The organism is Sunxiuqinia dokdonensis (assembly GCF_001270965.1).
GTDB lineage: Bacteria > Bacteroidota > Bacteroidia > Bacteroidales > Prolixibacteraceae > Sunxiuqinia > Sunxiuqinia dokdonensis.
In genome coordinates this window covers 1-41,632 of the sequence record NZ_LGIA01000187.1, presented here as the reverse complement: position 1 = coordinate 41,632, position 41,632 = coordinate 1, and the positions used below count along the sequence as shown (strand labels likewise).

Below are 41,632 nucleotides of genomic sequence, written 5' to 3'. Positions count from 1 at the left end.
TCAGCCAGTTGGTAGAGGTGGCTTAGTTGGCGGTCGTTGACCTGGTGCAGAAAAATGAGCTTGTCTTTTAGGGGTTCAATTTGCTTTTGCAGGCTGCGCAGATAAGGCGTGGGTTTGCCCACCACCACCAAGGGCAGCCCGTTATCAGCGAGTGCCATGGTTTTCAGGATCGTTCCCAGGTTTTTGCGGGCTTCAATGGTTCCCACCGTAAGCATAAACCGGTTGGGAAGCTTTAGTTGGCTTTGGGTTTGCTTTAAGTCTTCGGCCGGGGCCACTTCAAAATACATGGAATTGATGGCTTGGTCGATCACCTCGATCTTGGCCGGATTGACGCCGAAGAAGCCACACAGGTCGTTTTTTGTTTGCTGGCTGATGGCGACGATTTTGTCTGCTTCGCGGCAGGCGTATTCCACTTTGCGACGGTAGATTTTGCGGTCGGACGGTTTGTAGAACTCCGGGTGGCGCATAAAAATCAGGTCGTGTACGGTCACCACACTTTTGACGGCTGTTTGTTGAATGCCGATGGGGAGTTCGTGACTCAGACCATGATAAATGTCCAGTCCTGCCTTGTCGGCCAACCGGGTCAGCCGGTAGCTGCGCCAGAGTGGTTTAAGGGCTTTCCACCAAAAACTACGGGGCCGAACCAACGTTGTGTGTTGCGGTGGATGAAAAAGGCGGTTGTTTGAATTGGGGCTGAACAACAGGTAATCGTTCTGTGGATAAAATTGGGCAACTGAGCGGATGGTCGTGCGGCTGTAGTTTCCTAAACCAGCCGGGTTGAGGAATGCTCGTTTGGCATCGAAGCCGATTTTTAGTTTTTCATCCATTCGCCAAAAATACAAAATCAGGTTGAACGCAGTGTCTGATGTTTGTGAAAAAGAATCGATTCATTTGGGTGAAAAGCGAATGAAGGCAGTCGAATACTATGGATCATTTCAGTGTTGGGAGGACTTAAAATGGAGCTTGGCAGGAAACTGCGATAAACGGGCGGACTTTCCAAATCATATTATCCGTTGGCTTATCAGCCGGATTTTACTTTTTGTCTTCACACAAAAAGTAAACAAAAAACTCAAGGCTGATTTTTATCTGCAAGCTCCATCTTCCGAAAAGCTAAGTTCGGCGGGTGATTTCACTCGTTAAGATTAATTGTTTTTAACGGTAACTCGTGGAACTCGCAAGCTCGTTTCCTCCTGTCGTCGGAACTTCCCACCTGCACTAAGCTTTTCGTTTGATTCCACTTTTGATAAAAATAGGCCGCTCCAAACCAAGCATCATTTTATTACACCCCTTTCTCAATTCCTCTCCGGTTCTTATCTAATTAAGCCGACAATTGACGAATCTCTAACAGGGCATTTCGTTTTAAATTGATTTGTCCTTGCCTCCCAAACATTGAACTGAGCCAATAAAATTGATTTCCATTGTCTTCAGCTGTCTTCTTTTTTTTCATAAAAAAGCCGGAAATGAAAACATCTCCGGCTTCGCTTATGAAAGTTCTAAATTTTATTCAAATTCGTTGGCGGCATCAAAATCCAGCGTCGCGAACAAGTCGTCGAAGGTTTCGGCACGGCGGATTTCAACCACTTCGCCGTTCGGACGCAGCAACAGTTCAGCCGAGCGTAGCTTGCCATTGTAGTTGAATCCCATGGAATGGCCGTGCGCACCGGTATCGTGAATCACCACCAAGTCCTCGGGATTGATTTCCGGAAGCAGGCGGTTAATGGCAAATTTGTCGTTGTTCTCACACAACGATCCGGTCACATCGTACAAATGTCGGTGCGGTGCAGTTTCCTTTCCCATCACGGTAATGTGGTGGTAAGCGCCGTACAAGGCCGGACGCATGAGGTTGGCCATGCACGAGTCGAGGCCGGCATATTTTTTATAGGTTTCTTTGATGTGCAGCACCCGGGAAACCAAAAATCCGTAAGGTCCGGTAATGGCGCGTCCCGATTCGAAGTATATCTTCAGCGGATCCAGTCCGTTGCCCACGATCAATTTCTCATACAATTCTTTTATTCCTTCGCTTACGCGGTTCAGGTTCACCGGTTTGTGTTCGCTTTTGTATGGAATGCCGATGCCACCACCCAGGTTGGCAAACTCAAACCGAATATCCAGCTCTTTGGCCAGATCCACAATCACATCAAAAATGATCTCGGCGGTTTCAACAAAGTAGTCGGCATCCAGCTCGTTCGAAGCCACCATGGTATGAATGCCGAAGCGTTTTACGCCTTTGTCCTTCAGTTTTTTGTAGCCCTCAAATAGTTGCTCGCGGGTAAATCCGTATTTCGAATCTTCGGGCTTGCCAATAATGATATTGCCGCCTTTCAGGGTGCCGGGGTTGTACCGGAAGCTGATTAATTCGGGAAGCCCCGCGTGTTCTTCCAGGTAGTCGATGTGCTTGATATCGTCGAGGTTGATAATCGCACCCAGTTCCATGGCTTTCTGGTATTCGTAAGCGGGCGTATCGTTCGAGGTGAACATGATTTCTTCGCCGCGCATACCCACTTTTTCGGCCAGCAGCAACTCGGCCATCGAGCTGCAATCGATTCCGAAGCCCTGCTTGCGCAAAAGCCTCATCAGGTATGGGTTTGGCGCTGCTTTGATGGCATAGTACTCTTTGAAACCTTCGTTCCATGAAAAGGCTTCGTTGAATTTCTGGGCATAATCCAGCATGCCTTTTTCATCATAAATATGAAAAGGCGTGGGATGTTTTTCGATAATCTGTTCTAACTGTTCTTTGTCGAAGGGTAATTTTTTCTCCAGCATACATTGTGTTTTTTGCAAAAAACAAAGATAGGAATTTGCAAAGATTATTTAGAATAAATCTGCATAAGGCGCCGGGCTGTTAACAAACATTTGATGTGAACCCGCGCGAAATGGTGGTCTATTGTAAATCACTTAGCAGTTCCGCACTCAAGTATCCGCTGGCAATTTCGCGAACTTCACCGGTCATTCGGATTTGCCAGTCTTTGGCGATCTCGAGTTTGAGCGTTCCACCCGGCATGTTCACCTTCAGTTTTCGGTTGGTCAGTCCTTTCTTCACCATCACGGCAGCCACGGCGCTCGATGAGCTTCCGGAAGCCAAGGTGTAGCCGGCACCGCGTTCCCAGATCAGGATCTCCACTTCGTCGCGCGAAAGCACTTTGGCAAACTGCAGGTTGATGCGGTTCGGAAACTTGGGGTGGTTTTCAATCTCGCTGCCGTACTGTTTGATTTCGGCTTCCGACAACTCCTCTTTTAAAATAACGCAGTGCGGATTGCCCACCGACACACAGTTGATGAGGTAGGACTGGTTTTCCAGGGAGAGGGTTTCGTCCAAACATTCCGTTAAGTCGCTGTTCACCGGAATTTTGGCCGCTTCAAAAATCGCTTTCCCCATATCCACCTGTATGGTTCGGGCTTTTTCGTTGTCCGTTTCCATCACTTCGGCATAAACCACGCCGCCCAAAGTATCAATGCTGAAGGTTTTGCTTTTGGCCAAGCCATAGTCGTATAAATATTTGGCAAAAATACGTAGGCCATTGCCGCTTTTTTCGGCTTCCGAACCATCGGGGTTGAGGATCCGCAGGCCAAAGTCAGCTTTCGTCGAATCCACCAAAAGCAAAATGCCATCGGAGCCAATGCCGTAGTGCACATCGCAAATGGTTTTGATGTTTTCAACGTTCATCTCGAAGCTGATTTCGTGGCTGTTCATCACAATGTAGTCGTTTCCCAGGCCGTGCGATTTTACGAAGAAGTCTTTCATGAGCATGTTTTTTATCGGATGTTTTAACAAAAGTAACAAGTGTTTTTGATTTGGGTGAAGTTTTTTTTGTGAAGATGGAGACGTTCGTTTTCGGATGAGTTTTCAAGGCAGAATTCCTTGCGGAAGTTAATCCTCATGATCCGCCGTCACCAACTTGATCGCTTGCTTCAGCTTTTGGTGAGCCTGGTGAAGTTGCCGTTTGGCTTGCTCAAAATCTTCGAGCCGCTGATTGAGGTAGGCCTCCTCATTGAATGTGCCGTGGATCATGAATTCATCAAATTTTTTAATGACATCGTCCAGCGTGCGGGTGGCGGTTTGCCATATTTTTTGCGTTTCGGTAGCCAGTGTTTCTTGTTTTTCGTTGGAAGTGGTTCGGGCAAAGTAGGCCGCGTCGGCAGTTCGGTAAGCCGCTTGGCGGATGCAAGCAACCAGGCTATCCAGATCTTCGCGGGCATCAATCAGGTGGCGGTTAATTTCTGTGCGGTCGTAGGCACCGTCCAAAAATCCCAGGTGGGCAGCCGACTTTTTCGACGCCTCCATGGCTTGTTCACTGAGCTGGAAAGCATCTTGGAACGCCCGCTCCAGCGTATCCTGAGCCCACGTGCTCAGGTTCAGCAAAAGGAGAATGAAAAGAAAAGCCGGCATCTTCATCAGTTGAAAAGTTTTCATTGGCAGAACGAAAATCAGCTCGTTCTATTGTTTTGTGCACCCTTTTGGTGTTTCCAGCGTTTGTGCGACCACAGGTAAAATTCAGGTTGCGCCTGAATCCGGCTTTCAATCTTTCGGACATACCGGTGGAGGATCTCATCGGGCGGCAACGATGCCGGACTGTCCGCCAGTAGTTCGAAGTGGATTCGGTAGTGGCCGCGTTTCACTTTTTCAACATGCTGATAAAGCACCGGAAAATTGGTGCACCGCGCCAAGGCTTCGGGGCCCGGGAAAAAGCCGGCATCCTGGTTCAGAAACGTCGTCCAAAAGCGGGCGTTGGCCAGGGGGCGTTGGTCGGCACAAAGCCAGGTGAGCGTTGGTTTTTGTCGTTTTTCGTAGTCCAGTACTTTTTTTACGATTTTTTTGGTCGAAACCAGTTCGCCGCCAAAGCGCTCGCGCATTTGGTTAATGGCCGCGTCCCAGCGCAGGTTTCGTGCCGGATTGTAAACCAGCAGGCAATGGTGTTTCAGTTGATGGGGCAAAATGGCGTTCCACTCCCAGTTGTTGTAATGCATGGTCAACACGATGACGCTTTTACCTTCATCAAAATAACGATTGACCAACTCCGGGTTTACCACTTCCATTCGTTTTTTTAATTTTTCAGGCGAAATGGTTTTTAGCTTGAAGGCTTCGAACAGCAAATCGCATAAATGGTGATAAAATTGGCGGGACAGCAGCTTGATTTCAGAATCAGATTTTCCGGGAAAGGATCTTTCCAGGTTCTCAAGCACTACCTGATGTCGGTAAGCAAAAACATAGAACGTGAGGATGTAAACCAGATCGGACAGGGCATAGAGCAAACGGAAGGGAAGGCGCGACAACAGGTCAAGTCCGGCCAGAGCAATATGGAAGACCACTTTTTTCATTCTTGCTGCTTAGGTAGTCGCTCAATGAGTTTGATTCCTTCAGGGCGTTGGTGCTTCCAGCGGCGGTGCGACCACAGCCAGTATTCGGGCGTTTCCTGAATGATTTTTTCCATCCGGTCGATGTAGGTTAGTAGAATATCATCGGGGTTTGCCTTCGCTGGCTCGGGAAAAAGTTCTATAAAATGAACTTCATACCTGGATCGGCCAAGCTTACGCACGTAATGAAGAAACACCGGCTGATTGGTTTTCTCTGCAATTTTTTCGGGACCGCTGAAGAAAGGGGTTTCCTGGTTCAGGAACGTCGTCCAGAAACGGGTGTTTGGCGCTGGGGTTTGATCAGCGCCCAGCCAAATGCATCCCGGGCGTTCGGTTTTATCAAACTGGATGGCTGTTCGGGCCGACTTGTGTACCGGAACCGAAATGGCGCCAAAGCGTTCGCGCATACCGAGGATGAAGCGCTCCATTTCGAGGTTATTGCGGACCGGGTTGTAAACCATCAGCAGCTGGTGGCTGGACAGGCGTTGCAGGCTGGCGCTCCACTCCCAGTTGTTGTAGTGCATGCCCAGCAAAATAATACTTTTTTGCTGACGGAAATAGGCTTCCGTTTTTTCGAGGCCGTAGAGCGTAATGCGCTTGTCCAGTTCTTTTTCAGAAATGCTGTGTAGCTTGATGCCTTCCAGCCCGATGTCGCACAGATGACGGTAAAATTTGCGGGCAATGGCGTCAATTTCCTGCTCAGTTTTCTCAGGAAAGGCATTCCGCAGGTTGGTATAAACCACTTTTTTACGGTAGCCTACCACATGGAAAAGCACCAGGTACATCAGGTCGGATAGGGCGAACAGCACCGGAAAAGGCAGATATGACAATGCTTTCAGGAAGCCGATGAGTGCTTGGTTGATGATTTTTTTCACAGGTTCAGTTTTTAGCGTTGTTGCTTAATGGTTCGAATAGCCGTTGGATGCCGTGCATTGTTGCTGAGCACAGTGTTCCGCAGCCGGAAGCTTTACGCTCGTGCAAGATGCAAAAAATAATCTAACCTAAACATGGTCTGCTTACGACGTCAAACAGATTGGATCAATTTTGATAGGAAGAAGTTGAAGACAGTTGAAAACGTTCGAATACAATGGTTCCCCATTGCCTCCCAATGTCTTCAATCGGTTTCTTGCTCGCATTAAAATTGCAGAGGAATAAAAATAAGCAAGCATCCTGCTGTTTGCATCGAACGGACGGAATTAGCCTTCCCGCTCAATCAACGGAATGTCAGCCGGGCGTTGGTGTTTCCAGCGGCGGTGCGACCATAGCCAATATTCGGGTTGATCGCGAATAATCGTTTCCATCTTGTCGATGTAGCGAAGCAATGTGGTTTCGGGTTTTGCCTTTTTGGGTTCGGCAATAAGCTCGGTGAGAATAATCTCATATTTTCCACGGGCCACTTTTCGGGTGTGATGAAAGAATACCGGCTGGTTGGTTTTGTGGGCAATCTTTTCGGGGCCGCTAAAAAATGGCGTTTCCTGGTTCAGGAACATCGTCCAAAATTTGGAATTCTCAGCAGGTGTTTGATCGGCGCCAAGCCACAACAGCCCGGGGCGGTCGGTCTGGTCAAACTGAATGGCCATGCGTGCCGACTTGTGCACCGGAACGGTCGTGCCTCCAAAACGTTCGCGCATGCTTAAAATGAAACGTTCCATCTCGAAATTGTTGCGCACCGGATTGTACAGCATCAAAAACCGGTGGCTCGAAAGCCGCTGCACCGAGGCTCCCCACTCCCAGTTGTTGTAGTGCATGGCCAGTACGATGATGCTTTTTTTCTTCCGAAAATAAGCCTCCATCTTTTCTACGCCGGTCACTTTCAACCGCTTGTCGAGTTCCTCCTCGCTGATGCTGTGTAGTTTAATGGCTTCGAGCGACACGTCGCATAAATGATGAAAGTATTTGCGTGCAATCTGATCAATTTCTTTTTCTGTTTTCTCCGGAAATGAATTGCGCAGGTTTTCGTACACCACTTTCTTGCGGTATCTGAAAACATAAAACAGCAGGATGAAGGCTCCGTCGGAGATCAGGTATAAAAGCCAAAACGGTAAGTAAGAGAAGGCTTTAAGAAAGAGAACAATAATGTTGTTGATAATTTTTTGCATGCTTACCGACTTCAGAAGCCTGCAAATTTAGGATTTTTTTAAGAAGAAAATTAGGAATATGTCAGCAGAAATAGGCAACTTGGTGGCTTCGATGGTTTAATTTGAAAATTTACATAGTTTGATCGATATGAAGAATGTGACCTTCTCTTTTTTGCTTTTGCTGCTGGGATCTCCAGCTTTTTCGCAGGTTCAGATCATTGCACACCGGGGCGCGTCGTATCTGGCGCCTGAGAATACGGTGGCTGCCGCCAAGCTGGGCTGGGAGTTGAATGCCGATGCCGTGGAAATTGATATTTACCTGTCGAACGACGGGCAGGTTATGGTGAATCATGATCACACCACCAAACGCACCGGGACAGACAGTTTGGTGATTGCGGAAACCCATTCGGATGAATTGCGGAAGCTGGATGTGGGTCGGTGGAAGGATGAAAAGTACGCGGGCGAAAAAATGCCTTTTGTGTCGGAAGTGCTGGAAATTGTTCCGAAAGGGAAAAAGTTGGTGATTGAAATCAAGTGTGGCCCGGAGGTGCTTCCCGCGCTGAAGAAAGCGGTGAAAGCCAGTGGCAAGAAAAAGCAAGTTGTTTTTATCGCGTTCGGCTGGGAAACGATTTTGGAAACCAAGAAGCAGTTTCCGAAAAACGACTGTTATTGGCTGAGCTCGAAAGCAGAAGGGTTGGCCGGCCGGATGAATGAAGCGGCTCAATTGGGCTTGGAGGGAGTGAACCTGCATTACAAATTGGTGAATCAGGAGGTGATGGGTCATGCTGCCCGGTTGGGTTTGGATGTGCTGTCCTGGACGGTGGATGATCCGGACGAAGCCAAACGACTGGTCGATCTGGGTGTTTCGGCAATCACGACCAACCGCCCTGCCTGGTTACGGGAGCAGCTGTATGCTGTGGAATAAACTCCAGAAATCCAGCAATTTCAAATTACAGTCTATCGAGCCATGCTTTCAACAGTTCAGTTGCTTCGATCATTTTGGGGCAATGGGTTTTCAGGAATGTTTCGTCCAGTTCAAGGTCTTTCCATTCCGTCATGGCTTTTTCGAGTACCAGCTTTCCGTCAAAATCAACATAGGCCATGCGGCAGGTCAATTCTTCGGGTTGGCGGCCAAAGTCCATGCCGGGCAAGATCGCGACACCTGTTTCCTGAAGCAAGGATTCACATAGTTCAAATGAAGTCAGAATCCCTTTGTTGGCCAGCTGGATGCGATAACGGTTGAAATTGGGAAACAGGTAGAACCCACCTCTGGGCGTTGGCATGGTCAGGTGCGACTCCCGGAGTTGGTTGGTCATGTAATTTCCCAATGTTTTCAAAATCCGCCGCGAATGAAACAGGTATTTATCGATCTCCGGGCGATCTTCGAATGCGGTGATGGCTGCATACTGAATGGGTGCGCTGGTTGAGGTAAAGGTTTCACTGGCCACAATGGCCATGGCATCTTGCAGCCAGCGCAGGTTTTCGGGAAAGGTAAAAGTGCCCAACCGCCAGCCGCCCGCGCCGGCCCATTTGCTCAATCCACTGCTGATGATCGTTCCTTCGGGATAAAACTGGGCAATGGACACGTGTTGGCCGGAGTGATCGAGCAGGCTGTAAATCTCGTCCGAGATCAGGATCAGCTTGTATTTTCGGGCGACTTCGGCTAGTTTTTTCAGTCGGGCTTTGGGGTAGGTCGATCCGGTGGGGTTCGAGGGGTAGTTCAAAATCACCACGCGTGGCCGATCCGGATCCGAACGGCAAATCAAATCCAGCTTTTCAGGGCTCAGCCGCCAGTCGTTTTCCTCGGTGGTAGGCACCCAGGTCACATGCCGACCGGCAATGCGTGCTTGTGGCGAGTACGAAACCCAGCTGGGCGTTGGAATAATCAGTTCACCGTAGTACACCAGTTGTAAAATAAAAATCAGCTCCTTCGACCCGGGACCAATCATAATGTCATCGGGTGAGCAGGCGATGCCCTGGCGCCGGAAATTGAATTTGGCAATGGCCTCCCGAAGCGGCAACAATCCCCTCACGGATAAATAGTCTTTTTGGTGAGCGTTCTGCCGGAGCGCTTCCTGCACAATATCGGGAACCGGAAAGGGCGACTGTCCCAGTCCTAGTTTGTAAACGGTTTTACCTTGTTTGATGAGCTCGTTGCTCCGTTCGTTTATTTGGAGGGTGGCCGATTGATTAAGGCCACGCACATTGAGGTTGAGGTTGACAATGGGATTGTTTTTGCGGATTTTTGGCATCGTTGATGGTTTTTTCTACTAAAAAATTATACCTGGCTTTTGGTTAAATGGTTTCTTTTGGAGAAGTATTCTTTTTGCAAGCACTTGTTGGTAAGTCTCTTATGAGGTTAAGAAACTGTTGAGCAGGTTCAGGTGAAGGAAAGAACTAGTCGATTGGGCGGGCTACTAAAATGCCGGTGTAGCTTTTTTTCGCCTGTAGAAAGTCGGCAAGCGGTTCGTCCGAGATCACCACTTGCATGCCAGCGGTTGAGGCATGCATCAAATGAATCCGGCCGCCCACTTCAACCAAAATACCAACATGCGTCACATCGAGGCCTTTGATGCTGGTGGCCAGTCCAACCAAATCACCTTCCTTTAAATTTGACTCCTTGCTTTCCACTGCCTCTTTGGGCACAAAAAAATAGTTGCGGGCAGAAATTGCCTTTTCCTGTTCGGCCAGGGAACTCACCAATTCGGGGTTTTCTTTCAATACCGGGTAGCTCTCCGGATGGGTCGACATGAAATTAACCATCACATTCAGCGGCTGCCCAAATTCATTGGCGGCTTGGCTGATCAGGCCTTTCTGCTCATTGTCGTAAATCCAGTCGCTGAAATAGTGCAGCCGCGAGAGGTATCCGTCGCGTTGTCCTTGTCGGTAGCGCAGGTTTTCAAGTTCGCCGATATAGGTTGAAAAGTCAGGGTTCTTACTTTTTAGCGTCCGGGCAATGGCCAGCGCAGTTTCGGCAAAGGTGGTACAGTCCAGTCCTTCCAGCTCAATGGTCAGCGGTTCGTCTATCCCATGTTCCAGGGTTTGCTCTTCGTAAGCTACGCCCAAAAACTCCCTGCCAACCGCGGCCACCAATTGCCCCATGGGCTGGCCGGCCTCGTCAGCCAGCTTGTTTACGACTGACTGAAACTTCGTGCTGTCGGCCAATTGACACACGATCTCGGATGAAGCGGTTTGCTGTGTTTGGGCCGTTTGGCACGCCAGAAACAAGAAAATACTGAGGCTGATCAAGAGGATTCGAATCATGGCTGATGGATTTGGAGTTGAAATTACTAAAATAAAATTCGATCGCAAGGTAGGGTAATCTTCTTTTTAAACGGTTAGAGAATGAAAAGCAGCAATTATTGCTTAACTTTTCGGGGCAATAAAAGCCGCAAGGCTGAAGTGGCGCGTTTCGAAACCAAGATGATTTGACCTTGACAAAGTACGAGTTTAAAACGTTGTTTGACCAGAATTTTGATGTGATTCGAAATTACATCTATTACCGGTCGGGCGATCCGGATTTGGCGACAGATTTGGCTCAGAATGTGTTTTTGCGCCTGTGGGAAAAGCAGCCGGATTACCATGCCAAAGCCACGGTCGGCTTGCTCTACAAGATGGCTGGCGATGAATTCGTCTCCCAATATCGCCGGCAAAAGCTGGCGCTGAACTACAAAAACTCGCTGGCATTTTCGATGGAGGACGTGTCGCCCGAAGAAGAGCTGGAGTACAAGGAATTGCAGCAGCGCTACGAAAAGGCCCTGGCCGGATTACCGGAAAAGCAGCGGGTGGTTTTTTTAATGAGCCGAATGGATGGGCTGAAGTACCATGAGATTGCCGAGCGCCTGCACATTAGTGTCAAGGCGGTTGAAAAGCGAATGAAAAATGCCCTGGACGATTTGAAATCGAAACTTAAAGTAAAATGAAGAACGAGACAAACGATAGGAACCAAGCGAACAAGCTTCTCACCCGGCTGGATCGGCTGAATGACCGGCTGGAGATTCCGTACTCCCGGTCGAAGGCTGAGGTGTGGGCGGCGATGGAAGCCCGGCTGGAACCGAAGGCTCCTGTAAAAACCATCAAGCTGGTGCACCGGCCGGTTTTTCGTTTGGCAATGGCCGCTTCTGTTTTACTGATGGTTGGCCTGATTGGGCTGATGCGCTTTTATTCCGTTGATATGACGACCAGTCCCGGACAACAGCTGGTGGTCGATTTGCCGGATGGCTCAACGGTTCACCTGAGCGCCGTTTCGACGGTGAGCTACCACCCCTATTGGTGGCGGTTTGCACGCGAACTGGACCTGGAGGGAGAAGCTTTTTTTGAGGTGGAACCCGGCAGTCGGTTTACCGTGAGTTCGACCATGGGGGCAACTTCGGTATTGGGGACCCGTTTCAATGTTTACGCACGTGGCGAATCGTACCGCGTGGCCTGCCAAACCGGGAAAGTGAAAGTTGTCGGGCAGCAGAACGGATCGGAAGTGATTTTGACAGCCAATGAAAAGGCAGCGTTGAAAGCCGGAAACGGATTCGAGGTGCAGCGGGGAATTAATTTTGAAGCCGAAGCCGCCTGGATCAATGATGAGTTCGATTTCAAAAATAAACCATTGGTGGAAGTTTTGGAGGAAGTGGAACGGCAATATGGCGTGCATATTCAGGGCAAGGATGTGTTGAATGACGGAACTTACGATGCCTCTATCTCCGGGCGTTTGGTTCGGTCTGAACTGAACACGGAATCGATTTTGGAGATGATTTGTACGATTTATAATCTTAAATTTGAAAAGCTTAATTCGAGCGAATACCGGATTCGTCAAAACCAATAAATCAACTTGAAAAAGAAGGCCCTTCTGCTCGGTTTGCTCTTTTCAACTTTGCTGACACTGGCGCAGCAGGTTGAACTGGATTATCAGGAACAAAGTCTGAGCACGATTCTTATTGATTTTTGCGAACGTTATGAGCTGCAATATTCGCTGGATGATCGCTATTTCTCAAATTTCACGGCAACAGTCTCGCGGCAATTTTTTTCACCCGAAGAAGCTTTTGATTATTTATTGAAGGACCTTCCGGCGGCCTATAAAAAAGTGGGTGCCGTGTATCTGTTTTATCAAATTAGCCCCGTTCCCATTCAAAAAAACTACTCCTTGAGTGGTCGCTTCACCGATAAATTGACCTCGGAATCCTTGCCCTATACCCATGTGGTGGTTGACGGAACAGGCCTGGTTAGCGATCAGGAAGGGAATTTTTCTTTCGTTGGAACGAATGAGCAATTTCATTTGCAAGCCTCCTACTTGGGATACTTTTTGCTCGATACCATTGTTTTTGCCGGAACCCATCACCAGTTTTTGCTCCGTCCATCCAATTTTCGTATTCGCGAAGTTGAAATAACGGGCTTGAAAGTTGTCCGCTCCTTGCAGGTTGGAAACAAGCCGGGGGTGTTGCGCCTGAATCATCAAATTGCACAGTTTCTGCCAGGAAATGGTGACAATTCCATTTTTAATTTGCTGCGCCTGCAACCTGGCATTTTGGCTGCTGGCGAACAATCGAACGACCTGGTGATTTGGGGCAGTTACGAAGGGCAAAGCCAGGTGCTGTTTGATGGCTTTACCTTGTTTGGCATGAAGAACTTCAACGATAATATCAGTGCGGTTAATCCATTAATGGCGAAGGATATTCAGGTGTTGAAAGGCGCTTATGGAGCCGACCAGGGCGGACGGGTTGGCGGCCTGGTGAATATTACTGGCTTGGACGGCGATTTAAACCGGCCTCGTTTGAAGTTAGGCTTGAACAACATGACGCTGAATGGCTTACTTAGTGTGCCCGTTGCTCAACAATCGGCGCTCACGGTTGCTTTTCGGCAAACCTATTACGAATTGTATGATTCCAAACAGCTTTCCTTTCGCAGTGGGCGCGCCGGAAATTCGCCCAACACCAGCGAACGGACAATCTATCCGGATTACAATTTTCGGGATTTGAATCTTAAATACTCCGGTACGAACGCGAATGGCGATTCATATGGAATCAGCGCTTTGTTGAGCGAAGACCGTTTTTCGTATTTACTGGATGTGGCGAGTGAGCAGTCGCGTTTTGACTATGAGGATCATGAACACAACAAACAACAGGCGGTTTCCGGATTTTTTCAGAAGCGATGGGTGGATGGAAGCCGAAGCAAAATGTCGGCAGCCTATTCCAGCCTCGACAAGGAAGTCCGGACCTTACGCGCCATCGGCCGGCAGCAGTCGGGACAGGGCGGGCAAGGCCAAGGGCCGGGACAGGGGCCCGGCGGTTCGGTGAGTGTGCTGAATGAAGATCAGACCCTGAGGAACGCAGTGGCAGAAGGACAGATCAGCCTAACTCATCAGCTGGCTTTGGCAGAACAGCATCAGCTGGAGTTGGGCACTGGCTGGGTGGTCAATCCCATTGAATTCAGCGAAGACTCTTTCCAGGTTCAGCTGGTTGATCAGCGGCTGGAAGCTTCGCGACTAAATTTCTACGCCCAGGATGCGATGTCGTTTGGTTCGCGGCTCGAACTCAAATTGGGTTTGCGAGCCAATTATTCACTAAACCTCGACAAATGGTATTGGCAACCCCGGGCTTCGGCCAGCCTGACACTGGCCGAAGGGCTGAAGCTGAACCTGGCCGCCGGACGGCACAACCAGTTTATCACACGCAGCTCGCTGGTGGACAATGTGGGCAATTATCACTATTTGTGGTCGGTTAGCGACGATCAGTCCTTGCCTGTTTTGGAGGCAACGCATGGCGTGGTAGGACTGACCTACCATCGAAACAGTTTCACGTTAAGTGTAGAGGGTTTCACAAAGCAAACCGATGGGCTAACCCGCTACATCGACCGGTTTGAAGCGCCGAGTTTGTATCGTGGCGAAAGCAAATCCAGGGGAATCGACTTTTTTGTGAAGCAGGAGTATAAGGGTCATTCGGCCTGGATGACCTATACGCTAAGCGAAACCCTCGAGAAGTTTGACTATTTTACCCAGCCTTTTTTTCAGCGCGCTTTGCACGATCAGCGGCACGAACTGAAGGGCGCCCTTTTGCTGAATTTCAATCCAATCCATCTGTCTTCGAGTTATGTTTTTGGCTCGGGCTTTCCCGATCCGCGTTTGGCTCTGGATGGCGAGTTTGAGCGGGATTATCATCGGCTGGATGTGGCTGCCGCTTACCAATGGCATGCCCGGACATTCACGCTCGAGACCGGGCTTTCAATTTTGAATGTGCTGAATCACGCCAACCTGAAATACGCCAACTTCATTGTTTTGCCCGAAGATCAGGATGTTTCGCTAAACCTTCATGCCGAAGCCATTCCTTTTACACCAACGGTTTTTCTCAATGTATTCTTTTAAAAATTCTTCTGAACCGGCCAGGTTTGTCGGAAGTAGTTTGCACCTCTCCAAATTCACAATCAAAAAACATACTTTCAGAAAAAAATCGTAGAACTGGGTAGGGTAAAAACAATCTGATGCGGTTTGCAGATGAAAGACAGTCAAAATAATTCATAAAAAGAACACAAGATGAAAACAATGATGAAAACATTCGCAGTACTGGCCCTGATGGGAGGGATGACAATTACCACCGTGTGGGCCCAGGGAAATGGTGACCAAATTCGCGATCGGATCCATCAGGATTCGGATGGTGACCAAGACAAGGATCAAGACCGGGATCGTCTCCGCTTGCAAGATCCAACATTGAAGTTAACCGGTGAGCAGCAGTCCATATTGAATCAGGCACGTGCCAATGGACAAGAGTTTAGAGAAGCTTTCCGGGCTACTTTTTCCGAAGAACAGTTGGCTATTTTGGAAAACACGGAAATGACCCGGGAAGAAAAACGGACAGCTTTGCAGGCTTCATTTTCTGTAGAGCAAAAGGAAATGCTCGAAGCCCATCAGCAACTTCGCCTGGAATATCGCGAACAAATGCAGGCCAATATGGGCGAAGGTCAGATGCAACAAGTCCGGAAACGCTTACAGCAGCACCAGGAAAACTCCGATGGACTGGGTGATGGCGTTCAGCAACGTGTCCGGAATCAGGTTCATCAGTCAACCCAGGCTCAAATGGAAGAGCAAATGAAAGAACAGGTTCAACAACAAGCTCAGCAAAGAGCTCAGGAAAATGCTCAGCAGGGAGGTCACAAAGGAAATGGTAAAGGGGGAAACTAGCTCAAATGACCATTGAGCAGGTATAGCTCGCTGGCAACAACAGTTGCCGCGGGCTTTATCTTACTGAATTTCCGCCAGTTTATTTCATGTCATTAAAAAGTCATTTATAGTCATTTTATTGTCATTGATCGTTTTAAAACAACTTAATGACCACCCAATGACTAGGAATGACAATAATTGAAAGCTATCATCATGAGAAAACTACTTACCATCGGATTTATTTTCATGCTTATTTTCAGTCAAAGCCTGAAAGCCCAGCAGCCGCATATGACGGATGAATTGCGGGAAGCAAGACTTGATTCGTTGTTGAATGAGGTGATTTTTGACGATGATGAACTGAGCTTCTTGTTTGGCGTAAAAAAGAGCTTTCAGTTTTTATACTTCCGCAGTAGTTTTGACTCGCGGACCTTTTTTGCCGGACGCGAAATTGGTGTGCAGCAGCACAATCTGTCGGGACAGCTGTACTATTTGCATTCCAAAGGCTTTTATGCCGGCGTTTCGGGAGCCTGGTACAGCCAGCTCGATCCTGGTTATCGCACGACAATCCTGACGGGCGGATACAGTAACAGTCTGAAGAAAATGGATTTTTTCAGGTATCGCTTTTCGTATGATTATTTCCTCTTCAACAATGACGATCCCGAATTTGATCCGCTTTATTCCAGTGCGCTCAATGCCGGAATCACCCTAAAAAGCAAAAGCCTGGGCACCCGTTTCGACGCTTACTTTTTGCTCGGCGATGATGTGGGCACAAGCCTGTCGTGGGATGCTTTTGCCTACCTGGACTTGGTTCGCCTGGGCACCTACGATCAAATCAGGCTCGAACCGGAAGTGTCGCTTTATTTTGGTTCTGAACTGGTTGAGTACCAGTTAAACGAAGTAATCATTGATCCGGTGACCAACATCGGATATGACTACTATTTTGAAGATGCTTTTGGCTTGATGAATTTGCAATTACAACTGCCCTTAAATATCAAGTACAAGCGATTTGATTTTGAAGCGGCCTGGATATACAACCTTCCGCAAACCATGGGCGATGGCATCAGCTACGACGAGAGCTCGTTTTTTCGTCTTTCGCTGGGGTACATTCTGAGTTTGTAACGGGCGTTTTAATTTTTTGAGCTGTTGTTGGTTGCCCGATTTGTCCAGACATTCACTGCGGCTTCATTAACACTTGCCGGAGCCAGAATTTTGTCTTTGGTGTATTGCCGGGCCTGTTTTTTTGTGAGTTGGTGGCTCCAGCCCACGCGTTGCCCGCTTGGAGCTCCTTCACCCGAATTTTGGTACTCTGCATAAAAAGCGGTTTGGTCGCGTGAGGTGCCGCCCCAGTTTGCCCATCCTTCCGATACAATGTGGGCACCCAGTTCACAATTCATAAAAACAACCTGAGCATAATCGCGCCACGGACGGCCGAGGAAAACTTTTTTGACACCTTCGGCGGCTGTCAGTTTACAAGATTTAAAAACGTAGCCAAACGCTTTCCCTTTGGGCGTGCTGGCCGCGGTAATGTACGAATCGCTCAAACTGTGAATGGTGCAACGTTCGAAAAACGCAGTGGCTTCTCCAAAAATAAAGTCGGTGGTCCCTTCAATGTGGCAGTCGGAAAAATACTGTCGGCTGGTTTCGCCTTCGGTGTAAAGCGTGTCCTGGTGTCCCAGGAGGCGACAGTTTGTAAACGAGCACCGATCGCCATTCACATGCAGGGCAACGGCTTGCCCTACGGGGCCGGCCGTGTTGGCAATGGTCAGGTTCTCGGCATGAAAATCATTGGCCTCCACTTTTAACGTATAGGTGTAGAAGGTGCTGTTTCTTCCCCGGTCAATTTTATCGAAATAATCGTCGTAGGTGAGGATGGTTTTTTCGGCGCTCTCGCCAATCAACGAAAGCTTGGTGTTGCAGGCCGGCACGAGTACTTTTTCTCGGTAAATTCCATTTTTGATGAAGATGGTCACCCGCTCATCGGGAAAGGCTTTGCTGGCATCAATGGCTTCCTGGATGGTCGAAAAATCACCACTGCCATCTTGCGCAACAGTCAGTTTTGTTTCGTGCTGAGCTGACGCCAGACCGGCAGAAAAGAGGAACATTCCAAGGAAGAAAAAGTATTTCGAAAGTTTCATTTTTTTATCATTTAAATTGTTTATCAAGGAAGGTCACCATGTAGTTGACCGTTTGATCAAACCACGGGTGAAACAGCCAAAACGGGTGCGGCGTATCAGGAATGGTTTGTACCTCGGTGTAAATTCCGTATTCGTCCAGTTTTTCAATCACCTGATCCCTACCGGCATGAAAGCGTGGCAATGCGCTGTTGATAAACAAGATCGGGGGTGTGGTTTTCCCGGCATAAATCAAGGGCGATGCCTCCACCCATTTTTCGGGCGCTTCTTTGTAAGTTGCCCCAAACCAGTAGGCGCCGGCAGAGCGTTTGTTGGGGTCATCATCCTTTGCACTTTCGTTGGGATCGGTAAAGTCCAGGATGCCATCCATGTCGATAATGGCCTGAATACTTACCGGCTGATTCATGTTTGCGGAATAGCCATCAAATTTTTCCACATTGGCGGTCATGCCAACCAATGCGGCCAATTGTCCTCCGGCCGAGCTTCCGGAAATGGCGATGCGGTCTGTATCGATGTTGTATTTTTCAGCATTAGCCCGTAAGTAGCGAATGGCGGCTTTAATGTCGTGCACCGCAGCCGGGTAAAGTGCTTCGGGCGACAGGCGGTATTCAACCGTTGCGGTGACATATCCTTTGGCGGCGATTTGTTGTGCCATGGGCCCTTGCGCCGCTTTGCTGCCCGAACGCCAGCCACCGCCAAAGATTAAAATCAGGGCCGGATATTTTCCTTCGCTTTTGGGTTGAAAAAGGTCCAAATGCAAATCGCGTTTGCCGTATTTCGTTTCGAGCAAGCTGGCGTAAACCAGGTCGCAGGTCGCTTTGACGTTTTCCGGCAAATGCGGCTTCACAATTTCAGCATCCGGAAAATCTTTCTTGATCTTCATCCAGGCCGAATAAGGCGTGAAAGAGGTATCTCTTGGGATGCCATCGATTTCAACCAGTTGCGAGAAAGTCTGACTGGAGAGAAAGATCAGAAACAAGATGAGGGCTGAAGTTTTCATTTTCGATTCGCTTAAAAGAGATAGGAACCGTCAAAAATAAGACAGTCTCTTAATAAATCAAATAGAGCCATATTCTTCCGCCAAAAGATCGGTGATTAGGCGCCCAGCTTTTCCACCTCATCCAATTCGAAAATCAGATAGTCGGTTGTGAGCTCTTCGTTGAAAATCGAATTGATCATAGCCCGGGCTACGGTTTTGGCGTGAATAGGACGGTATTTTTTGAAGACATACTGGGTCAACCAGCGCATGACTTTGATCCCGATTTTTTCAGCAGTCCGTTTTTCCTGGCGGTCGCCATCGAGGATGGATGGGCGTAGGATGATAATCTTTTTGAAATCCAGCCCTTTAACGGCTTCGTCCAGCTCCCCTTTCATTCTCGAATAGAAAATTTTGGAGTTGGTATTGGCACCGGCCGATGAGACCAGGACAAAATCAGCTACCCCATTTTTCACAGCTGTTTCAGCAGCCTGGTATTGGTAGGTGTAGTCAATTACAAACTGTTTTTCCTTGCTACCTGCTTTTTTTAGGGTCGTTCCCAGCGTTGAGAAAAGCACGTCTCCATTGATGAGTGAGGCCCATTCAGTCATTTCATCAAAATTTACCAGCTGTTCGTTGAGCTTTGGGTGCGACTGACCGGTTGCCCGACGGCTGAAAACCCGCACTTGTTCAAAGCGATCGTCGTTTAGCAGTTGCTGTAGCAAATGGCTGCCAACCAGTCCGGTGGCTCCAATGAGGTTGGCGGTCAATTTTTTCATCATCTTAAATCAGGGATTAGTTTGTCTGCGACCAACTGGTTAAAGTGGTCGGTAATGGTCTTCTCGAAGGGGGTGAAGCTCATCTTCAGATCCGCTTTCACATACGAGTTGTCAAATACAAAATCGTAACCCACGTTAAGCTTGACAAAGCTTCGCGAGAATCCCATGAAGGGACCAACAAGCTGAAAGAGCCATTTGGGAACATATTTTTTCGGGAGCCGATACTTGGGATATTGTTTTCTGATGACATCGGCAATGGCCAGGAAGTCTTTTTGATGGGCTGCGGTGAGGTGCCGCCCGCTAGCCGATGCCGTCAGCCCTGCCAGAATATGGGCCCGGGCTACGTCGCGAACATCAACAATGGCTTGATCGCCTTTTGGGGCGCCTGTTTTATATTTTCCTGAAAACAGCTGAATCATCAGGCCGATGCTGGTGGAATCAGTTCGCTGGCTCAGCGATGGGCCAAGAATAAAGCCCGGGTTGATGACGACCAGATCCCAGCGGTTTTGCTTTTTTGCAATCGACCACGCTTCTTTTTCCGCCATGGTTTTTGAATATGGATAAGGTTGGTGATTGACCGAGCTGGTGGCGTTCCAGCATTTCTCGTTGAACACGCCCTTGTGCAGTTCGTGTACGTCAATGGCATCGCCCACCATGGCCACGATGCTTGACGTGAGCACTACCCGTTTGACGGATTTGGAATCGTTGGCCGAAAAAAGCACGTTGCGCGTTCCCTGCAAGGCCGGTTGCACCAGCTCCTTGTCGGCATTTTTGATGCCCGAAATTTTGAATGGCGATGCGGTGTGGATCACCAGTTCGCAGCCGTCCATCGCTTGCTGAAATGAATGGTCGAGCAGCAGGTCGGCTTCGTAAACAGATAGTTGGCCCTCACTTTTGCTGGCCATGTCGAGCAAGTGTCGGTATTTTTGCTGGTTGGCTTTGTCTCTGACCGTTGTGTTCACACGAAAGCCTTCGTCGAGCAGTTGTTTAACGATCCACGATGCCAGATAACCGGTTCCTCCGGTCACCAGTATGGGTTTACTTTTATCCATTGTTTCCATTGTTTCTTCTGTATTTTTCTGTGTTGAGTTTCTTCGTGACTATTCAGTCGATTGACGGTTCCATCGTTTTCAGCCTTTCAAAGTATCCCAGTACAATGCGAAAGCACTTTCCAGGCATTGTTCATCGGTTATTTTGTCAGGATGATCCATCAGGTATTTTGTAATTCCATTTAAGGTTCCCTGGATGGCTTCAAACAAAAGGTCGATGGGAATCGGCTTTAGCATATCGTTTTCCTGTCCTTGTTTTAACAGGTCGTAGATGAACTGAAACCGTTGATGGCCAAGCTCCCGCGTGATGTTGGAGATGAAAGGCGAATTGCTGAATTGATCGTAAAATTGCTGGTGCTCGGGATGATTTACGGCCCAGCGGATGGCGTTGAAGAAAACCTGACGAAGCTTACCTTTAATGGTTTCCTGCTGATCAACCTGGCTTGACAGGGACTGGATTAAAACATCTTTCGTTTCCAGGTACAGGGTGTTAATCAGCTCTTCTTTGGTTTTAAAATGATGAAACAAGGTGCCGGTAGCCACGCCGGCGGTTTGAGCGATTTTAGTGGTTGGTGTGGCATGAAAACCATTGGTTACAAATAGTTTGAGGGCCGCTTCCAGTATTTGTTGTCTTTTCTCATTCATAGTAAATCGACTAATCAGTCTACAAAGCTAGTCGAATTTTTTGGACGAGCAAACGAAAGCGCGGAGACATCCTGCAGAGAATTTATTTTACAGGCAGGGTGAAGTGAAATATGGTGCCGTTCGGGCGGTTGGGTGTGGTCCATATTTCGCCCTTGTTTTTGGTGACAAATTCTTTGCAGATGAGCAACCCAAGGCCAGTTCCCGTTTCCCCAGCGGTTCCGCTGCGTTGATTTCGAGTTAAGTCAAACAAATTTGTTTGTTGCTCCGGGCTCAAGCCAATCCCATTGTCGGCAACCCGAACGACGACTTCGTCGTTTGATTTTTCGGCGGTCAATCCGATGGTGCCTTCTGGTTTGGTAAATTTAATCGCATTGCTGAGTAGATTGCGGACGACCGTATCAATCATGTCGGGATCAAAGACAGCAATCAGTTGATCAGGAAATTGGGCTTTGATCTGAATGTTTTTTTGCGTTGCGGGTTCCCGGCTCAACTCAATGTTGTTGTGTAAAATTTTACTCAGATCGTTTTCGGCAGGATGATAGCGCAATTTGTCCGATTGAGCATTGGCCCAGGTCAGCAGTTTTTCCAGCAATTTGTAGATGTTTTTAGCCGAATCATTCGCGAGTTTAAGCATGTCTTTTTCCTGCTCAAATTCTTTTTCATCTGCATTGCTTAACAAGTCGAGCAAGCCCAAAAGTCCTGAAAACGGGCTTTTCAAATCATGCGAAATGATGGAGAAAAACTTATTTTTTGTCAGGTTGGCTTTTTCCAGTTCCTGATTTTTTGTTTGCAACTCGCGGGTGCGCTCTTCGATGATCATCTCTAGCTGAAACTGCCTTCTGAGCAGGGCCCGGTTGCGCAGTCGCTGGATGAGCACAAACACGCCAATCACCAGGGCGATTGAAAAGATGATGAATGGGATCGTCATCCAAAATGGCGGTTTTATTTTTAGCCGGATCGCGCTTGCCTGGCTGTTCCATTCTCCGAGCCGGTCGGTGGTTTCAACCCGAAAGAGGTAGGTGCCTGGTTTTAATCGGGTGTACGTGGCAACCTGCTCCGTTTGCGGAATAATCCATTGCTCGTCAAACCCTTCGAGTTTGTAGCGGTACTTTTGTTTTTCCGGGCCGACAAAGTTTAGCGAAGTGAACCGGAACGAAATCATTTGCCGGTGGTGGCTCAGTTCCAGTTCGCGCAACGAAGGATCATCTTTCGAATACGCCGGGAACACGGGCTTCCCGTAAACCGAGGTTTCGGTGATGATGGCTTTTGAAGTGAAGTTAAGCGCGTCGAACGAGCTGTAAACATTGAAGAAGTCGACGCCTTCGTTTCCGCCAAAATAGATGATGCTATCGGAATGTGTTGCCGATGAACGATCAAAATAGTTGGATGAAATCAAACCGTCGGTATGAGCAAAATAGTCCAGATCGTATTGGAAGTTTTGGGTATCATCCCATGAATAATGAATTCTGAAGATGCCGGATTTTGTACTTGTCCAAACTTCGCCGGGTTTCACCGATTCGATGGATGAGATATTCTGGTTGTTGATGGTTGTTTCGTCGGCAATTGGCAAAAACTGGTCGTGTTGCGGCCAATACACGTTGATGCCGTTGTTCGTTCCTGCCCAAATAAATCCGCTCTGGTCACAGTGGATGGTTTGTACCGTGTTGCTCGACAGGCTCATGAGGTTTTCCGGATCGTTGTAATAATTGGAGAACTGTTGACTTTTTGGATTGAATTTGGAGATTCCGTGAGCCGTTGCAATCCAAAGGTTGTTGTCCCTGTCCACAGCCATGTTGAAGGTGAAATCGTTCGAAAGCGAGTTGTCTGGGTCGTTTGGGTCATGTCGAAACTGATGTGCCAGCCCACTTGCCGGCTTGTACCTGATGATGCCATTACCGTGAACGGTCAGCCACAGGTTGCCTTCCGCATCTTCAACAATATCACGAATATCGGCGGTTTCCAGAAAGTCCGAAATCGAATCAGGTTTCAGGCTGACGTGTTGAAATGTGTTGCTTACCCGGTTCAGTTTTTGCAGGCCACTTTGCCAGCCGCCAACCCAAATATTACGCCGACTATCTTCAAAAATCCCGAAAATGGCACCGGTCTGTCCGCTTTTGCTTTTTGATTTGATCCAATGTTGCGTCTTGGTGTATGTGATGGGATCGTGCTTTTCGACCAGGCCTGATTCATACCCCACCCACATGTTGTTTTCGAAATCGAAATGAATGGCATGGACTTCTTTTTGAAATAGGGTGTACCCCAAATCTTGTGAAAACATAAGATGCTCAAATGGTATATTGTTTATGCCGTAGTTGATTCCCCTGATGCCCGACGAAGTCCAAAGGTCGTTGTCGCGATCCAGCATCACGTAATCCACTGCCGTTCGCTCAAGGCTGAGCGGATCGCCCGGAACGTTTGTGTAACGCTGATAATCTTGTGTGTGAGTGTTATAGCGAATCAGCCCGCTGTTGGAGGCCAGCCAGAATGTTCCGTTTTTTTCGGCTGAAAAATGGTGGATATCGTAAGTCTGATCTTCAAAGGTGTAATTCTTAAGTGTTTGGTTTTCCGGATCAAATTCGAAAAATCCAGTGGAAAGCGTGCTCATAAACAGTCGGTCGTCCAGGTAGGCGATTTGGGTGAGGTAAAGCTGATCAAGTGCTGTTCCGTTTAGTTCGGGGAAGCTTTCAAGCTCCAAGGTTTGCGGATCGAAGCGATACAGCCCGCCATCGAATGGGACCAGCCACAGGCGGCCATCGGGCTGAAGGGTAACCAGTTTAATGTTATCCAGATCAGGCAGTTCGTGTTTTTGGTCTGCTGACTGATTGGGGCCTGTGTACCATTTTGTTTCCTGCGTTTTCGGTTCAAACAAGGCCAAGCCTTCGTCTGTTGCCAGGTATAGCCGTCCTTGTTGATCTTCTGCTAGATCATGGATGTAAACTTTATCCAACTCCTCGAAATCACCCTGAAATTGATCGGTCAGAAAATTGTAACGAAAAATCCCATTGTTGGAACCCACCCATAACGTGCCTTTTGAGTCGGCATAAAGCGAGGAGATTTTGTCTGCCGGCAGGATTGGGTCCAATCCAATTCGGTTCTGGTACGATTTAAAGTGGTGCCCGTCAAAGCACATGAGGCTGTTGTCGCTGGCCAGCCAGATAAACCCGATGGAGTCTTGCGCAATAAACTTGATTTGCGATTCGGGAAGGCCGTCTTGGGTGCCATAATGTATAAACGATACAGCACCATAACCGAAGGCTAGATGCCCCAATAAAACCAAAAAAAAGAATGTATGGAAAAGAAGTTTACTCACACCGCATCAATCAATTATCCCCGCGGCCAAATATATAAAAATATGGTTCATGAAATTTTAAAAGTGCTGTATAAGCTAATTTTTTTTGTTCGCCTTTAACCAACCGACTTTCCTTTGTTTTGAAGTGAGTTTTGAACGAATTACGTTACTTGCTTTGTGTTCAAAATGAAAAATGGAGGGAGATTTTCGCCAGTTTGAATCAAAAGTTGTAAATTCCTGTCGTTTAACCACGAGCCTAAACTGCAAAACTATGAAGCCACTTCTGTTCTTTGGTTGTTTGATTACCTTTTCTTTTCAAGTTCTGTCACAGGAAATCGTATGGGAGGGACCAGCTGTTGAGTTTTCGCATGGTAAACTGCTTGTCGCAGAAAATAATCGGTTACTTACTTTTGAAGATGGTACGCCATTTTTTTGGATGGGCGATACCGCCTGGGAACTGTTTCACCGCCTCAGTAAGGACGAAACCCTGGAGTACCTGGAGGATCGCAGGGAGAAGGGTTTTAACGTGATTCAGGCTGTTGTTTTGGCCGAGCTCGACGGGCTCAACACGCCCAATGCCGAAGGGAATAAACCGCTGATTGATAACGACCCGACGAGGGTGAATGAAGCGTATTTTGCTCATGTTGATTGGGTGATTCGGAAAGCGGAAGAAAAAGGAATGTTTGTTGGTCTGCTTCCGACCTGGGGCGACAAGGTGGATAAAAAATGGGGGGTTGGCCCGGTCATTTTTAATGAAGCGAATGCTTTTGCCTACGGCGAAATTTTGGGAAAGCGCTACCGCAATTTCAAAAACATCATCTGGATCAACGGGGGCGACCGGTTGGGTGGTGGTGATAATTTTGCGGTTTGGGATGCGCTGGCCCGTGGCATCAAATCGGTTGATAAAAACCACCTGATGACCTACCATCCATCCGGCGAATCCAGTTCGTCAAAATGGTTTCACGAAAGCGACTGGCTCGACTTCAATATGATGCAGACGGGGCATGGGCAGCGGTCGTATGCCATTTTTAAACGTCTGATGGTACCCGATTATAATCGCCAACCCACAAAACCAGTGTTGGATGGCGAACCTCGGTACGAAGATCATCCACACAATTGGAAACCCGAAACGCTTGGCTGGTTCAACGATGTGGACGTGCGGCAGGCATGCTATTGGGGCGTTTTTTCGGGCGGTTTTGGCGTAACTTACGGTTGCCATGCCATTTGGCAAATGTTGGCCGAAGGACGTCAGCCCATTGGTTTTGCCCGAAACAGCTGGCGTGCTGACCTGGACTTGCCCGGAGCCTGGGACATGATTCACCTGCGTCGTTTAATAGAAAGCCGCCCGCTGACGGACCGGGTTCCTTTTCAGGAAATCATTCTGAATGACAACATGCCGGAAAAGGAATTCATCGTGGCCACAAAGGGCAGCCACTTTGTGATGGTTTACATTCCCACGGGAATTGATGCCAGGCTGAATCTCAAGCGATGTGACTGGAAAAAGTCGAAAGCCTGGTGGTACAATTGCCGAACCGGCGAGGTCTCAAAAATTGGCCGGATAAAAAATCAGGAGATTCGACAATTCAGTACGCCAACTCAAGGACGTGGAAACGACTGGGTACTGGTACTCGACAATGTAAAATCGGGGTTTAAAGCCCCGGGAAAATCAACGAAGAGATGAAGAAACTAACGTTAGTCGGACTTTTTATTTGTAGTGTTGCACTGATTGCTTTTGGCAGCAAACGGAATGATAAAAAGCGTATTCAGCCGTGGAAACAGAATCCCTGGTTTTGGCAATTCGAAAACAAGCCCGTGCTTCTGTTGGGGGCAAGCGACGATGACAACCTTTTTCAATGGCCGGCCAGCATGCTGATTCCGCACCTTGATTCGATGAAAGCCATCGGGGCCAATTATGTGCGCAATACAATGAGTGACCGGCATGACCGCGGTTTTGAACTTTATCCTTTTAAACGGCTTGACGAGGGAAAGTATGACCTGGATCAGTGGAATGAAACGTATTGGAATCGGTTTGAATTTTTTCTGAAACAAACCCGCAAGCGTGATATCATTGTTCAAATCGAAGTGTGGGATCGGTTTGACTATTCCCGAAACCACTGGTCACCTCACCCCTACAATCCCCAAAATAATCTCAACTACAACGAATCAGAATCCGGCCTTGCGCTGGATTATCCCGATCACCCCGGACGCAACCAGCAGCCGTTCTTTTTCACAACGCCACAGCAGCGAAATAATACCGTTTTGTTAAACATTCAGAAACGTTACGTAGAGAAAATGCTTTCCATTTCGTTAAAGTTTGATCACGTTTTGTATTGCATAGATAACGAAACAGCGGGTGAAGAAGAATGGGCAGTTTTTTGGGCCAAATTCATTCAGGAAAAAGCAAGGAAGAAGGGGAAGAAGATTTGTGTTACTGAAATGTGGGATAACTGGGATTTAAGGTCGGACCAGCATAAACGAACCTTTGATCGTCCGGAGCGCTATGCTTATTGTGATATTTCGCAGAATAACCAGAAAATGGGACAGGTGCATTGGGACAATCTCATGTGGGTTCGCAAGTACCTTTCCTCTCATCCCCGCCCGTTGAATACAGTCAAAACCTACGGTTCAGACAGCGGCCCGCACGGAAACACCCAGGACGGAATTGAACGGTGGTGGCGCCATATTCTGGGCGGTGTGGCTTCGGCACGGTTTCACCGGCCGCCTTCGGGGCTTGGTTTGTCCGAACGGTCAATAGCACAGGTTCAAGCTGTCCGTCAAATTGAATCCGTGGTTTCCTGGTGGGAGCTACATCCCGGCAATGAACTGCTTTCAGACTGTCATGAAAATGAAGCTTTTTTGAGTGCAAATCCGGGTGAAACATACTTGGTTTATTTTACCGGGAAAGGCGATGTGGGCCTGAATTTGACTGATTTTAAAGCGGAATTTTCCTTGAGGTGGATGGATATTCAACACGGAAGCTGGGCCTCGGAGCAAACGGTAGCAGGTGGTGAAATCGTGAAGCTTAGTGCGCCAACAGAGCATGGTTGGGTGGCTGTCTTAACCCGTTCAAAATGATTTGTTTTTGGGTCATTTTTGTTCAGTATTTATTACTGATAAATGGACAACTTATTACTGGATTTGCTGATGTGTATGGTCTGGATTCTGCCTCTTTTTATGTCTTGCCCGATACGCTAAACCGTTGAATATTGATCTTTTAATTAGTCGACCTTGTATCTTATTTTTATTCAGTTTAAATTAGTGTTGTCTAATTTTCTTCAATTTGACAACCTAAAAAACGAATAAAATGATAAACAAAATTCATAGCCTCGGAGGCTATATTCATGAGTACCAAAAAAGTGTTGCTAATCCTCAGGCTTTTTGGGCCCAGCAAGGCGAGAGTTTTTTTTGGCGTAAACGTTGGGATAAAGTGGTAGATTGGAATTTTGATGAACCCAAAATTCAGTGGTATGTTAACGGAAAGCTCAATATCACCGAAAATATTTTCGAACGCAACTTGTACACCCACGGATCTCAGGAAGCCATTATCTGGGAGCCAAACAACCCTGACGAAGAATCACGAACGCTGACTTACTCAGAACTGTTTGTTGAAGTGAATAAGTTTGCCAACACCTTGCGCCGTTTGGGAGTAGGGAAGGGCGACCGAGTGGCCATTTACATGCCGATGGTTCCTGAGTTGGCGATTGCTCTGCTGGCATGTGCCCGCATCGGAGCCATTCATTCGGTTGTATTTGCAGGCTTTTCCGCCAACGCGCTCAAAGAACGAATCAATGATGCCGCAGCCAAAGTATTGCTGACAGCTGATGGTGGTTTTCGGGGCGACAAGATTACCCCACTCAAGCAAATTGCAGATGAAGCACTGACAAATTGCTCCAGCATTGAAACCGTTGTGGTGCTGAAAAGGACGAAATCAGATATTGAGATGGTTGTTGGCCGCGACATTTGGTGGCATAAAGCGGTTGACGGACAGTCGGAGGTGTGCCCGGCTGAAGAGATGGATTCCGAAGACCCCCTGTTCATTCTTTATACTTCGGGTTCGACCGGGAAACCCAAGGGGATTGTGCATACAACCGGTGGATATATGGTTTATTCAGGCTACACGTTTAGCAATGTTTTTCAGTACCACGCTGGCGACGTGTATTTTTGTACCGCCGATATTGGCTGGATTACCGGACATACCTACATCGTTTATGGGCCGTTGCTGGCCGGTGCCAAAACCCTGATGTTTGAAGGTGTTCCAACCTGGCCCGATGCCGGCCGTTTTTGGGATATCGTCAGCAAATACCAGGTCAACCAGTTTTATACCGCTCCAACTGCGATCCGGGCGCTGCTGGCCAAAGGCAATGAGTTTGTGGAAGGAAAGAAACTGTCATCGCTGAAGGTACTTGGAACAGTAGGCGAACCGATTAACGAAGAAGCGTGGCACTGGTATCATGATCATGTAGGTCGAAACCAATGCCCGATTGTTGACACCTGGTGGCAAACCGAAACCGGCGGGGTGATGGTGTCGCCCATTGCAGGAATCACGCCAACCAAGCCTTCATTTGCCACTTTGCCATTGCCCGGCGTACAGCCGGTGATTGTCAGTAACGAAGGAAAGGAGTTAACCGGGAATTCGGTGGAGGGCAATTTGTGTATTAAATACCCTTGGCCAGGCATGGCACGAACCATTTGGGGCGACCACGAACGGTTTAGGCAGACCTACTTTTCGAGTTACAGTAAGATGTATTTTACGGGCGATGGTGTCAAGCGTGATGAAGACGGCTATTACCGAATTTTAGGGCGAGTGGATGATGTGATCAACGTGTCGGGGCACCGGCTCGGAACGGCTGAAATAGAAAACGCCATCAACGAACACCCGCTGGTGAACGAATCGGCCGTGGTTGGCTATCCTCATGCCATTAAAGGACAGGGAATTTATGCGTTTGTAGCTTGTGGCGAGTTGTCAACCGGAGGCGAAGACGGCATTCGGAAGAGCATCATGCAAGGGGTGACCAAGATTATTGGCCCGATTGCCCGTCCCGATTTGGTTCAGCTTGTTCCCGGCCTCCCCAAAACCCGGAGCGGTAAAATTATGCGCCGTATTTTAAGGAAAGTGGCTGAAGGTGATGCCACCAATTTGGGCGATATTTCCACTTTGCTTGACGAAGATGTTGTGGAACAAATTATTGACGGAGCATTGGTCGATGTGAAAAGATAAACCCAAAATATTGGCCGGAGAAAAAGATCAAAAGATGCGTTTTTGATGATGTAATCTTTCCGTTAAACTTGGATGAATCGACGCGCGAATTCGGCTGAAAGGAGCGTTTCGTGACTATTTTTGAATCCAGTTGGATTGCTCGAATGAGCCTGCCAGCGAATGAACTTATATGGAACAAGAACGTACTATTTATAGAAATAAAAGGAAGCGAAAATCTGAGTTTTTCAGAGAAATGAAAAGACGTTCTTCACAAATTATCAATTAAAAACTAGATATCATGACTGTAAACAGAACCTTTGGGATCGCTGGTGTTGACCAGAACGAACCGATCGTATCAGACAAGAAAAAAATCCAATACATCAATTTGAAGCTGGCTGCTGATGGTTACCCAACCATCAATAACGGACCCAAGTCTGATTTGTTGGAAATGGCCATGCCCTTACTAAATAACTACAACATCAAGTCCCGCTTACTCGAAAAAAACTTGTCGCCAATGGGAGAGCGCATCCAAAAGTTTTTGAAAGATTATCTGAGCGACGTTCCGGGCGATAATTCGATTACTTTCCCTGACCATCCGTTTATTCTCGACCGTTACGGCTTAGCCCGGATGGTTTCCCTGCCCATGAATGCGGATTATCATGAAACAGACATCATTAAATCGTACCGAACTTCACAGGGCATTTTGAATAACCCCAAAGAGGATCGCCGGACCACCAAAGGGGTTTTTCATGTCAGCGAAGGTGGCTTGCCAATTCCTGATGACAAAAAAGCAGTGCCAAAATCGGCATTTTGCAAACTGTTGCAAGCTGCTTTAAATCCACCAAAGGAAATCATGAAGCTGCCGTTTACGGCCAATCAGGAAAACGCAGCCGAGTTGTTTGTGAGCCTCATGCTGCGGCCCATTGTTGTTCCTGAAGTGCCGGGAGTAATTGAAGAAAAATCAATGGAGATTCAGTTCCTGGCTCCGGGAAGTTTGGTTTCGAACCTCGATTTTGTTGAATCGATCTTCGGAAATGCGGGCGATCCTTTCCTTCCTGAAAACGACGCAGCATTAGCTCCAGCCAACTGGACCGGTCATACCGGTTGCGTCATCCTTGCGCCTCACCTGACCAAATTGACCAAGAAAGAGTTGGGCTTGCCTCATTACGACAACGCGACCGAACGCCAAAAGCGCGATGGCATGTGTTGGAAAAAGGACGATGAAAAATACAATGATGGTTCTGCTTTCAAAATTACGGCCCGTGATGAGCGTGGCGTGGCGATTACCTTAATTGCTGATAACTATTACGGCTATTGCAAGAAGGAAGTGAAAACCATGATCGGTTATTCAGCAAACTTGTTTGGTTTGGCCGAAGAAGAACACGCCGGGGGTGCAATCGCTTTCCGAAGCTACAACTTGGGAGAGAAGTGGTATCTCGATGAGCGTTTGCCTACCAATGGAATGAACTTCGCCTCCTTTATCTACTTATTTGCCGACATGCTTGAATTGAAGAAGGAGGGCTACGCGGTCGATAAAACCTATCCCCAGGTAATTTATGTTCCCGAAGATGCCACTTTTGATTTGTTGAAGCAGACCATTAGCTGGGAACAAGCTGGCAAAGAACAAAGCATCAAGTTGCTACCCTACAAATACTACATCTACCCCAATGGTTACCGGGTAGAAATGAAAAAGCGGATTGAAGGTCCCAAGTGGCATTTGGTTGGAACCTTGGCCGAAGGAACACTTTGCCACAAACCATGCACTGTTTCCGGGGGTGGAAAATCTGAAATTTCAAAGTCAATTAAGGATGCCATGATCCAGGGATCGGTTATTGTGACCGATCTGAACGCGGATTTGGATATGGTGGAAGAGATCATGTCAAAAGATTTCTCCAAGCGTTTCAAAGTTCCTGCCGACTATTCAGTCCATAAATCACGGCATATTTTAAGTCGCCGGCGTTCGTTGGGCTCCGTCATTAAGTTGCTCACACCATCGGACGAATATACCGATGAGTACAACAAATGGCTAACTTCTTTCCCTCAGCGAATTAAGGTGCTGATTTATGTGATTAAAGGAAATTACAGCGAAGACTGGGACGAGAACTGGCGGAGTTATTTCTCCGTTGACCGGGTGAACGGTATTCCCGGAAATGAATTGAAATTCAGAAATAACAAGTTGTTGTCGAATTACCTACGTGTGGGGCACGACCAGGATAAATCATGGCGAATCTTCTTGCTTCGTCAAGACTACAATCCATCGAGCAAAGTTCAAATGGAAGATGATATTTCGGCTTCGGTAACATTGGATGCCTCAAAACTGGAGAATTTGAACCCGAAATACACCAACCCCAGTGTTAAGATTCTGAAAAACTGTGAGTCACGACTGTTTCAACGTCCCGATGATTGTATCGTAAAAGGGTACGATAAGCAAGGAGAGAAAGATCTTTCCAGTCCGAATACCTTCCTGTCGAACTTTGAACCGCTGACTCGCGCACAAGTGCAGGAAATTAAGGATGATGCCATTGGATTTGAGTTGTACACTCAGCCTGTGAAAGATTTGATTAACAATTTCCTGAAGAGCGAATCGCCCGAATATTTGGTGGTCCCCTCAGAGCCTCGACTGGTTGATGGACTGCCATCGAAAAACCCACGTTACCTGCAAACCCGGCCCGACCTTGTCAATCCGGTTGAACGATATGTGGCGGAAACAGCTACCCGAATTTTCAGAAAAGTGCCACTCGATAAGCCAGTGTTGTTTCCGGTCAATGCGGTGCTGCCTGGTCGGAGAAACAATCCGGCTGAACCCGAAAACAATGTGCCGCCATTAGCGGTGTACAACCCGGTACATTATCAGGAATTGCCCGAACTGTTTATCGATTTTATTTGCAGTATCACCGGAAAGTCTCCGTCTACCACAGGTTTTGGTTCCGAAGGAGCGCTTACCAAAGGCCCGTTCAATTCCTTGCTGCCAGCCGCCGACCTGAACAATGCTTTCCTGTCGTATATTCTTACGGGCTACGACGGCTTTTCATCGGCTGCCGGCTATGTGGGTCCAAACTACAAGGTCGATCACGACATCAGTTTGCTGATTCCCGAAATTTGGTGCCGGATGACTGTTGAAGAGCGCGATCCGAAATTCCTGATTGCGAATGGCTATCTTGAAAAGGTTGAGAATTTCAAACACAATGGGAAAGAGGTCGATGCCAGCCTGCTGGGATACCGGATCACCCTGAAATTTGTGACCCACTTTATGGGGCGTATTTTTAGTAAGCCCGATGCGGTGTTTAGCGAAGATATGCTGAAGCCTGAGACGCAGGATCTGGATATGTTCGTGGCATCGATCGAGAACCTATCAGTAACCCAGAAACGGGTGGCCGAAGGTTATATGCGCGACGGAACCGTTGACCTCTTGTGTCCACCGCTGAAAGCGCTGGTTCACATCATGATTGACGGTAAATATCAGGGTAAAGGACGGAACCATCCCGATATTCGTGCGATGTTTACCCGCGAGGCTGTGTTGAATAGCGATTGGTACAAGGAGCGCCTGGTTGAAAAGCAGAAGCGCGATGTCGCCCAATGGACAAAGAATGTGGCCTATATTGAAGAGGTGAACAGCCGCAAGAATTTTGCTGAAACGTCGGTTCGGCTTAACCTGCCCGAGCGCCTGAAAGCTGCAAAAGCCAGGTTGAAGCAAGTATCATCGCCGGCATACCTTGACGATCTGAAAGGGACAATTGGCGCGGATACGCTTCGCCCGATTGAAGATTAAGGTTTTTAAAGATTTGGATAGAGGGGGCCGCCATGTGGCCCCTTCTTTTTTTTATTCAGGATAGACAAAGAATGGCGTGTTAGGGAATAAAACAGGGCGCTGTTCGAAAGAAAAAAGACGAATGTGACGAGCATATTCGTCTTTTTTCTTTCCATATCCAAGGATTGGAAGTAAATATCCAAGGATAGGAAGTAAATATCTTAGGATATATCTATGATATCCCAGGACACCATAGATATATCCTAAGATATAGTCCTTCGGGAGAGGGATATGGTTCTTTGGGAGAGGGATATATGAACGATATCCCTGTTAAAATAAAAAGCCCGAACTGGAAAGTCCGGGCTTTTTAATGTCTTGGGGGGGGTGCTTTGGTTATTTAATTCCTTTCATCATTTTCTTTAACCAGGGTGACAGGGCGACCAGAATCAGGGCAATGACCGCCGATTGAATGGCAATCAACCAGAAAACCTGCACCTCTTGTCCAATGGCAGCTTCGAGCTTGAGCGAGATGGCTTTCATTTGAGAGGCGACAAAGTTACCCGCAGCAAACGAGCCCATCCAAACGCCCATCATGGTTGAAACCAGCTTGGGTGGCGACAGTTTGGTTACCATTGATAAGCCAATTGGCGACAAGCACAATTCGCCAAAGGTGTGCAACATGAACACCATGACCAACCACAGCGGGCTAACCAGTAACACGCTTCCATCGCCCGACCCGGCAGTTGATTTGGTATAGGCAATGGCCATGACAACAAATCCGAGACTCAGCATAGCCATTCCCCAGGCAAATTTCATTGGCGTATTTGGATTCAGTTTTTTCCGATCCAGCTGAGCCCACAGAATACTGAAAAGAGGAGCAAACAGAACGATGAAAATTGCGTTGACACTTTGAAACCAGGTGGCCGGAATCTCCCAACTACCAATCATCCGTTGGGTGTTGTCGCGTGCAAAAATATTGAGGGTGGTGCCAGCTTGTTCAAATCCACTCCAGAAAAAGATGTTAAAAACGGCCAGTACAAGAATTACAGCGACCCGGCTCCATTCTGTCTTTCCGGTAGTTCCGCGGAAAATACTTAGCAAGAGGTAGGCGCTTCCGCCAATGGCCAAAATTCGGACAAACCAGTTTTGAGCATCGCCCGAAATCGAGCTCCAACCCAGTATAATTCCAAAAACCAAAGCCACAATGACACCCACATACACCACAATGCCGATCCAGTCTTGCAGGATTAGGCGAACCCGCTCGCTTTTAACTTTGGGCGGCATACCAATTGGCCCAAGGGTATGACTACGCACGAAAAACCAAAAAGTGCCAATGAGCATCCCGACACCTGCGGCCATAAAGCCGTATTCCCAGGCAATTTGTTCGCCAAGTTTTCCGGCAACCAGCGGCGAAATAAAAGCGCCGAGGTTAATTCCCATGTAGAAAATGGTGAATCCACCATCTTTTCGTGGATCATTGTTGTCGTAAAGCTCACCAACCATCGTCGAAATGTTTGGCTTAAAGAATCCGTTTCCGAGAATGAGAATACCGAGTCCGGCATAGAAAATGGTTTGGCGGAAAGCCGGATCAGCGCCGTCAATCATGGCGCTGGAAGCCAGTAAAAACTGGCCAATGGCCATGGTAAGACCTCCAATGTAGATGGTTTTGCGCTGGCCCAGAATCTTATCGGCCAGTACACCACCCAAAATAGGAGTGACATACACCAGCCCGGTAAAAATACCGTAGATGGTGAAGGCATCCAACTCTGCCATCTCGAAACCCCCGTTGGCAAAGGTGGCTGTTAAGTACAACACCAACAGGGCGCGCATGCCATAATAACTAAATCTTTCCCACATTTCCGTGGCAAATAAAGACGACAACCCGACTGGGTGTCCGAAGAAAGCAGTATTCTGATCTTTAGCCATAGCTCTATATTTTTGTTTTGAAGGAAGCAAATATAAACATCTTTTTGCTTCTATAGTTGGTCAAATGTCAGCATTATTAATTGTCAAGGTCTGGATCAGATGGACATGCCAATGTTTTTCCAACTCGTGTTGTCGGGATGTGAGCCTATGGTTTTTGCCATTGTTTTTGTACTTTCGGGGAAAGTACATGCCCATGAAAATATTTACAACGAAACAAATAGCAGCGATTGATCAATTCACTATTCAGCAGGAGCCCATTGCGTCCATCGACCTGATGGAACGGGCTGCGCTGCAGATTGCCAACTGGCTGATTCATCATCTTTCAAATGAAAGAAAAATCATCTTTTTTGCAGGTCCCGGAAATAACGGCGGCGATGCCCTGGCGGTTGCCCGGATCATGGCCGAGCATGATTTTATCTGCGAAGTTTTTCTGGTTGATTTTGGCAAGCCACTGCAAGCTGAGCCTGCGGAAAATTGGCACCGGCTAAAAGAACAGGGCAAAGTGAAGTTAGGCCGAATTGAAAGTCAGGAGTCCATTCCGGCTGTTCCGGATGACGCTGTTGTTGTGGATGGCCTGTTTGGTTCGGGCTTGAGCCGAAAGCTCGATGGCCTGCCCTTGCAAATTGCCGCAGCGCTGAATGCTTCCCGAGCGTTGGTGGTGGCGATTGACATTCCAAGCGGCCTGTTTGGAGAAGATAACTCAAACAACGATTTGGGGGCGGTAATCCAAGCCGATTACACCCTGACGCTTCAATTTCCCAAGCTCAGTTTCTTTTTCCCGGAACACGAAGCTTTGTTAGGAAGGTGGGAGGTGCTGCCTATTGGTTTGCATCCGTCAGTTATTTCAGAAACCGAAACACCTTTTCATTTTCTGACAGCAGAAGAAATCTCGGATAAAATTCCTGTTCGGAAAAAATTCTCGCATAAGGGAACCTACGGACATGCTTTGTTGATTGCCGGGTCGTACGGAAAAGTTGGGGCCGCTTTGTTGGCATCGAAAGCATGTTTACGTTCGGGAGTGGGATTGCTCACCGCGCATATTCCGCATTCGGCCTATCAAATTATTCAAACGGCCGTTCCCGAAGCCATGTGTTCTATTGACGCGTCGGATTTGATGTTTACTGAATTTTCTGATTTGCAGCAGTTCTCGGCGGTTGGTGCCGGGCCGGGCCTGGGAGTGAAGCCCAATACCAGGAAGGCCTTGCTTCGCTTACTCGAAGCGTCGCCCGCAAAACTGGTGCTGGATGCTGATGCATTGAATATTTTGGCGATGCATCCGGAATGGCTGCCATTGCTACCCGAAAATTCAATATTAACCCCGCATCCGAAAGAGTTTGAACGCTTGGTTGGCCCATCCGGCGATTCTTACTCCGGCCTGCAAAGCCAGTTGGCTTTCTCGCAAAAATACAAGGTGATTGTGGTGTTGAAAGGCGCCCACACCCGGATCACTTCGCCCGACGGACGCGTTTTTTTCAATACAACCGGTAATCCGGGAATGGCCACCGCCGGAAGTGGCGACGTGCTCACCGGAATCGTTTTGGGGCTCCTTGCTCAGGACTTTGAGCCACTTGATGCAGCCCGCGTTGCCGTGTATGCGCATGGGCTGGCCGGAGATCTGGCGACTGTGCAGTGCGATGAGTTGTCGCTGATTGCAAGCGATATCATCGAAAATTTAGGTGAAGCTTTTTTTCAAATCAGAAAATAAACGGTCGGGTTTCCGGTTATTGTTTTGACAAAGTGGGCGAAAAAGTTCTAATTTTGCTTTCCACGTTTCATTGTATGTTCGTTTTTATTGATTTCATATTTAAAAGATAAAGCACATGAGAATTTATTGGATACTATTTCTTTTTCTGGTTTCAACAACCTTTGTTTCAGCTCAACGAAAGAAGGATGACGGAACCGTTTTGGTGTCAACCGAAGGGGTGATTTACAGCTTGCCCCGAACCGGAATCCGGATTAATGTACAGGCTAAACAGGAAAAATTCTTCCACGGCCCTTATTTTCAATATGCCGAAGCGATGCTTGGATTGAAAAATGCGCCATCGGGCGATTTTGAGCGCTGGACAATTACCGATATTCAGATTGAGACCTTTTGTGAAGCGGATCCCGATCAGGTTTACAAATCAACCGGAATCGCAGCGTCCATGCTGAATCTGACTGAGTCGGGGATTTTGGCCGGAATTAATGCTGAAGCGGTACCCGGCGATGGTGCGTTCGCTGTTTCCACCTTTTTAGGCGATACCAAAACGCCCGACTATCCGTTTGCGGATTTGTCGCTGAACCCATTTTTTGAAATTGGAGATTCCACTGCCCGCGGCGCTTTGGTGACGAAGTCGCTTGAAGAAAAAGCGCAGGAAGCGGCACATACCATTACGAAGTTGCGCAAACGCCGGTTTAAGTCGCTGGCCAATGCTTACGATGTGCAGCTTCCCGACGGGCGCGCATACGAGTTGATGGTGGAAGAACTTGATCAGCTCGAAGCCGAATATGTTGGGCTGTTTATCGGCAAAACCTACACGAAATCCTTCGACTACAGCTTCGATTTTATTCCGGGAGAAAATTCAGTTTCGGGCGAAGTTGCTTTTCGTTTTTCTGAAACAAAAGGGGTGCTCCCAAAAACTGATTTAAGTGGAAAACCGGTGGTTGTGGATATGAAGAAGCTGGATAACCTGGCTTCGGCACAAAATAAACTGAACGTTGCCGGAGGACCCAGTGGCGTTTATTACCGCGTGCCCGGTCAGGCCGAAATTCGAATTATGAATGGCATGAACCTGATTGCTGCCACCCGGGCCACCATTGCCCAATTCGGAACCGTCGCCCCGCTGCCCGAAAGCTTGCTGGATGGAACCTACCGGATTGCCTTTCATCCAAAAACGGGTGCAATAAAAAGCGTGTTGGATGTTGAGTAATTGACTTGGGCGATCCCCGTCGAGCGCATCTTTGGTCGATTGAAAAAAATGAAAGGAGGCCCTGTGCCAGTTTGGTTCGGGGCCTTTTTTATTCCAACTGACATATGTCAAGCCTCGTTCGTTCGTTAAATTGTATTTTAGTGAATTAATTAAGAAAGCTTTAGAGCGAGCTGTGATCTTGGTCACAGTTCAAAGAAAATAAATACGTCAAGTTATGAGTCAACAAATTATTGCATTGGAGCCCAGGAAACTTTGGGAATATTTCTACCAACTAACACAAATACCCCGGCCATCAAACCATGAAGAACAGATTCAGCAGTTCGTTTATGATTTTGGTAAAGGCTTGGGGCTGGAAACCATCAAGGACAGCGCCGGAAACATCATCATCAGGAAGCCGGCCACTGCTGGCATGGAAAACCGAAAGGGTGTAATACTTCAGGGGCATTTGGATATGGTTCCTCAAAAAAACAGTGACAAGGAACATGATTTCACGAGGGATCCGATTGAAACCCTTGTGGACGGGGAATGGGTAACGGCCAACGGCACAACACTTGGCGCCGACAATGGTATTGGAGTGGCAGCTGCAATGGCTGTTTTGGCTTCCAATGATTTGGTACATGGCCCGGTAGAAGCGTTGTTTACAGCGACCGAAGAAACCGGAATGGATGGGGCCGAAGGCCTGCCGCCAGACGTTTTACAAGGGGATATTTTATTGAATATGGATTCGGAAGATGAAGGCGAGCTGTATGTCGGTTGTGCCGGCGGCGAAGATGCCAACATCCGGTTTACCTATTCCGAAGCTGAAGTTCCGGCAACCCAGACTGCTTTTGAGCTAAATGTGACGGGTTTGAAAGGCGGACATTCGGGCATGGACATTATTTTACAGCGTGGAAATGCCAATCAGGTCTTTTTTCGATTGCTTAATGAAGCGCACCAGCAGCTTGGTGCCCGACTGGCATCGGTTAACGGCGGAAGCTTACGCAACGCTATTCCACGCGAAGCTTTTGGCGTGATCACTGTTGCAGGCGATAAGGCTGATGAGTTGAAAGAAATCGTTGAGGATGAATTTTTGTCGGTTAAGGCTGAATTGGCCGCTACGGAGCCCGACATGAAACTAACGGTGGTTGAGTGTGGTTTGCCTGTTGAGTTAATCGATGAAATGACCCAAATACGACTGACTAAAAGTGTACTGGCTTGTCCCAATGGTGTGATCCGGATGAGTGACTCGGTTGCGGGTTTGGTGGAAACCTCGACGAATCTGGCCAGTGTCAAATCGGATGTAGTTGGAAAAACCATTGATATTGCTTGCCTGATGCGTAGTTCGGTTGACTCGGCTAAAGAAAGTCTCGCCAAGCGGATTGATGCTGTTTTTGGCCTGGCCGGTGCAACAGTGAAATTCACAGGGGCTTATCCTGGTTGGCAGCCGAACATGGCATCACCCATTTTGAAAACCATGCAGTCTGTTTATCAGCAGAAATACGGTAAGGTGCCCGAAATAAAAGCCATTCACGCCGGATTGGAGTGTGGTATTCTCGGAGGAACTTATCCGCATTGGGATATGATTTCTTTCGGACCAACCATTCGTTTTCCGCATTCGCCCGATGAAAAGGTGAACATTACGAGTGTGCAAAAATTCTGGGATTTTTTGGTGGAAACGCTGAAAAGTATTCCGGGGAAATAGGTATTTATTAGATGAAATGGATGGTTTAAATCATGAAACAGCCAGTTCGCTAATTGCTGTGTAGAACACTGGCAAGTTTTAACGAGATGGTTTAATTTAGTTGGTGAGTTGAACCATTTTTCGGGAAGCAATTCTCGATTTTTCATTTTGATAGATGACAAAAAGGAAAGTTTTAATCATTGAGGATGACCTGGCCTTCTCGACGACACTAAAAAATATTTTGGTGCTCAACGGGTATGAGGCCGATGTTGCCAATTCAGGCACAGCAGGAATCCAACGGGCCTATGAAGGGAAGCCTGACCTGATTCTGTGCGACATAAAGATGTCGCCTGTGAATGGATACCAGGTTTTTAATGTCTTAAAAGACAGTAGTTTCACCAACAGAATTCCATTCATTTTCATCACCGGGAAGTCTGATTTACGCGAAATCAGGTTTGGAATGGAGCTTGGCGTCGATGACTATATCATCAAACCATTTCAGAACGAAACGCTTTTGCGCTCCATCCAAGTGAGGATTGAAAAATACGAGGCGCTGATTAGTTTGGGTCGAAGCCGTTACCAGGCGTTTGTGGAAAACTCGACAAATGGGATTTTTCTATTCAGTGGTGATCAGATTTTTGAAATCAATCCGGCTTTCTCACGATTGATGGGGTGTCGGCAGACTGATGTGACAAGTTTGTCGATTTCGAAATTATTTGGATCGGAAAACTTCCAAAGACTGGAAGAGAGAATCGATAAATGTGCTTATGGCTTGTTAAACAGTTTTCAGGATGAAATTGAGATTGAAGTGGCCAGTGGCGACCGTCAAAATTTTTCCGTCCGGATTGCTCGCGGGTCCGAGCAGAATGGCGCGTCGGTGCTGATTGGCTTGCTGGCTCCTGCCAGTAAAAATGTGGAGAGCGTCAGTGTTTCGTACTCGAATTTGGTGCAAATTCTGGAAAATGCAGATGTCAATTTGACGGAGAACCTAAGCCGGCGGCTACAACATGAGTTTCAGTTGGATTCAAGCCAGACCGAACGAAAACCCAGCGGTGGTGGTGTTTTGGTTGCCGATGTTGAATTTTCGAAACGCGAGCTGGAAGTTTTGCAGCTTTCATGCCAGGGCCTTCCAATGAAAACAATCGCTGACAAGTTGTTTATCGCTGACCGGACCGTGGAGAGTCACCGGGCAAATATGATGGAAAAAACCGGGGCCAAGAATATTATTGAGCTTATAATTTTCGCGCTGAAACACAACCTGGTTGATATTTAGCAGCTGTTGCTTTTTGGCTGAATTCCAGCGCGAAACCTGTTGTTAGTTTGCCGGCGAAAATAAAACCACTTGGTTTTCAGCCGGCTCCAGGGTTTTCAGATAGGCGTAAATTGCACGGAGATCTTCGGTTTCCATTTCCGCATAAAAAGTCCACGGCATGATGGTTTGGAATTCGCCGGGAGCAACCTGGTGTGGTGTGTAGTTTGATTTTGAATAGGCTTTAAAGCGCTGAATAAACTGTTCTTCAGTCCAAAGTCCGATGCCGGATTCATGCGGCGTGATGTTGGCTGATCGTAAAACAGCGCCATCCGGGAATTTAAACTCCATTCCGCCGGCAAAAGCGTCGCCAACAAATTGGCCCTTCTCTTGTCTGGTGTGGCAGTCATTACAAGCCGCAGCAGTTACCAGGTATTTCCCGTAGCTGACCCGATCTGACTTGGGCGGCATTTTGGTCAGTGCAGGTTTTTTCGGAATGGTGT

32 protein-coding genes are annotated in these 41,632 nt (G+C 47.8%); 15 read left to right on the top strand and 17 right to left on the bottom strand.

The window, feature by feature from the left end:
• A partial coding sequence (locus NC99_RS17250; RefSeq protein ID WP_053186629.1) for a glycosyltransferase family 4 protein occupies window positions 1-827 on the bottom strand: 827 nt, incomplete at its 3' end.
• A gap of 79 nt (window positions 828-906) precedes the next feature.
• Here NC99_RS17250 and NC99_RS17245 point away from each other — a divergent pair.
• A complete protein-coding gene (locus NC99_RS17245; RefSeq protein WP_157625015.1) occupies window positions 907-1,140 on the top strand; it encodes a hypothetical protein in 234 nt (77 codons plus the stop codon).
• Window positions 1,141-1,500: 360 nt separating this feature from the next.
• Here NC99_RS17245 and NC99_RS17240 read toward each other — a convergent pair whose 3' ends face one another.
• The 6 genes from NC99_RS17240 to NC99_RS17215 form a co-directional block, all read right to left on the bottom strand.
• Window positions 1,501-2,763 carry a diaminopimelate decarboxylase family protein gene (locus NC99_RS17240; RefSeq protein WP_053186623.1) on the bottom strand — a complete coding sequence of 421 codons (1,263 nt, stop codon included), beginning with the start codon at window positions 2,761-2,763 and terminating at the stop codon, window positions 1,501-1,503.
• Between the two features lie 118 nt (window positions 2,764-2,881).
• Window positions 2,882-3,742 carry a diaminopimelate epimerase gene (gene dapF, locus NC99_RS17235; protein WP_053186642.1) on the bottom strand — a complete coding sequence of 287 codons (861 nt, stop codon included), beginning with the start codon at window positions 3,740-3,742 and terminating at the stop codon, window positions 2,882-2,884.
• A 126-nt stretch (window positions 3,743-3,868) separates the two neighbouring features.
• Window positions 3,869-4,411 carry a hypothetical protein gene (locus NC99_RS17230; protein ID WP_053186621.1) on the bottom strand — a complete coding sequence of 181 codons (543 nt, stop codon included), beginning with the start codon at window positions 4,409-4,411 and terminating at the stop codon, window positions 3,869-3,871.
• Between the two features lie 14 nt (window positions 4,412-4,425).
• Window positions 4,426-5,316 (bottom strand): lysophospholipid acyltransferase family protein, encoded by an 891-nt coding sequence (locus tag NC99_RS17225; RefSeq protein ID WP_053186620.1) that lies wholly within the window; start codon window positions 5,314-5,316, stop codon window positions 4,426-4,428.
• Window positions 5,313-6,227 carry a lysophospholipid acyltransferase family protein gene (locus NC99_RS17220; protein ID WP_053186618.1) on the bottom strand — a complete coding sequence of 305 codons (915 nt, stop codon included), beginning with the start codon at window positions 6,225-6,227 and terminating at the stop codon, window positions 5,313-5,315. The genes NC99_RS17225 and NC99_RS17220 overlap by 4 nt, the downstream gene beginning before the upstream one ends.
• Before the next feature lie 321 nt (window positions 6,228-6,548).
• Window positions 6,549-7,451 carry a lysophospholipid acyltransferase family protein gene (locus tag NC99_RS17215; protein WP_053186616.1) on the bottom strand — a complete coding sequence of 301 codons (903 nt, stop codon included), beginning with the start codon at window positions 7,449-7,451 and terminating at the stop codon, window positions 6,549-6,551.
• Window positions 7,452-7,578: 127 nt separating this feature from the next.
• On the opposite strand from NC99_RS17215, the gene NC99_RS17210 reads away from it, so the two are divergent.
• Entirely contained in the window at window positions 7,579-8,355 is a 777-nt protein-coding gene (locus NC99_RS17210) for a glycerophosphodiester phosphodiesterase (RefSeq protein ID WP_053186611.1), read from the top strand.
• Between the two features lie 25 nt (window positions 8,356-8,380).
• Here NC99_RS17210 and NC99_RS17205 read toward each other — a convergent pair whose 3' ends face one another.
• Complete coding sequence (locus tag NC99_RS17205; protein WP_053186608.1) at window positions 8,381-9,682, bottom strand: pyridoxal phosphate-dependent aminotransferase; 1,302 nt, start codon at window positions 9,680-9,682, stop codon at window positions 8,381-8,383.
• Between the two features lie 145 nt (window positions 9,683-9,827).
• Window positions 9,828-10,694: an N-acetylmuramoyl-L-alanine amidase-like domain-containing protein gene (locus NC99_RS17200; protein ID WP_053186605.1), complete on the bottom strand. Its 867-nt coding sequence runs from the start codon at window positions 10,692-10,694 to the stop codon at window positions 9,828-9,830.
• A 164-nt stretch (window positions 10,695-10,858) separates the two neighbouring features.
• On the opposite strand from NC99_RS17200, the gene NC99_RS17195 reads away from it, so the two are divergent.
• The 5 genes from NC99_RS17195 (at window position 10,859) to NC99_RS17175 (ending at window position 16,689) form a co-directional block, all read left to right on the top strand.
• On the top strand, window positions 10,859-11,353 hold the full coding sequence (locus tag NC99_RS17195; protein WP_239684475.1) for an RNA polymerase sigma factor: 495 nt from the start codon (window positions 10,859-10,861) through the stop codon (window positions 11,351-11,353).
• Window positions 11,350-12,246: a FecR family protein gene (locus NC99_RS17190; RefSeq protein WP_053186598.1), complete on the top strand. Its 897-nt coding sequence runs from the start codon at window positions 11,350-11,352 to the stop codon at window positions 12,244-12,246. Before NC99_RS17195 ends, NC99_RS17190 begins: the two co-directional genes overlap by 4 nt.
• 6 nt (window positions 12,247-12,252) lie before the next feature.
• Complete coding sequence (locus NC99_RS17185) at window positions 12,253-14,778, top strand: TonB-dependent receptor (protein ID WP_053186597.1); 2,526 nt, start codon at window positions 12,253-12,255, stop codon at window positions 14,776-14,778.
• A gap of 168 nt (window positions 14,779-14,946) precedes the next feature.
• Window positions 14,947-15,591: a hypothetical protein gene (locus tag NC99_RS17180; protein WP_053186595.1), complete on the top strand. Its 645-nt coding sequence runs from the start codon at window positions 14,947-14,949 to the stop codon at window positions 15,589-15,591.
• 192 nt (window positions 15,592-15,783) lie between these two features.
• The gene (locus NC99_RS17175) at window positions 15,784-16,689 is read left to right on the top strand and encodes a hypothetical protein (protein ID WP_157625009.1); all 906 of its coding nucleotides are present in this window, start codon (window positions 15,784-15,786) and stop codon (window positions 16,687-16,689) included.
• A gap of 8 nt (window positions 16,690-16,697) precedes the next feature.
• Here NC99_RS17175 and NC99_RS17170 read toward each other — a convergent pair whose 3' ends face one another.
• The 6 genes from NC99_RS17170 to NC99_RS17145 all read right to left on the bottom strand — a co-directional run bounded on the left by NC99_RS17170 (window position 16,698) and on the right by NC99_RS17145 (window position 24,461).
• On the bottom strand, window positions 16,698-17,705 hold the full coding sequence (locus NC99_RS17170; protein WP_053186638.1) for a pectinesterase family protein: 1,008 nt from the start codon (window positions 17,703-17,705) through the stop codon (window positions 16,698-16,700).
• Window positions 17,706-17,712: 7 nt separating this feature from the next.
• Complete coding sequence (locus NC99_RS17165; protein WP_053186589.1) at window positions 17,713-18,702, bottom strand: alpha/beta hydrolase; 990 nt, start codon at window positions 18,700-18,702, stop codon at window positions 17,713-17,715.
• A 95-nt stretch (window positions 18,703-18,797) separates the two neighbouring features.
• Complete coding sequence (locus NC99_RS17160) at window positions 18,798-19,460, bottom strand: NAD(P)H-binding protein (RefSeq protein ID WP_204375042.1); 663 nt, start codon at window positions 19,458-19,460, stop codon at window positions 18,798-18,800.
• Window positions 19,457-20,509, bottom strand: coding sequence for an SDR family oxidoreductase (locus NC99_RS17155; RefSeq protein ID WP_204375041.1), 1,053 nt, complete (start codon window positions 20,507-20,509; stop codon window positions 19,457-19,459). Before NC99_RS17155 ends, NC99_RS17160 begins: the two co-directional genes overlap by 4 nt.
• A gap of 78 nt (window positions 20,510-20,587) precedes the next feature.
• The gene (locus NC99_RS17150) at window positions 20,588-21,151 is read right to left on the bottom strand and encodes a TetR/AcrR family transcriptional regulator (RefSeq protein ID WP_053186585.1); all 564 of its coding nucleotides are present in this window, start codon (window positions 21,149-21,151) and stop codon (window positions 20,588-20,590) included.
• A gap of 82 nt (window positions 21,152-21,233) precedes the next feature.
• Complete coding sequence (locus NC99_RS17145; protein WP_157625007.1) at window positions 21,234-24,461, bottom strand: ligand-binding sensor domain-containing protein; 3,228 nt, start codon at window positions 24,459-24,461, stop codon at window positions 21,234-21,236.
• A gap of 250 nt (window positions 24,462-24,711) precedes the next feature.
• On the opposite strand from NC99_RS17145, the gene NC99_RS17140 reads away from it, so the two are divergent.
• The 4 genes from NC99_RS17140 (at window position 24,712) to NC99_RS17125 (ending at window position 33,406) form a co-directional block, all read left to right on the top strand.
• A complete protein-coding gene (locus NC99_RS17140; RefSeq protein WP_082326549.1) occupies window positions 24,712-26,121 on the top strand; it encodes a glycoside hydrolase family 140 protein in 1,410 nt (469 codons plus the stop codon).
• Complete coding sequence (locus tag NC99_RS17135; protein ID WP_053186578.1) at window positions 26,118-27,515, top strand: DUF6298 domain-containing protein; 1,398 nt, start codon at window positions 26,118-26,120, stop codon at window positions 27,513-27,515. The genes NC99_RS17140 and NC99_RS17135 overlap by 4 nt, the downstream gene beginning before the upstream one ends.
• Window positions 27,516-27,744: 229 nt before the next feature.
• The gene (acs, locus tag NC99_RS17130; RefSeq protein WP_053186575.1) at window positions 27,745-29,658 is read left to right on the top strand and encodes an acetate--CoA ligase; all 1,914 of its coding nucleotides are present in this window, start codon (window positions 27,745-27,747) and stop codon (window positions 29,656-29,658) included.
• Between the two features lie 277 nt (window positions 29,659-29,935).
• On the top strand, window positions 29,936-33,406 hold the full coding sequence (locus tag NC99_RS17125) for a hypothetical protein (protein ID WP_053186572.1): 3,471 nt from the start codon (window positions 29,936-29,938) through the stop codon (window positions 33,404-33,406).
• 372 nt (window positions 33,407-33,778) lie between these two features.
• Here NC99_RS17125 and NC99_RS17120 read toward each other — a convergent pair whose 3' ends face one another.
• Window positions 33,779-35,311 (bottom strand): peptide MFS transporter, encoded by a 1,533-nt coding sequence (locus tag NC99_RS17120; RefSeq protein ID WP_053186569.1) that lies wholly within the window; start codon window positions 35,309-35,311, stop codon window positions 33,779-33,781.
• Window positions 35,312-35,504: 193 nt separating this feature from the next.
• Here NC99_RS17120 and NC99_RS17115 point away from each other — a divergent pair, with 193 nt between their 5' ends.
• From NC99_RS17115 to NC99_RS17100, 4 genes are all read left to right on the top strand, one after another.
• Window positions 35,505-37,016 (top strand): bifunctional ADP-dependent NAD(P)H-hydrate dehydratase/NAD(P)H-hydrate epimerase, encoded by a 1,512-nt coding sequence (locus tag NC99_RS17115; RefSeq protein WP_053186566.1) that lies wholly within the window; start codon window positions 35,505-35,507, stop codon window positions 37,014-37,016.
• Between the two features lie 115 nt (window positions 37,017-37,131).
• Window positions 37,132-38,220, top strand: a complete 1,089-nt coding sequence (locus tag NC99_RS17110) for a DUF4831 family protein (RefSeq protein ID WP_053186563.1) — start codon at window positions 37,132-37,134, stop codon at window positions 38,218-38,220.
• A 214-nt stretch (window positions 38,221-38,434) separates the two neighbouring features.
• Window positions 38,435-39,901 (top strand): aminoacyl-histidine dipeptidase, encoded by a 1,467-nt coding sequence (locus NC99_RS17105; protein ID WP_053186560.1) that lies wholly within the window; start codon window positions 38,435-38,437, stop codon window positions 39,899-39,901.
• A gap of 154 nt (window positions 39,902-40,055) precedes the next feature.
• Window positions 40,056-41,153, top strand: a complete 1,098-nt coding sequence (locus tag NC99_RS17100; RefSeq protein ID WP_053186558.1) for a response regulator — start codon at window positions 40,056-40,058, stop codon at window positions 41,151-41,153.
• Between the two features lie 42 nt (window positions 41,154-41,195).
• Here NC99_RS17100 and NC99_RS17095 read toward each other — a convergent pair.
• The coding region (locus tag NC99_RS17095; protein ID WP_157625005.1) for a c-type cytochrome at window positions 41,196-41,632 on the bottom strand (437 nt) is incomplete at its 5' end.

Coding starts and splice junctions, on each gene's coding strand:
- NC99_RS17175 (WP_157625009.1), top strand. CDS start 15,784: ATGAGAAAACTACTTACCATCGGATTTATTTTCATGCTTATTTTCAGT.
- NC99_RS17180 (WP_053186595.1), top strand. CDS start 14,947: ATGAAAACAATGATGAAAACATTCGCAGTACTGGCCCTGATGGGAGGG.
- NC99_RS17105 (WP_053186560.1), top strand. CDS start 38,435: ATGAGTCAACAAATTATTGCATTGGAGCCCAGGAAACTTTGGGAATAT.
- NC99_RS17215 (WP_053186616.1), bottom strand. CDS start 7,451: ATGCAAAAAATTATCAACAACATTATTGTTCTCTTTCTTAAAGCCTTC.
- NC99_RS17190 (WP_053186598.1), top strand. CDS start 11,350: ATGAAGAACGAGACAAACGATAGGAACCAAGCGAACAAGCTTCTCACC.
- NC99_RS17160 (WP_204375042.1), bottom strand. CDS start 19,460: ATGATGAAAAAATTGACCGCCAACCTCATTGGAGCCACCGGACTGGTT.
- NC99_RS17100 (WP_053186558.1), top strand. CDS start 40,056: ATGACAAAAAGGAAAGTTTTAATCATTGAGGATGACCTGGCCTTCTCG.
- NC99_RS17125 (WP_053186572.1), top strand. CDS start 29,936: ATGACTGTAAACAGAACCTTTGGGATCGCTGGTGTTGACCAGAACGAA.
- NC99_RS17200 (WP_053186605.1), bottom strand. CDS start 10,694: ATGATTCGAATCCTCTTGATCAGCCTCAGTATTTTCTTGTTTCTGGCG.
- NC99_RS17245 (WP_157625015.1), top strand. CDS start 907: ATGAAGGCAGTCGAATACTATGGATCATTTCAGTGTTGGGAGGACTTA.
- NC99_RS17115 (WP_053186566.1), top strand. CDS start 35,505: ATGAAAATATTTACAACGAAACAAATAGCAGCGATTGATCAATTCACT.
- NC99_RS17135 (WP_053186578.1), top strand. CDS start 26,118: ATGAAGAAACTAACGTTAGTCGGACTTTTTATTTGTAGTGTTGCACTG.
- NC99_RS17205 (WP_053186608.1), bottom strand. CDS start 9,682: ATGCCAAAAATCCGCAAAAACAATCCCATTGTCAACCTCAACCTCAAT.
- NC99_RS17165 (WP_053186589.1), bottom strand. CDS start 18,702: ATGAAAACTTCAGCCCTCATCTTGTTTCTGATCTTTCTCTCCAGTCAG.
- NC99_RS17170 (WP_053186638.1), bottom strand. CDS start 17,705: ATGAAACTTTCGAAATACTTTTTCTTCCTTGGAATGTTCCTCTTTTCT.
- NC99_RS17120 (WP_053186569.1), bottom strand. CDS start 35,311: ATGGCTAAAGATCAGAATACTGCTTTCTTCGGACACCCAGTCGGGTTG.
- dapF (WP_053186642.1), bottom strand. CDS start 3,742: ATGAAAGACTTCTTCGTAAAATCGCACGGCCTGGGAAACGACTACATT.
- NC99_RS17140 (WP_082326549.1), top strand. CDS start 24,712: ATGAAGCCACTTCTGTTCTTTGGTTGTTTGATTACCTTTTCTTTTCAA.
- NC99_RS17150 (WP_053186585.1), bottom strand. CDS start 21,151: ATGAATGAGAAAAGACAACAAATACTGGAAGCGGCCCTCAAACTATTT.
- NC99_RS17210 (WP_053186611.1), top strand. CDS start 7,579: ATGAAGAATGTGACCTTCTCTTTTTTGCTTTTGCTGCTGGGATCTCCA.
- NC99_RS17110 (WP_053186563.1), top strand. CDS start 37,132: ATGAGAATTTATTGGATACTATTTCTTTTTCTGGTTTCAACAACCTTT.
- NC99_RS17155 (WP_204375041.1), bottom strand. CDS start 20,509: ATGGATAAAAGTAAACCCATACTGGTGACCGGAGGAACCGGTTATCTG.
- NC99_RS17225 (WP_053186620.1), bottom strand. CDS start 5,316: ATGAAAAAAGTGGTCTTCCATATTGCTCTGGCCGGACTTGACCTGTTG.
- acs (WP_053186575.1), top strand. CDS start 27,745: ATGATAAACAAAATTCATAGCCTCGGAGGCTATATTCATGAGTACCAA.
- NC99_RS17230 (WP_053186621.1), bottom strand. CDS start 4,411: ATGAAAACTTTTCAACTGATGAAGATGCCGGCTTTTCTTTTCATTCTC.
- NC99_RS17240 (WP_053186623.1), bottom strand. CDS start 2,763: ATGCTGGAGAAAAAATTACCCTTCGACAAAGAACAGTTAGAACAGATT.